The organism is Pseudomonas sp. Irchel 3E19 (genome assembly GCF_900187585.1).
Classification (GTDB): domain Bacteria; phylum Pseudomonadota; class Gammaproteobacteria; order Pseudomonadales; family Pseudomonadaceae; genus Aquipseudomonas; species Aquipseudomonas baetica.
Map to the genome: position 1 here is coordinate 1 of NZ_FYDT01000048.1, position 47,539 is coordinate 47,539.

General features: G+C 59.9%; 42 protein-coding genes and 1 pseudogene. 21 read left to right on the forward strand and 22 right to left on the reverse strand.

All coding sequences use genetic code 11. From position 1 onward, the window contains the following. Positions 1-151 precede the first annotated feature (151 nt). On the reverse strand, positions 152-910 hold the full coding sequence (gene dnaQ / locus CKW18_RS23465; RefSeq protein WP_095190972.1) for a DNA polymerase III subunit epsilon: 759 nt from the start codon (positions 908-910) through the stop codon (positions 152-154). 188 nt (positions 911-1,098) lie between these two features. Between dnaQ and CKW18_RS23470 the strand changes: the two genes are divergently transcribed. Then, positions 1,099-1,404 (forward strand): DUF2388 domain-containing protein, encoded by a 306-nt coding sequence (locus CKW18_RS23470; protein ID WP_095190973.1) that lies wholly within the window; start codon positions 1,099-1,101, stop codon positions 1,402-1,404. A gap of 120 nt (positions 1,405-1,524) precedes the next feature. On the opposite strand, the gene rnhA is transcribed toward CKW18_RS23470, so the two are convergent. Both rnhA and CKW18_RS23480 read right to left on the reverse strand, forming a co-directional pair. Further along, positions 1,525-1,995 (reverse strand): ribonuclease HI, encoded by a 471-nt coding sequence (gene rnhA / locus CKW18_RS23475; RefSeq protein ID WP_095190974.1) that lies wholly within the window; start codon positions 1,993-1,995, stop codon positions 1,525-1,527. A gap of 90 nt (positions 1,996-2,085) precedes the next feature. Then, on the reverse strand, positions 2,086-2,844 hold the full coding sequence (locus tag CKW18_RS23480; protein WP_095190975.1) for a class I SAM-dependent methyltransferase: 759 nt from the start codon (positions 2,842-2,844) through the stop codon (positions 2,086-2,088). 66 nt (positions 2,845-2,910) lie between these two features. On the opposite strand from CKW18_RS23480, the gene gloB reads away from it, so the two are divergent. The 8 genes from gloB to fabI all read left to right on the forward strand — a co-directional run bounded on the left by gloB (position 2,911) and on the right by fabI (position 13,678). Beyond that, a complete protein-coding gene (gene gloB, locus CKW18_RS23485; RefSeq protein WP_095191013.1) occupies positions 2,911-3,678 on the forward strand; it encodes a hydroxyacylglutathione hydrolase in 768 nt (255 codons plus the stop codon). A gap of 99 nt (positions 3,679-3,777) precedes the next feature. Continuing rightward, on the forward strand, positions 3,778-5,241 hold the full coding sequence (locus CKW18_RS23490) for a transglycosylase SLT domain-containing protein (RefSeq protein ID WP_095190976.1): 1,464 nt from the start codon (positions 3,778-3,780) through the stop codon (positions 5,239-5,241). 241 nt (positions 5,242-5,482) lie between these two features. After that, complete coding sequence (locus CKW18_RS23495) at positions 5,483-7,315, forward strand: extracellular solute-binding protein (protein ID WP_095190977.1); 1,833 nt, start codon at positions 5,483-5,485, stop codon at positions 7,313-7,315. After that, complete coding sequence (locus tag CKW18_RS23500; RefSeq protein WP_095190978.1) at positions 7,312-9,153, forward strand: extracellular solute-binding protein; 1,842 nt, start codon at positions 7,312-7,314, stop codon at positions 9,151-9,153. Before CKW18_RS23495 ends, CKW18_RS23500 begins: the two co-directional genes overlap by 4 nt. A gap of 4 nt (positions 9,154-9,157) precedes the next feature. Continuing rightward, positions 9,158-10,231, forward strand: coding sequence for a microcin C ABC transporter permease YejB (locus CKW18_RS23505; RefSeq protein ID WP_095190979.1), 1,074 nt, complete (start codon positions 9,158-9,160; stop codon positions 10,229-10,231). Position 10,232: 1 nt separating this feature from the next. Continuing rightward, complete coding sequence (locus CKW18_RS23510; RefSeq protein WP_095190980.1) at positions 10,233-11,252, forward strand: ABC transporter permease; 1,020 nt, start codon at positions 10,233-10,235, stop codon at positions 11,250-11,252. Position 11,253: 1 nt separating this feature from the next. Next, complete coding sequence (locus CKW18_RS23515) at positions 11,254-12,864, forward strand: ABC transporter ATP-binding protein (RefSeq protein ID WP_095190981.1); 1,611 nt, start codon at positions 11,254-11,256, stop codon at positions 12,862-12,864. 19 nt (positions 12,865-12,883) lie between these two features. Then, positions 12,884-13,678, forward strand: a complete 795-nt coding sequence (gene fabI, locus CKW18_RS23520) for an enoyl-ACP reductase FabI (protein WP_007910591.1) — start codon at positions 12,884-12,886, stop codon at positions 13,676-13,678. Positions 13,679-14,340: 662 nt separating this feature from the next. On the opposite strand, the gene CKW18_RS23530 is transcribed toward fabI, so the two are convergent. From CKW18_RS23530 to CKW18_RS23545, 4 genes are all read right to left on the reverse strand, one after another. Further along, positions 14,341-15,306: a sensor domain-containing diguanylate cyclase gene (locus tag CKW18_RS23530; protein ID WP_095190983.1), complete on the reverse strand. Its 966-nt coding sequence runs from the start codon at positions 15,304-15,306 to the stop codon at positions 14,341-14,343. Positions 15,307-15,369: 63 nt separating this feature from the next. Next, the gene (locus tag CKW18_RS23535; RefSeq protein ID WP_095190984.1) at positions 15,370-15,948 is read right to left on the reverse strand and encodes a hypothetical protein; all 579 of its coding nucleotides are present in this window, start codon (positions 15,946-15,948) and stop codon (positions 15,370-15,372) included. Position 15,949: 1 nt separating this feature from the next. Then, positions 15,950-18,112 carry a xanthine dehydrogenase family protein molybdopterin-binding subunit gene (locus CKW18_RS23540; protein WP_095190985.1) on the reverse strand — a complete coding sequence of 721 codons (2,163 nt, stop codon included), beginning with the start codon at positions 18,110-18,112 and terminating at the stop codon, positions 15,950-15,952. A gap of 20 nt (positions 18,113-18,132) precedes the next feature. Further along, positions 18,133-18,588: a (2Fe-2S)-binding protein gene (locus CKW18_RS23545; RefSeq protein WP_095190986.1), complete on the reverse strand. Its 456-nt coding sequence runs from the start codon at positions 18,586-18,588 to the stop codon at positions 18,133-18,135. A gap of 242 nt (positions 18,589-18,830) precedes the next feature. Between CKW18_RS23545 and CKW18_RS23550 the strand changes: the two genes are divergently transcribed. Continuing rightward, complete coding sequence (locus tag CKW18_RS23550; protein WP_095190987.1) at positions 18,831-19,661, forward strand: alpha/beta fold hydrolase; 831 nt, start codon at positions 18,831-18,833, stop codon at positions 19,659-19,661. A 143-nt stretch (positions 19,662-19,804) separates the two neighbouring features. Here CKW18_RS23550 and CKW18_RS23555 read toward each other — a convergent pair whose 3' ends face one another. Continuing rightward, the gene (locus CKW18_RS23555; RefSeq protein WP_095190988.1) at positions 19,805-20,197 is read right to left on the reverse strand and encodes a GFA family protein; all 393 of its coding nucleotides are present in this window, start codon (positions 20,195-20,197) and stop codon (positions 19,805-19,807) included. A gap of 699 nt (positions 20,198-20,896) precedes the next feature. Between CKW18_RS23555 and CKW18_RS23565 the strand changes: the two genes are divergently transcribed. The 4 genes from CKW18_RS23565 to CKW18_RS23580 all read left to right on the forward strand — a co-directional run bounded on the left by CKW18_RS23565 (position 20,897) and on the right by CKW18_RS23580 (position 23,667). Then, positions 20,897-21,259 (forward strand): DUF6124 family protein, encoded by a 363-nt coding sequence (locus CKW18_RS23565; RefSeq protein WP_095190990.1) that lies wholly within the window; start codon positions 20,897-20,899, stop codon positions 21,257-21,259. Positions 21,260-21,377: 118 nt separating this feature from the next. Then, on the forward strand, positions 21,378-22,046 hold the full coding sequence (locus tag CKW18_RS23570; RefSeq protein ID WP_095190991.1) for a bifunctional 2-polyprenyl-6-hydroxyphenol methylase/3-demethylubiquinol 3-O-methyltransferase UbiG: 669 nt from the start codon (positions 21,378-21,380) through the stop codon (positions 22,044-22,046). A 248-nt stretch (positions 22,047-22,294) separates the two neighbouring features. Further along, a complete protein-coding gene (locus CKW18_RS23575) occupies positions 22,295-22,798 on the forward strand; it encodes a VOC family protein (RefSeq protein WP_095190992.1) in 504 nt (167 codons plus the stop codon). 35 nt (positions 22,799-22,833) lie between these two features. Continuing rightward, complete coding sequence (locus tag CKW18_RS23580; RefSeq protein WP_095190993.1) at positions 22,834-23,667, forward strand: AraC family transcriptional regulator; 834 nt, start codon at positions 22,834-22,836, stop codon at positions 23,665-23,667. Positions 23,668-23,709: 42 nt separating this feature from the next. On the opposite strand, the gene CKW18_RS23585 is transcribed toward CKW18_RS23580, so the two are convergent. The 4 genes from CKW18_RS23585 to CKW18_RS23600 all read right to left on the reverse strand — a co-directional run bounded on the left by CKW18_RS23585 (position 23,710) and on the right by CKW18_RS23600 (position 29,534). Next, positions 23,710-25,734, reverse strand: a complete 2,025-nt coding sequence (locus CKW18_RS23585; protein ID WP_170947311.1) for a YncE family protein — start codon at positions 25,732-25,734, stop codon at positions 23,710-23,712. A gap of 141 nt (positions 25,735-25,875) precedes the next feature. After that, a complete protein-coding gene (locus tag CKW18_RS23590) occupies positions 25,876-26,463 on the reverse strand; it encodes a LysE family translocator (RefSeq protein ID WP_095190995.1) in 588 nt (195 codons plus the stop codon). A gap of 222 nt (positions 26,464-26,685) precedes the next feature. Further along, the gene (locus CKW18_RS23595) at positions 26,686-28,923 is read right to left on the reverse strand and encodes an ATP-binding protein (RefSeq protein WP_095190996.1); all 2,238 of its coding nucleotides are present in this window, start codon (positions 28,921-28,923) and stop codon (positions 26,686-26,688) included. Further along, positions 28,920-29,534, reverse strand: coding sequence for a biliverdin-producing heme oxygenase (locus CKW18_RS23600; protein WP_095190997.1), 615 nt, complete (start codon positions 29,532-29,534; stop codon positions 28,920-28,922). Before CKW18_RS23600 ends, CKW18_RS23595 begins: the two co-directional genes overlap by 4 nt. Positions 29,535-29,808: 274 nt before the next feature. Between CKW18_RS23600 and CKW18_RS23605 the strand changes: the two are divergent. Continuing rightward, a pseudogene (locus tag CKW18_RS23605) lies at positions 29,809-30,430 on the forward strand (LysE family translocator). Here CKW18_RS23605 and CKW18_RS23610 read toward each other — a convergent pair. Then, positions 30,427-30,840 (reverse strand): VOC family protein, encoded by a 414-nt coding sequence (locus tag CKW18_RS23610; protein ID WP_095190998.1) that lies wholly within the window; start codon positions 30,838-30,840, stop codon positions 30,427-30,429. The pseudogene CKW18_RS23605 and the gene CKW18_RS23610 sit on opposite strands and share 4 nt — an antisense overlap. A 183-nt stretch (positions 30,841-31,023) precedes the next feature. On the opposite strand from CKW18_RS23610, the gene CKW18_RS23615 reads away from it, so the two are divergent. Genes CKW18_RS23615 through CKW18_RS23625 form a run of 3 tightly spaced genes read left to right on the forward strand, consistent with a single transcriptional unit; the run spans position 31,024 to position 33,554 of the window. Continuing rightward, on the forward strand, positions 31,024-32,106 hold the full coding sequence (locus tag CKW18_RS23615; RefSeq protein WP_095190999.1) for a bifunctional transcriptional activator/DNA repair enzyme AdaA: 1,083 nt from the start codon (positions 31,024-31,026) through the stop codon (positions 32,104-32,106). A 31-nt stretch (positions 32,107-32,137) separates the two neighbouring features. After that, positions 32,138-32,935, forward strand: coding sequence for an isocitrate lyase/phosphoenolpyruvate mutase family protein (locus CKW18_RS23620; RefSeq protein WP_095191000.1), 798 nt, complete (start codon positions 32,138-32,140; stop codon positions 32,933-32,935). Position 32,936: 1 nt separating this feature from the next. After that, on the forward strand, positions 32,937-33,554 hold the full coding sequence (locus tag CKW18_RS23625) for a DNA-3-methyladenine glycosylase (RefSeq protein WP_095191001.1): 618 nt from the start codon (positions 32,937-32,939) through the stop codon (positions 33,552-33,554). Positions 33,555-33,608: 54 nt separating this feature from the next. Here the strand turns inward: CKW18_RS23625 and CKW18_RS23630 are convergent, their stop codons facing one another. The 4 genes from CKW18_RS23630 to CKW18_RS23645 all read right to left on the reverse strand — a co-directional run bounded on the left by CKW18_RS23630 (position 33,609) and on the right by CKW18_RS23645 (position 38,308). After that, a complete protein-coding gene (locus CKW18_RS23630) occupies positions 33,609-34,976 on the reverse strand; it encodes a hypothetical protein (RefSeq protein WP_095191002.1) in 1,368 nt (455 codons plus the stop codon). 123 nt (positions 34,977-35,099) lie between these two features. After that, positions 35,100-36,197, reverse strand: coding sequence for an extracellular solute-binding protein (locus CKW18_RS23635; RefSeq protein ID WP_095191003.1), 1,098 nt, complete (start codon positions 36,195-36,197; stop codon positions 35,100-35,102). Positions 36,198-36,199: 2 nt separating this feature from the next. Next, the gene (gene aguA / locus CKW18_RS23640) at positions 36,200-37,324 is read right to left on the reverse strand and encodes an agmatine deiminase (RefSeq protein ID WP_095191004.1); all 1,125 of its coding nucleotides are present in this window, start codon (positions 37,322-37,324) and stop codon (positions 36,200-36,202) included. Between the two features lie 99 nt (positions 37,325-37,423). Continuing rightward, on the reverse strand, positions 37,424-38,308 hold the full coding sequence (locus CKW18_RS23645; protein ID WP_095191005.1) for a LysR substrate-binding domain-containing protein: 885 nt from the start codon (positions 38,306-38,308) through the stop codon (positions 37,424-37,426). Positions 38,309-38,491: 183 nt separating this feature from the next. On the opposite strand from CKW18_RS23645, the gene CKW18_RS23650 reads away from it, so the two are divergent. Then, positions 38,492-39,289: a MipA/OmpV family protein gene (locus CKW18_RS23650; protein WP_095191006.1), complete on the forward strand. Its 798-nt coding sequence runs from the start codon at positions 38,492-38,494 to the stop codon at positions 39,287-39,289. A gap of 111 nt (positions 39,290-39,400) precedes the next feature. Here CKW18_RS23650 and CKW18_RS23655 read toward each other — a convergent pair whose 3' ends face one another. The 3 genes from CKW18_RS23655 to CKW18_RS23665 all read right to left on the reverse strand — a co-directional run bounded on the left by CKW18_RS23655 (position 39,401) and on the right by CKW18_RS23665 (position 42,239). Then, a complete protein-coding gene (locus CKW18_RS23655) occupies positions 39,401-40,687 on the reverse strand; it encodes an ATP-binding protein (protein WP_095191007.1) in 1,287 nt (428 codons plus the stop codon). Further along, the gene (locus CKW18_RS23660) at positions 40,688-41,395 is read right to left on the reverse strand and encodes a response regulator (RefSeq protein WP_095191008.1); all 708 of its coding nucleotides are present in this window, start codon (positions 41,393-41,395) and stop codon (positions 40,688-40,690) included. 235 nt (positions 41,396-41,630) lie between these two features. Then, the gene (locus CKW18_RS23665) at positions 41,631-42,239 is read right to left on the reverse strand and encodes a tRNA-(ms[2]io[6]A)-hydroxylase (RefSeq protein WP_095191009.1); all 609 of its coding nucleotides are present in this window, start codon (positions 42,237-42,239) and stop codon (positions 41,631-41,633) included. A 159-nt stretch (positions 42,240-42,398) separates the two neighbouring features. On the opposite strand from CKW18_RS23665, the gene CKW18_RS23670 reads away from it, so the two are divergent. Next, positions 42,399-43,262 (forward strand): universal stress protein, encoded by an 864-nt coding sequence (locus tag CKW18_RS23670; RefSeq protein ID WP_095191010.1) that lies wholly within the window; start codon positions 42,399-42,401, stop codon positions 43,260-43,262. A gap of 112 nt (positions 43,263-43,374) precedes the next feature. On the opposite strand, the gene CKW18_RS23675 is transcribed toward CKW18_RS23670, so the two are convergent. After that, positions 43,375-43,845, reverse strand: a complete 471-nt coding sequence (locus CKW18_RS23675) for a DUF1289 domain-containing protein (protein ID WP_095191011.1) — start codon at positions 43,843-43,845, stop codon at positions 43,375-43,377. Positions 43,846-44,311: 466 nt separating this feature from the next. Here CKW18_RS23675 and acnB point away from each other — a divergent pair, with 466 nt between their 5' ends. Further along, positions 44,312-46,921: a bifunctional aconitate hydratase 2/2-methylisocitrate dehydratase gene (gene acnB, locus CKW18_RS23680; protein WP_095191012.1), complete on the forward strand. Its 2,610-nt coding sequence runs from the start codon at positions 44,312-44,314 to the stop codon at positions 46,919-46,921. Positions 46,922-47,199: 278 nt separating this feature from the next. On the opposite strand, the gene CKW18_RS23685 is transcribed toward acnB, so the two are convergent. Then, the coding region (locus tag CKW18_RS23685; protein WP_141233123.1) for a transposase at positions 47,200-47,539 on the reverse strand (340 nt) is incomplete at its 5' end.

Below are 47,539 nucleotides of genomic sequence, written 5' to 3' on the forward strand. Positions count from 1 at the left end.
GGGCTGGAGCACGATCTACATCACAGGCAAAAAGCCTAAGGAGCTGCACGGCTTCCAAATCCCTCCCTCGATGATCAGTCGAGAACTATCGCTCCTGATGGAGCGATAGTCGAGATACAAGGAGCTGCCGCAGGCTGCGATCTTTTGATCTTCAAGCCTGGGCGTCAGCCTCGGCGATCTGCGTCCACATCGCCGGCCCGCCAGCGGATTTGGCAATAATCTCCAGTCGCACTTGATGGGCTGCCAGTTCATCTTCAGTCGCACGAATGATCCGCGCGGGCTGGCGATCAGCCGGCAGGCGACGGATCTCCGTGGCGGAATTGTCCGCGCCGTCGCCCGTGCCATTACCGTCCGAAGCATTACCGGCCAGCGACAGGCTGGTCTGGCCACCGGTCATGGTCAGGTAGACGTCAGCGAGAATCTCGGAGTCGAGCAAGGCGCCGTGCAGTTCACGGCCGGAGTTGTCGACGCCATAACGTTTGCACAACGCATCAAGGCTGTTGCGCTGCCCCGGGTGACGCTCCCGGGCCATCATCAGGGTGTCGAGGATCGAGCAGTGCTGGGTGATGTCGGCGCGATCGTGCTGCCCCATCAAGGCGAATTCGTTGTTGATGAAGCCAACGTCGAACGCCGCGTTATGGATGATCAGCTGTGCGCCCTTGATGAACTCGAAGAACTCATCGGCGACTTCGGCAAAGCGTGGCTTGCCCACGAGGAATTCGTTGGTGATGCCGTGGACGCCGATGGCGCCTTCATCACTCTCGCGATCCGGTTGCAGGTACACGTGAAAGTGCCGGCCTGTCAGGCGCCGACCGATCAGTTCGACACAACCGATTTCGATAATCCGGTGACCATCGGTCACCGGCATGCCGGTGGTTTCGGTATCGAGTACAACGGATCTGGTGGCCATCAGTGCTCAGCTCTCAACGGGTCAATCGTGCAAAAGCGCGAATGTTAACACGCTCTCGGCGTGAGTCGCGCGCCCCCGAGTGATCGGCGCTCATGCAGTTTTTAACAATCATTAGCAATGTTCATAAAGTCTGCCGGGAAACCGCTTGTTAGCGTGCGCGCCTTGTTTACCAAGGGTTTGAACGCACCATGAAGACTGCACTGGTTCTATTGCTCGGTATTGGTTTGCCGGTTGCGCAAGCGCATGCCACTAGCTTCGTCATCAGCACCGACATCACCATGAGCCTGATTTTAAGCTCAAGCAAAGGTACGAGTGGGTCGTTCAAGGACGACAAGGTTGTGCTGGCAGCGAAGGATGATGCGGCGGCATTTGTCGCCAGTGGCGGCGAGATTCGCGGGGTGCGAATGGAGGCGGCGTTTTTGCGGATTCGCCAGGTACTGGAGGATCGTGATTATGGTGATCTGCAGTTGGCTGAAGCTATTTTGATTCTGTGAGTCCGCGTTATCGTTCTTCGCGAGCAGGCTCGCTCCCACATTGGATCTGTGTGGTGCACAAAGCCCCTGTGGGAGCGAGCCTGCTCGCGAATGGCCGCACCGCAGTACGTCAGGAACGACTCAGGTCTGCTTGTAACCGCGCACCTCATCCACGCCACGGTTGGCCAATTGGTCAGCCCGTTCGTTGCCCTGGTGACCAATGTGCCCGCGCACCCATTTCCAGGTGACCTTGTGGCGGTTGACCTGCTCGTCCAGTTCTTTCCACAGATCAGCATTCTTTACTGGCTCCTTCGCAGCGGTTTTCCAGCCGCGCTTCTTCCAGTTGGCCATCCACTCGTTGATGCCCTTCATCACGTACTGTGAGTCGGTCACCAACAGCACTTCGCACGGGCGCTTGAGCGCTTCAAGCCCACGGATAGCGCCGAGCAGCTCCATGCGGTTGTTGGTGGTGTTGGCCTCGCCGCCCCACAGTTCCTTTTCGACGCCCTTGCACACCAGCAAGGCGCCCCAGCCGCCCGGGCCGGGGTTGCCCTTGCAGGCGCCGTCGGTGAACAGTTCTACGGTGTCGACGCTTTCAACGCTTTCGCTCATGCCTATCTATCCAGAAAAATGCCTGTCTTGCCGATCACGGATCGACAATGACCGAGGCCGGGGAAAACCCGGCCACAAATAAAAGAAGGTTTACGGTTCGATACGGCGGCGATTGACCTTGGCCATCGGCAGCGGAATCAGCTTGCCCATCGGCTCGCGACGTTCCTGACGCAGCGGCCGCAGCCCGACCACAATCTTGCGCGCCACCAATAAATAGAAGCCGCCACCCGACAACTGCCAGTCACCGGCCTTGCGTTCCCAGCCAGCCAGACGGGCCTGCCACTTGGGCGACGCGAGCGGCGGACGATAGCACCCGAAGCGGCGTTTCTCCAGCGCAAAGCCCAGCAGATTGAGCCAGTCGGCGACCCGCGACGGCGAGATGCAACGGGCCTGGCGCAGGGCGTCATGGGCGAACACATGGCGCAAGCCCCAGGTGCTCCAGGGGTTGATCCCGATGATCAGCAAATGCCCGCCGGGGCGCACGCTGCTTGCCGCTTCGCGCAGCAAACCATGAGGCGACAGACAGAAGTCCAGACCGTGCTGCATGACTACCACATCGGCGGCGTGCTCGCTCAACGGCCACGCCTGCTCTTCGCAGACGATCTCGACACCGGGCAGCGGCGCACCGAGGCGCACGTTGCGCTGCACCTGTGGCGCAGACGGTGGGGCCTCGGCCGACGGGCCGTAATGCACCAGATAGCCGCCGAAGAACCGCCCCAACTCGTCTTCGAGCATGCGCCGCTCTTCATCCAGCAGAAACTGCCCGATCGGACCGGACAGCCATTCACGGGCGGCGCTGATCAACGCCAGCCAGTCGGGATCGGCCTGAGCGAACGCTTTATCGGTCATGTCATTCTCCAACGCGCCAGGAACTACTAAGATGCGCCAATGTTTTCCGCTTGGCGAATTCCGACGATGATACAGATCAGTGCCCTGCCCGCGTTCACCGATAACTACATCTGGTTGTTACAGGATCACCGCACCCAGCGCTGCGCTGTGGTCGATCCGGGCGATGCCGCGCCCGTGCAGACGTGGCTCGACGCCCATCCGGGCTGGGTGTTGAGCGATATCCTGATCACCCACCATCATCATGATCATGTCGGTGGCGTCGAACGCCTGAAGCAGGCCAGCGGCGCGACCGTTTATGGTCCGGCAAGCGAAACCATCCCGGCGCGGGATGTAGCCCTCAAGGACAATGACAGCGTCAGCGTGCTCGGCTGGGACTTCGATGTCTACGCGGTGCCTGGTCACACCTTGGGACATATTGCCTATTACCACCATGGTCTGCTGTTCTGCGGCGACACCCTGTTCGCTGCCGGTTGCGGCCGCTTGTTCGAAGGCACGCCGGAGCAAATGCACCACTCGCTCAGCCGCCTTGCCGCTTTACCGGAAGATACGCTGGTCTATTGCACCCATGAATACACCCTGAGCAATCTCAAGTTCGCCGCAGCGGTCGAACCGACCAACCCGGACATCGCCGCCCGTCTGGAAAAGGTCACCCTGCAACGGCAAAACGGCGTCATGACCCTTCCCTCGACCCTGGCCCTTGAAAAACTCACCAATCCGTTTTTGCGCACCACTGAAACATTAGTTACACAAAAAGTGGACGAACGGGCAGGCGCTCAAAACCGGGCGCCGAGTGAGGTTTTTGCTGCCCTGCGGGCATGGAAAGATACGTTCTAAGTGACTCCCTTGCTGGTACAAAAATTCTGAATGGTTGACCGCAAGGGGTGCGCTTTCTAGAATCGCCCGACATTTTTGCCCGGAACTTACTTCCAGCCAATGTCGTCATCCATACGTAAGTCCGTCAATTCAGACGCATTGACCCGCCTGGCGCAAGCCATCGCGGTGGCTGTGTCCGCCACGCTGGCGGGCTGTTCCAGCCATGCTCCGCAGACTGAAGCGACCCATACGCCGAACATCGCTGCGCGAGCCAAGCAGAAGCCGATCTGGCTGAACGAGAAGCCCAGCCCACAGGTTCCCCAGGACATCTGGGAACGCATGCGCCAGGGTTTCCAGCTGCAGGAAGGCCTGGGCGTGAACCCGCGTATCGAGCAACAGCGCCTGTGGTTCGCCAGCAATCCCTCTTTCCTCGAGAATGCCGGCGAACGCGGCAGCCTCTACATCCATTACATCGTCGAACGCCTCGAAGAACGCAACATGCCGCTGGAACTGGCCCTGCTGCCAGTGATTGAAAGCTCCTACAACCCGATGGCCTATTCCCGGGCCAACGCGGTGGGTCTCTGGCAATTCATTCCGTCTACCGGTCGTTATTTCAATCTGCGTCAGACCCGCTTCTACGATGGCCGTCGTGATATTACCGCCTCGACCACCGCTGCCATGGACTACCTGACCCGTCTGCACGATATGTTCAACGGTGACTGGCTGCTGGCCCTGGCGGCCTACAACGCCGGTGAAGGCACGGTCAGCCGCGCGATCGAGCGTAACGAAAGGCTCGGCCTGCCAACCGACTACTGGAACCTGCCGCTGCCAGCGGAAACCCAGGCCTACGTGCCAAAGTTGCTGGCCCTGTCGCAAGTGGTCCTGGCGCCGGAAGCCTACGGCGTGAACCTCAACCCGATCGCCAACGAACCGTACTTCCAGGTCGTCGAAATCAACCAGCGCATGGACCTGTCCAAGGTCGCTGCGGTTGCCAACATCGATGAAGACGAACTGTTCCAGCTCAACCCGGCGTTCAAACAGCGCACCACCATCGACGGCCCTCAGCATTTGCTGGTGCCGACGTCCAAGGCGCAACTGCTGACCGCCAGCCTGCAAACCATGCGGCCTGACGAGCTGATCAGCCCACGCTCGCTGAAACCGGTGTTCGACGGTGCCGATCCAAGCGAAGTGGCGCAGCTTAAACGCGCTTACCGCGTGAAGCGTGGCGACAACCTCGGCTCCATCGCCAAGGCCAACAAGGTCGAAGTGAAGGACCTGCAACGCTGGAACAAATTGAGCGGCAAAAACCTCAAGGTCGGCCAGACGCTGGTGATGCAGGACACCACCAAGCGCAGCCCTTCGCGCAAAAGTGGCCGGGTCAACACCGTGATCGCCGCCAACAGCAAGACCAAGGGCAAGGCTGACAACGCGCAGCAGACCCAGTACAAGGTCAAGCGCGGCGACACGCTGTATGTGGTGGCCAAGCGTTTCAACGTTGAGATGCAACATCTCAAGCGCTGGAATCCGGGTGCGGGTAAAGCACTGAAGCCGGGGCAGATGCTCACGGTTTATCAGCCGCATTGACAGAAGAGCCCCTGAATTTCAGGGGCTTTTTGTTTTGGTGGGAGCGGGCTTGCTCGCGAATGCGCTGTATCAGTCATCTACATATACCGCTGACAGACCGCATTCGCGAGCAAGCCCGCTCCCACCAAAAGCAAATGCGATCGAAGCCGATTAACCGCGCATTAACCCGCATCTTTTTCCTGTCCAGACAAGCTGTTACTGTACGGCCCACAAAGCCCAAGCCGCCTGGATCGGATCTGACTTGAAGCGTCCCCTCCTCCTGCTCCTGATCAGCCTGGCCTTGAGCTCAACTGCAAGCGCGACGATTACCGAAAGTCACGGTTATGCGCAGTTCGGCACGCTCAAGTACCCGGCCAGATTTACCCACTTCGACTGGGTCAACCCGCAAGCGCCCAAGGGCGGTACGTTGCGGGTGATGGCGTTTGGCACCTTCGATACGGTCAACCCTTACACCTTCAAGGGCACCAGCCCGGTGACCACGGCGAATTTCCTTCAGTACGGCATCAACGAGTTGAACGAACCGCTGATGGTCGGCACCGGCCAATACTCGCCGTCCGGCGATGAACCGGCCTCCAGTTACGGCTTGATCGCGCAATCAGTGGAGTACAGCGAAGATCGCAGTTGGGTGGTGTTCAATCTGCGCCCCGAAGCGCGCTTTCACGACGGTACGCCGATCACCGCCTACGACGTCGCGTTCTCCTATCGAACGCTGCTCAAGGACGGTCATCCGCTGTATCGCACGGCGCTTCAGGAAGTGTTGCGGGTCGACATCCTCAACAAGCAGCGCATCCGTTTTGTCCTCAAGCGCTCGGGCAATCCGCTGTTGATCCTGCGCCTGGGTGAGCTGCCGGTGCTGCCGCAGCACTACTGGAAGGATCGCGACTTCAAGGCCACCACCTTCGAACCGCCGCTGGGCAGCGGGCCGTATCGCATCACCTCGGTGACGCCGGGGCGCCAGTTGATCTTTGAACGGGTCAAGGACTACTGGGGCAAGGAGCTGCCGGTCAATCGCGGCAAGTACAACTTCGATCGCATGGAGGTCGAGTTCTACCGCGACAGCGACGTGGCGTTCGAAGCGTTCAAGGCCGGCGAGTTCGACATCTACATCGAGCATCAGGCGAAGAACTGGGCCAATGGCTACAACTTCCCGGCCGTGCGCCGTGGCGACGTGATCAAGGCGCAGATCGCGCATCAGATCCCGACCCAGAGTCAGGGCCTGTTCATGAACACCCGCCGCGCCACCTTCTCGGACGTGAAGACCCGTGAAGCGCTAGGCCTGATGTTCGATTTCGAGTGGACCAACCGAGCCTTGTTCAGCGACGCCTACAAACGCACCACCAGTTACTACCCGAACAGTGAATTCAGCGCCAGCGGCCTGCCGGTCGGCCATGAATGGCTGATGCTCAAGCCGTACAAGGAGCAACTGCCGGCCAAGCTGTTCACCGAGCCGTTTACCCTGCCGCAGACCGATGGCCGCGGCGTCCCGCGAGAAACCATGCGCAAGTCCTTGGCCCTGCTCGCCGAAGCCGGCTGGAAGCTCAATGGCCAGCGCCTGCAAAACGCCAATGGCCAGCCGCTGCGTTTCGAGCTGCTGCTGGTCAACCCGAACCTGGAGCGCATCCTCCAGCCGTACATCGAGAACCTCAACAGCATCGGCATCGACGCACGCCTGCGCACGGTGGATCGCGCCCAGTACAAACAACGTCTGGACCAGTTCGATTTCGACATGATCCTGATGACGCTCAGCCAGACCCTCAGTCCGGGCCTTGAACAGTGGCAGTACTTCCATTCCAGTCAGGTCGGGGTCAAGGGCAGCAAGAATTACGCAGGCATCGCCAACCCGGTGGTCGATCATCTGCTCGAACAACTGCTCGCCGCGCAAACCCGCGATGAACAGGTCGCCGCCGGCAAGGCACTCGATCGCGTGTTGCTCTGGCAGCACTACAGCATTCCCAACTGGTACCTCAATTATCACCGTCTGGCCTACCGCAACCGGTTGGCCTTCGTCACCACGCCGCCCTACACCCTGGGCCTGAGCGCGTGGTGGTTGAAGTCTTCGGAGAAAGATCAATGAAGCCTATTCGCGCCCTGCTCGTGCAGGCCAGCGGCATGCTGTTCGCCGGGCTGGCCTTGGCCGCCCCGCAACACGCCGTGACCCTATACAACGAGCCGCCGAAATACCCGGCCGATTTCAAGCATTTCGACTACGTTAACCCCGATGCGCCCAAGGGCGGGATCTTCCGTCAGGCCGGGTTTGGCGGCTTCGACAGCCTCAACCCGTTCATCAGCAAAGGCGTGCCCGCCGATGACATCGGCCAGATCTACGACACCCTGACCAAGCACAGCCTTGACGAGCCGTTCACCGAATACGGGCTGATCGCCGGCAAGATCGAAAAAGCCCCGGACAACAGTTGGGTGCGGTTCTACCTGCGCCCCGAGGCGCGCTTCAACGATGGTCACCCGGTGCGCGCCGACGATGTGGTGTTCAGCTTCCAGACCCTGACCAAGGAAGGCTCGCCGCTGTATCGCGGCTACTACAACGACGTTGCCGAAGTCATCGCTGAAGACCCGCTCAAGGTGCTGTTCAAGTTCAAGCACACCAACAACCGCGAGCTGCCGCTGATCCTCGGTCAGTTGCCAGTGCTGCCGAAACACTGGTGGGTTGATCGTGACTTCAGCAAAGGCAACCTGGAGATTCCGCTGGGCAGCGGTCCCTACAAAGTCGCCGAAGTGAAGGCCGGCCGCTCGGTGCGCTACGAGCGGGTCAAGGATTACTGGGGCAAGGATCTGCCGGTCAATCGCGGCTTCTACAACTTCGACACGATGACCACCGATTATTACCGCGACAACACGGTCGCACTGGAAGCGCTCAAGGCCGGCCAGTTCGATTACTGGCTGGAGATGACCGCGAAGAATTGGGCCAACGCCTACAACGTTCCAGCGGTCACCGAGGGGCGCCTGATCAAGGAGCAGATCACCAACGGCAACCCGACCGGCATGCAGGGGTTCGTCTTCAACCTGCGCCGCCCGGTATTTCAGGATGTGCGAGTGCGTCAGGCGCTGGGCCTGTTGTTCGATTTCGAATGGACCAACAAGCAGTTGTTCAACGGCGCTTACATACGCACGCGCAGCTATTTCGAAAACTCGGAAATGGCCGCCACCGGTCTGCCCGACGCGGAACAGGTGGCGATCCTCGATCCGTTCCGCAGCAAACTGCCAGCGCAGGTGTTCAGCGAAGCCTTCGAGAATCCGAAAACCGACGCCAGCGGCATGATCCGTACCCAGCAACGTGAGGCCTACCAACTGCTGCAAGAGGCTGGCTGGAAGATCGTCGACGACAAAATGGTCGACGCCACGGGCAAACCGGTGGTCATCGAGTTTCTGCTGACGCAGACCGATTTCGAACGCGTGCTGTTGCCGCTCAAGCGCAATCTCAGCGACCTCGGCATCGATCTGGTCATCCGCCGTGTCGATGTCTCGCAGTACATCAATCGCGTGCGTTCGCGGGACTTCGACATGATCGTTGGCAGTTTCCCGCAGTCCAATTCACCAGGTAACGAACAGCGCGAATTCTGGATGAGTGCCGCGGCCGACAGGCCCAGCAGCCGCAACACCATGGGCCTGAAAGATCCGATCGTCGATCAACTGGTCGAAAACCTGATCAACGCCGATACGCGCAAAACGCTCGTCGCCCATGCCCGCGCGCTGGATCGCGTGTTGCAATGGGGTTATTACGTGATCCCCAACTGGCACATCAAAACCTGGCGCGTGGCCTACTGGAACCACATCGGTCATCCGAAAGTCTCGCCCAAGTACGACATCGGCACGAACACCTGGTGGGTCAAGCCCGATGCGAAACCGGCGATAGAAGTCGAAACCAAACTGCAAGCCGACCCTGCGGGCACGGAGTAATCAGATGCTGGCGTATATTTTTCGGCGACTGCTGCTGATCATCCCGACCCTGTTTGGCATTTTGCTGATCAACTTCGTGATCATCCAGGCTGCGCCCGGCGGCCCGGTGGAGCAGATGATCGCCAAGCTCGAAGGCTTCGAAGGCGCCACCAGCCGCATCGCTGGCGGCGGTGCCGAGGTGTCGGTGGCAGGCTCCTCCTATCGTGGTGCACAGGGCCTCGACCCGGCGCTGATCAAGGAAATCGAGCACATGTACGGCTTCGATAAATCGGCCCCGGAACGCCTGTGGATCATGGTCAAGAACTATGCCTCGCTGGACTTCGGCGACAGCTTCTTCCGCGATGCCAAGGTCATCGACCTGATCAAGGAAAAGATGCCGGTGTCGATTTCGCTGGGGCTGTGGAGCACGCTGATCATGTACCTGGTATCGATCCCGCTGGGGATCGCCAAGGCTACGCGACACGGCAGCCATTTCGACGTCTGGACCAGTTCGGCGATCATCGTCGGCTACGCGATCCCGGCGTTTCTCTTTGCGATTCTGCTGATCGTGGTGTTTGCCGGCGGCAGTTATCTGGACTGGTTCCCTTTGCGCGGGCTGACCTCGAACAACTTTGATGAGCTGAGCCTGGGCGGCAAGATCCTCGATTACTTCTGGCACTTGGCATTGCCAGTGACGGCGCTGGTGATCGGCAACTTCGCGACCATGACCCTGCTGACCAAGAACAGCTTTCTCGACGAGATCAACAAGCAATACGTGGTCACCGCCAAGGCCAAGGGCCTGACCCGCCACCGCGTGCTTTACGGCCACGTATTCCGCAACGCCATGCTGCTGGTGATCGCCGGGTTCCCATCGGCGTTCATCGGTATCTTCTTCACCGGCTCCCTGCTGGTGGAGGTGATCTTCTCTCTCGATGGCCTTGGCCTGATGAGTTTCGAAGCGGCGATCAACCGCGATTACCCGGTGGTGTTCGGCACCCTGTTCATCTTCACCCTGCTCGGGCTGGTGGTGAAACTGATCGGTGACCTCACCTACACCCTGGTCGATCCGCGCATCGACTTCGAAAGCCGGGAGCATTGAGATGAACCTGTCCCCTCTCAACCGCCGCCGTTTCGAGCTGTTCAAAGCCAATAAGCGTGGCTGGTGGTCACTGTGGCTGTTTCTGATCCTGTTCGGCGCAAGCCTGGGCGCCGAGCTGATCGCCAACGACAAGCCGCTGGTGGTGCATTACGACAACAACTGGTACTTCCCGGCGGTCAAGCGCTACCCGGAAACCGCGTTCGGCGGCGAATTCCCGCTGGAAGCCAATTACAAGAGCCCGTACATCCGCGAACTGCTCAAGGCCAAGGATACGTGGGTGTTGTGGGCGCCAATTCCGTACAGCTATCAAAGCATCAACTACGACCTGAAAGTCCCGGCCCCGGCCCCGCCCTCGGCGGACAACCTGCTGGGCACTGACGATCAGGGCCGCGATGTCTTGGCGCGGGTGATTTACGGCTTCCGCATTTCGGTGCTGTTTGCCCTGACGCTGACCGTGTTGAGTTCGATCATCGGCGTGATTGCCGGGGCCTTGCAGGGCTTTTATGGCGGCTGGGTCGATCTGGCCGGGCAGCGCTTTCTGGAGATCTGGTCAGGTCTGCCGGTGCTCTATCTGCTGATCATCCTCGCCAGTTTCGTCCAGCCAAATTTCTGGTGGCTGCTAGGGATCATGCTGCTGTTCTCGTGGATGAGCCTGGTGGATGTGGTGCGCGCCGAGTTCCTGCGTGGCCGCAACCTCGAATACGTGCGCGCGGCAAGAGCGCTGGGCATGCAGAACGGCGCGATCATGTTCCGCCACATCCTGCCCAACGCGATGGTCTCGACCATGACGTTCATGCCGTTCATTCTCACGGGCGCCATCGGCACCCTCACCGCACTGGACTTCCTCGGTTTCGGCTTGCCGGCCGGCAGTCCGTCGCTGGGTGAGTTGGTCGCGCAGGGTAAATCCAACCTGCAAGCACCGTGGCTGGGCATGAGTGCCTTCGCCGTGCTGGCGTTGATGTTGAGTTTGCTGGTGTTTATCGGCGAGTCCGCTCGCGATGCCTTCGACCCGAGGAAGTGAAATGAATCAGGACAATCTGATCGAAGTGCGCGACCTCGCCGTCGAATTCGGCTTTGGCGAGCGCATACACCGGGTGGTCGAAGGCGTCAGCTTCGATATCAAACGCGGCGAGACCTTGGCATTGGTCGGCGAATCCGGTTCGGGAAAATCGGTGACGGCGCACTCGATCCTGCGCTTGCTGCCCTACCCTTTGGCGCGCCATCCGGCTGGCAGCATCAACTATTCCGGGCAAAATCTGCTGGGGCTGAGCGAGAAGACCATCCGTCACATCCGCGGCAACCGTATCGCGATGATCTTTCAGGAGCCGATGACCTCGCTCAATCCGCTGCACTCGATCGAGAAGCAGATCAACGAGATCCTCGGCATCCACAAGGGCCTGACCGGCAAAGTCGCGACCAGACGCACCCTGGAGCTGCTGGAGATGGTCGGCATCCCTGAACCGCACAAGCGCCTCAAGGCCCTGCCCCACGAATTGTCCGGTGGTCAGCGTCAGCGGGTGATGATCGCCATGGCCCTGGCCAACGAGCCGGAACTGCTGATTGCCGACGAACCGACCACCGCGCTGGACGTGACCGTTCAGCTGAAAATCCTCGATTTGCTCAAGGAACTTCAGGCCAGATTGGGCATGTCGTTGCTACTGATCAGTCACGATTTGAACCTGGTGCGAAGAATTGCGCATCGTGTATGTGTCATGCAGCGCGGTTGCATCGTCGAACAGGCATCGTGCGCAGAGCTGTTCCGTTCGCCGCAGCATCCGTACACTCGGGAATTGCTCGGCGCGGAGCCCAGCGGAGGCCCGGCGACCAATAAAATCGGCGCGCCGCTGCTTGAGGTCGAGGACCTGAAAGTCTGGTTCCCGATCAAGAAAGGCCTGCTCAAACGCACGGTGGATTACGTCAAGGCAGTGGACGGCATCAATTTCAGCCTGCCGCAGGGTCAAACCCTGGGGATCGTGGGGGAAAGCGGTTCCGGCAAATCCACGCTGGGTCTGGCGATTTTGCGGCTGATCGGCAGCAAAGGCGCCATCCGCTTTGAAGGCAAGCAGCTAGACTGCCTGACGCAGAACGAGATTCGCCCGTTGCGTCGAGAGATGCAGGTGGTGTTTCAGGACCCGTTTGGCAGCCTGAGCCCGCGCATGTGCGTGAGCGACATCGTTGGCGAAGGCCTGCGGATTCACAAGATGGGCACCGCTGAGGAACAAGAGGCGGCGATTATTGCGGCATTGAAGGAGGTAGGTCTGGATCCGGAAACCCGGCACCGCTACCCCCACGAATTTTCCGGTGGGCAACGGCAACGAATCGCCATTGCCCGGGCTTTGGTGCTCAAACCGGCGCTGATCCTGCTGGACGAGCCGACTTCGGCCCTCGACCGGACGGTGCAGCGGCAAGTGGTGGAGCTGTTGCGTTCACTGCAAGCCAAGTACAACCTGACGTATTTGTTCATCAGCCATGACCTGGCTGTCGTCAAAGCGCTGAGCCACCAGCTGATGGTGGTCAAGCATGGCCAAGTGGTCGAACAGGGAGATGCGCAAGCAATCTTTGCCGCTCCCCAACATCCGTATACACAGCAGTTGCTGGAAGCCGCTTTTTTGGCACCAGCCACTGCGCAATAACCTGAAAGAGGAGCAACACATGGGTTTTCTCGCCGGTAAGCGCGTACTGATCGTCGGTGTCGCCAGCAAGCTGTCCATCGCATCCGGCATCGCTGCCGCCATGCATCGCGAGGGCGCTGAGCTTGCCTTCACTTATCAGAACGACAAACTCAAAGGTCGTGTTGAAGAATTCGCCCAGGGCTGGGGTTCGAGCCCTGAGCTGTGCTTCCCGTGCGACGTGGCCAGCGATGAAGAAATCGCCAAGGTCTTCGAAGCACTGAGCAAGAAGTGGGACGGCCTGGACTGCATCGTCCACTCCGTTGGTTTCGCCCCGGGCGACCAACTGGACGGCGACTTCACCGAAGCCACCACCCGTGACGGTTTCCGCATCGCTCACGACATCAGCGCCTACAGCTTCGTGGCCCTGGCCAAGGCTGGCCGCGAAATGATGAAAGGCCGCAATGGCAGCCTGCTGACCCTGTCGTACCTGGGCGCCGAGCGCACCATGCCTAACTACAACGTGATGGGCATGGCCAAGGCTTCGCTGGAAGCTGGCGTCCGTTACCTGGCCGGCTCCCTGGGCCCGGACGGCACCCGCGTCAACTGCGTATCGGCTGGCCCGATCCGCACCCTGGCAGCGTCGGGCATCAAGAACTTCCGCAAGATGCTGGCCGCCAACGAAGCGCAAACCCCGCTGCGCCGCAACGTCACCATCGACGAAGTCGGCAACGCCGGCGCCTTCCTGTGCTCCGACCTGGCGTCGGGCATCAGCGGTGAAATCATGTACGTCGACGGCGGCTTCAACACCACCGCCATGGGCAACATCGAAGAGTGATCTTCGCTTAGCCAATAAAAAACCCGCCTCTTCTGGCGGGTTTTTTTATGCCTGCGATATCTGCAACTCCGCGTATACCGTAAGCACCACCAAACCCTGTGGGAGCAGCTTGCCCGCGAAGGCATCGGCATAGCATGAGTATTTATTGACTGACACACCGCTTTCGCTGGCAAGCCAGCTCCCACAAGGTTCTGCGGTGAACGGTAAAATTGAGTACAGCCAGGATACCTGTGGAAGCGGGCTTGCCCGCGAAGGCATCGGCATAGCATGTGCATTTATTAGCTGACACAGCGCTTTCGCTGGCAAGCCAGCTCCCACAAGGTTCTGCGGTGAACGGCAAAATTGAGTACAGCCAGGATACCTGTGGGAGCGGGCTTGCCCGCGGGGGCGTCGGCATAGCATGTGTATTTATTGGCTGACACACCGCTTTCGCTGGCAAGCCAGCTCCCACAAGGTTCTGCGGTGAACGGCAAAATTGAGTACAGCCAGGATACCTGTGGGAGCGGGCTTGCCCGCGAAGGCATCGGCATAGCATGAGTCTTTATTGGCTGACACACTGCTTTCGCTGGCAAGCCAGCTCCCACAAGGTTCTGCGGTGAACGGCAAAATTGAGTACAGCCAGGATACCTGTGGGAGCGGGCTTGCCTGCGAAGAGGCCAGCATTAACTGCGCTTCAGGGCCTGCTTATGCACATACATCGCGCTATCGGCATCTGCCAGCAATTGATCCACCGTTTCATGGCGTTTCGAATCGTATTCGATCTGGCCGACGCTGAAGCGGATGGCATATCCGCGGTGCAGCGTGGCGTTGCGCTCTTCGAGGATGTCCTTGAGCCGCGCCATGATTGCCGTGGTCTCGATATGACTCGAACCGGTCAGCAACGCGACGAATTCATCGCCGCCCAAGCGCCCGACCACGTCGCTTTCGCGAAAGGCAATGCGCAGCACATCAGCGAAGGTCTTCAATGCACCGTCGCCCTCGGCATGGCCATAGAGATCGTTGATCTGCTTGAAATCATTGAGGTCGAAAAACAGCAGTGTCGCCGGCCGGTTCAACCGGGCGCAGGCGTCCAGCGCATGCTGAGCCAATTGCTTGAAGCCGCGACGGTTGGACAACAGCGTCAGCTCGTCCATGCTCGCCATTTGCACCGCTGTCAGCTCTTGCTCGGCCATTTCCGCCAGGTCACGCAGCAGCGCGCGCTCTTCGTCATCGAGCTCACGGGGTTTGGTGTCGATCAGGCACAGCGTGCCCATTTTGTTGCCATTGGGCACGGTCAGCGGGTAACCGGCATAGAAGCGAATGTGTGGCTCGCCGGTTACCAGAGGATTGTCGTGAAAGCGTTCGTCCTCGCGGGCGTCGGACACCAGCAACAAATCGTTCTTGAGAATCGCGTGGCCGCAGAACGACACGTCCCGCGAGGTTTCAGTGACATCCAGGCCGACACAAGACTTGAACCACTGGCGATCCTTGTCCACCAGCGTCACCAGGGCGATCGGCACATTGAACAGGCGCTTGGCCAGCCGCGTGAGTCGGTCGAAACGCTCCTCGGGCGCCGAGTCGAGAAGGTTGAGACCGTGCAGCACCTGAATGCGCGCCGCTTCGTTGGCAGGTTTTCCGGGAACCAGCATCACACACTCCATTGGCATCAATGGCCCTTAGAGTAGCCCCAATTTTGCGATGCCTCACGCCTATCAACCACCCGCCGTCGGGCACGGCCCGCCAGCATCGGCCCAGAGCTTGAACTGGTTCACGAATAGATCGTGGGGCACCGGTACCGGTGCGCGCCCTGTGCCGGGGTTCCAGCCCCAGAGCACCAGTTTGTCCTCGCTGACATGCTTGATCAGCGCGGCGAAATCGCGATCGCCATTGCTCGAACGGTCCTTGATCATTGCGCAGAGCTTGTCCGCTGGCAGGCCGATCCAGGCCATTTTGTGCGCGGCGGGCGGCAGGCTCCAGTGCGGCGCACCCGGTGGCGCATGGAGGCCGTAACTGGCCGGCGGATTGCTTTGGGCATGACACGTTGCGCACGGCAAACCGGCGGCGCCTTTGCCGTCCATGCCGCGCACCACGTTCATCGCATGGGGAATGCCGGCGTCGAATTGCAACGGCGAATCCCCGGGAATGTGGCAGTTCTGGCAGCGCGGGCTCTGAAAGACTTTCTGAATCGTGCCGAAGGCCTTCAAAGCCTCCTGATCATCGGCGAACAAGTCCGAGGCGTAGCCGCCCAGCCCCACCAGTACCAGCGCACCCAACAGCAGATGTCGTTTCATCTCACACCCCCGACAGTTGCAGCGGCAGTTCACGCAAGCGTTGCCCGGTCAGGGCAAACAACGCATTGGCCACCGCCGGCGCGGTCGGCGGCACACCGGCCTCGCCGATGCCGCCGGGTTTCTCGCTGCTGGGCACGATATGCACCTCGACCACCGGCATTTCGTTGAGCCGCAGCACCTGATAATCGTGATAGTTGGACTGCACCACCGCGCCGTTCTTCAGCGTCAGTTTGTTATGCAGCGCCATGCCCAGGCCGAAGGTGATGCACGATTCCATCTGCGCGGCGATGCTCTGCGGGTTGACCGCAATCCCACAGTCAACCGCACACACCACGCGATGCACACGAATCGCCAGATTGTCCTGCGAGACCTCCGCCACCTGCGCCACATAGCTGCCGAACGACTCGTGTACCGCCACGCCCAAGGCATGGCCGGCGGGCAACGGCGCTGTCCAGTTGGCCTTCTCCACCGCCAGATTGAGCACGCCGAGATGCCGCGGATGCGCCTTGAGCAGCGTGCGGCGGTACTCGAGCGGGCCCTTGCCGGCCGCCGTGGCCAGCTCATCGATCAGCGATTCCATGACAAACGCGGTATGGGTGTGCCCCACTGAGCGCATCCACAACACATTGATGCCGGTCTGCGGCGAGTGCAGTTCGACCTGATGATGGGCCACGTCTTTGACGTAAGGGCTGTCTGCAACGCCCTCGACCGAGGTTGGGTCGATACCGTTCTTGACCATGGTCGCCTCCATCAGCGTACCGGTCATGATCGACTGGCCGACCAGCACATGCTGCCACGACAGCGGCAGCCCATCGGCGCCAAGGCCGACACGCGCCTGATGCAAAAACATCGAACGGTAGTAACCGCCACGAATGTCATCCTCCCGCGACCACACGGTTTTCACCGGCATGCCTGCCGCTTTCGCCACTTGCACCGCTTCGGCGACAAAGTCCGAGGTCGGATTGGCCCGCCGGCCAAAGCCGCCGCCGAGGAACTCGGTGTGGATTTCCACCTGTTCGGGTTTCAGTCCGGTGATTTTGCCGGCAACCATCTGATCCAGTGTCTGAAACTGCGTGCCCGTCCAGATCTCACATTTCTCGGCACTGATTTTCACCGTGCAGTTGAGCGGTTCCATCGGCGCGTGCGCCAGATACGGCACGCTGTATTCGACGTCGATTTTCTTCGCCGCTTTATCAAAATTGCCCTTGGCGTCCCCGGCCTGGCTGGCCGAAGTGCCCGGCGTGGCAGCCAGTTTGCGAAAACTTTCCAGCAGTTTTTCGCTGCTCAGATCCGCGTTAGGCCCCAGGTCCCAATCGACTTTCAGCGCATCGCGACCCAGTTTCGCCGCCCAGTAATGGTCAGCGATCACTGCCACTCCCGTCGGCACCTGCAGCACCTTATGCACGCCCGGCACCGCCAGCGCTTCGGCGCCTTCGAAGGATTTGACCGTGGCACCGAATGCTGGCGCGCGGGCGACCATAGCGGTCATCAAACCCTCGAATTGCACATCCATACCGAACTTGGCGCGACCGGTGATTTTCTCCGGGGTGTCCAGACGCTTGGTCGGTTTGCCGATGACTTTCCAGTCCTTGGCTTCTTTGAACGTGATGGATTTTGGGTCCGGTACCGGCAGTTGCCCGGCGGCGTCCGCCAGTTCGCCGTAAGTCGCGCGTTTATCGCCAGCGATCACCACACCCGACTCGGTGCGAATCGCCGAAGGCGCCACCTCAAAACGTTTGGCCGCCGCTTCAACCAGCATCTGCCGCGCCGTAGCGCCGGCCAATCGATAGCGGTCGAACTCCATCCAGGTCGAGGTCGAGCCGCCGGTAATCTGCATGCCGCCAAACGCCGGCATGCCGTAATCGGCCGCGGAGGCCGGCGAGTGTTCGACGCGGATTGTCGACCAGTCGGCGTCCAGTTCCTCGGCAATCAGCATGGTCAGGCCGGTCCAGATGCCCTGCCCCATTTCCGAATGGCCGAGCAACACGGTAACGCTGTTGTCGGCGGCAATGCGCAGGAAAGCATTTGGCGCGAAGACCTTACCCTCATTCTCCGCCGCCAACGCAAAACGATGGGCGCCGGGTACGACAAACGCCACCACCAGACCGCCGCCCAACATGGCGCTGCCCTTGAGAAAACCCCGACGCGATACGGGACTGTTCATGGTCTGTCTCCCCGTCAGGCTCAACCGATCTCGGCCGCACGTTTGACCGCGGCACGAATTCTTGGGTAGGTGCCGCAGCGGCAAATATTGCCGGAGAGCGCCTGATCGATATCGCTGTCGGTGGGTTGGGGGATTTTCGCCAGCAACGCGGCGGCGGACATGATCTGCCCGGACTGGCAGTAACCGCACTGCACCACATCGAGTTCGGCCCAGGCCTGCTGCACCGGGTGCGAGCCATCCGTAGACAAACCTTCGATGGTGAGGATTTTTTGCCCATGGGCCACCGCTGTGGCCGGGGTGATGCAGGCGCGCAACGGCACACCGTCGACATGCACGGTACAGGCGCCGCACTGGGCCATGCCGCAACCGAATTTGGTACCGGTCAGGTGCGCGACATCGCGCAGGACCCAGAGCAACGGCATGTCCGCGGGGACATCGAGCTCCTGATCCTTGCCATTGATATTCAAGGTCAGCATCGGGGGACTTCCTCAGACTCACGGTGTTCTGAAGGGGCGTTGCTGCGGCAATGAATGCCTGCGCACGCCTGGGCTTATCCCATTGAGCTAAGCGCAATTTGCGCGCAAGGCCAGGTGTGGCGACCGCCGGTCATGCAGATGTCGACTTTAACCCTACAGTTGATAACGGCTCTCACCCGAGCGCGCGCGCGGGCACGCTCGTCATGCAAACCGATCCTCCACATTGGTCAGGAGTAGCGAACATGGGATTTGTCACCAGCAAAGACGGCGTCGAGATTTTCTACAAGGACTGGGGGCCGAAAGACGCCCCGCTCATCCACTTTCACCACGGCTGGCCGCTGAGTTCGGACGATTGGGATGCGCAGATGCTGTTCTTTCTGGCGCAGGGCTTTCGGGTGATTGCCCATGATCGCCGTGGGCACGGGCGGTCGAGTCAGGTTTGGGAAGGGCACGACATGGATCACTACGCTGACGATGCCTTGGCGATGGTCAATCATCTGGGTGTGAAAAACGTCGTGCATGTCGGTCACTCCACCGGGGGCGGCGAGGTCATCCACTACATCGCCCGCCATGGTCAGGACAACGTCGCCAAAGGCGTGCTGATCAGTGCCGTGCCGCCGCTGATGGTGCAGACCGAGAGCAATCCGGGTGGTTTGCCGAAATCGGTATTCGATGATTTTCAGGCGCAGCTGGCGGCCAATCGGGCGCAGTTTTATCGGGATATTCCGAACGGGCCTTTCTATGGCTACAACCGGCCGGGAGCCAAGCCTTCGGAAGGGATCATTTCAAACTGGTGGCGCCAGGGCATGATCGGCGGCGCCAAGGCGCATTACGACGGCATCGTGGCGTTCTCGCAGACCGATTTCACCGAAGATCTGAAGAAGGTCACCGTGCCGGTGCTGGTGATGCATGGCGAGGACGATCAGATTGTGCCGTATGCGAACTCGGGGCCTTTGTCGGCGAAACTGCTGCCAAACGGCACGTTGAAGTCGTATCCGGGGTTCCCGCATGGAATGCCGACGACTGAGGCGGAGACGATTAACGCGGATCTGCTGACCTTTATTCGCAACTGAGATCAGTGGCAGTCATGCACTTGACCCTGTGGGAGCGGGCTTGCTCGCGAATGCAATCTTTCAGTTGAACTTGAGCTGAATGACCCACCGCTTTCGCGAGCAGGCTCGCTCCCACAAGGGGGAAGTGATTGGGCTCACGTCCATTATTCCTCTGTGCGACTTGTACTCTCGCGATCACGCTCGTAGTGGTGAGCCAGTGGAAGCGCCGATAGCCACGACTCGCGGCGGATGGTCCAGAGTTCATAAGTGGGTTTGAACTGGTTCGGTTCATCGAGCGAACCCACGTTGACCTCAACTTCATCTGTCGACCGCGTGAACACGGGTGAACCGCAACGCGGGCAGAAAAACCGGCCGTTATAGTCGCGTGGGTTGCCGGTGACCTTCAGCGCTTGCTCAGGGAAAATTGCCGAGGTGTGGAACAGCGCGCCGTGGCGTTTGCGGCAGTCGAGGCAGTGGCAGATGCCGACGCGGTAGGGCTGGCCGGATACTTCGAAACGGACATCGCCGCATAGGCAACCGCCAGCCAATCGATCCATGGTGCACCTCCGCTAAGGCAGCCTGCCAGTGATCACAAATTTTCTGAAAACTTTTTGCCCATCACGCGCAGCTTGCCGAACATCAAGAAATGTCAGCTCTTCACGAACTGCTTTTTTGCAAGGTTCCTCGGTCTTTCCGCTGGTGGTCATCGTAGCCTCTGAATACTGACTGACTGGTTTGATGAAGCTCAGTGCAGCAAACAATAAAATTCTGCGTTCAGACGTGCAAGTCGGTGGACTCTGGAACAGTCGTAGGGCGTGGAGTACGAACCTGTAGTCCAGAAGGTGCCCTGGTTTTGGACTCTGACCATTCACCATTGTCCATGGGTAAACGTCATCCGGTTATCACGTTTAAAGTACACGAACCGTTACGCCATCCTCCCTACAACACCTTGCGTCGTTACCTACGCGTACGCCAGAATCCGCCGGCTTACACGGCTATGGGGCGGGCTATATCGTTTGCCTGTCACTGCAAAACAGTGATCGGGTTTGGTAGCCCGCTTTAAATTGTCGTTGTTGCGACACCTTCGATGCTGTCTCTTATTTAAGGTATAGCTTTGTATGGTGGGCATGCGTGGGGCTCCTCTGTGAGCGCCGGGTTTCCCAATTTAACCGGTCTACCAACCCGCGCATGGCCGCCACCCGCCGTTTGGTAGCGAGGGTGATGGCTCCCATTTTTTTTAAATTGGAGCTTTATCTATGTTCAAAATCACGCCAAACCCACCACACACCGATCCAATCCCCCACGACCCCGCGCTCGACCCGCAAAAGGTCAAAGAAGCCACCGATCGTGCCCTCGACTACTACCTCAAGCCCGAAGACCTGGCAGCTGCGCCAGCATCTCCCAAGTTTCGCCCCGTTTTTCTCGTCGACCCCACGCTGGATGACGAAACCCTGCTGGTCGAAGCCTGTGAATCGCTGTCATACGCCCATGCCATGGCCGGCAATATCGCCAACTCGGTGGGTGGCCCGGAGCGTAAGCCGCTGCTGGCGCTGCAACAGGTGATCCTGTTGAACGAGCTGTTGGTCAATCGATTACTGGATAAGCTGCGCCTGCCTTAGTCGTTGGACAGACAGATCGCCATGCAGGGCCGATACCTCCTGCATGGCGATCTTGAGTCCGGCGTCCATACTGAATTTTTGCAAACGGCATCCTCCACTCAACTGTCCGGACACCAACATGCCCTCCCCGGAAATCACCCTGTTGCAGAGCTGGCACGACAACGCCCACGCCTGGATCGACGTGATCCGCAGCGGCGCCATCGAAAGCCGTCAGCAGGTCACCGATCAGGCGATTCTGCTGGCAATCATGGGCCGTCAACCGCAGCGGGTGCTCGACCTCGGTTGCGGCGAAGGCTGGCTGTTGCGGGCACTGGCAGATCGGGGCATTGACGCCACGGGCGTGGATGGCGATGCGACGCTGGTTGAGGCGGCGCGTTTGCCCGGTGCATCGCAGGTGCATGTCGCCAGTTATGAGGCGCTGGTCGAGGCGACGGTAGACATCGGTCGCGACTACGACCTGATCTGCGCGAATTTCTCGTTATTGCATCAGGACATCATCCCGCTGCTCGCGGCGATGAACGCGTTGCTGGTGCCCGGCGGCGCACTGGTGATCCAGACGTTGCACCCGTGGGCCGTCGCGGCGGGTGATTATCAGGATGGTTGGCGTGAGGAGACTTTCGCCGGGTTCAAGGGCCAGTGGCAGCCGATGCCGTGGTACTTCCGCACCCTGTCGAGCTGGATGAACGCGCTGGACATGGCCGGTTTTCAACTGGCCGCACTGCAAGAGCCACAGCATCCGCAAAGCCCTGTGCCGCAGTCTTTGCTGATGCTGGCTGAGCGGCGCTAGCTTCAGTCACGCTGCGATCCTTGTGGGAGCTGGCTTGCCAGCGATGGCATTGAGTCAGACACCCTTGATGCCGAGCGTGACGGCCTCATCGCTGGCAAGCCAGCTCCCACAGGGTTCAGGGTGTTTGCAGGATTGCCAGGCTACACGTTACTGACAGGCGCCGACTTGGCGATCTACGGCACCGCCAGTCGACCAAGGACTGACTACGCTGTTAATCCAGCGTGTCTAACCTGCCGAGGATGACTGCCATGCAACGTTTTCAGAAACTCACACCGTGCCTGTGGTTCGACGATCAGGCCGAGGCTGCGGCGAAGTTCTACTGCTCGATCTTCGACCATTCGAAAATCACCGGCCTGACCCACTACAGCAAGGTCGGCCAGGAATTTCACGGGCAGCCGGAAGGTGCGGTGATGACCGTGAGTTTCGAACTCGATGGCCAAACCTTTACCGGCCTTAACGGCGGGCCGGTGTTCAAGTTCAGTGAAGCGATATCGTTTCAGGTCAATTGCCAGAATCAGGAAGAAGTCGACCATTTCTGGGGAAACCTCAGCGCTGGTGGGCCGGTAGAAGCCCAGCAATGCGGCTGGCTCAAGGACAAGTTCGGCGTGTCATGGCAGATCGTGCCGGTGGCCTTCATGCACATGATGCTGGACTCCGACACCAGTAAATCGCAGCGGGCCATGCAGGCCATGTTCAGCATGAAAAAACTCGACATCGCCGAACTGGAGCGGGCCTTTGCCGGCCAGAGCTAATACACTCGGGGGCTGGCCTGCCGGGAATGACGTTGATGAAACACGCTGCCGCGAAAAACCCTGAAAAAGCCCCGCGTTTCTGGCGCGACGAAGCCCTGCCCTTTATCGAGGCGCGGGCCATCGCCGATGGCCGCGAGGTTTGCTATGCGCGGCATTCTCACGCGCATTTTTCCATCGGTGCGATCACTGCCGGGCGCAGCACGTATGTGCATGAACAGACCCAGTTCGAAGTCACGGCGGGCACCGTGGTGCTGATGAATCCCGGCGACGTGCATGCGTGCAATCCGATCGATGATCAGCCATGGTCATACGTGATGCTATACGTCGAGACACCGTGGTTGACGGACTTGCAGCATCAGTTGGGGTTTGCGGTCGAACTCGAGTTCCGGCGTTTCGCGACCACCCATCTCGACGACGCCGGGCTGTTCCGTGATCTCAACGGGTTGTATGAGGTACTGGTCGATAACCAGCAGGATGTCTTGCGCAAACAGAGCGCGGCGGTGGAGTTTTTCACCGAGCTGCAGTTGCGCCTGAACCCGGCAGAACAGCCATTGCGCGAGCCTAATTTCAAGCTTGAACGCGCCGCTGATTTCATCCGTGAACACTGCACGGACCTGCTGAGCCTCGATGACATTTGCAGCGCGGCGCAGTTGTCACCGTCCTATCTGATCCGCGCCTTCAAACAGCATTACGGCATGACGCCGCACGCCTTTGTGGTCAACCAGCGTATTCAGTACGCCCGCGAGGGTTTGCGCCGGGGCAGACTGATTGCCGATGTAGCGCTGGAAGCCGGGTTTGCCGATCAGGCGCATTTTCAACGGGCGTTCAAACAGCATCTGGCGGCGACGCCGGGGCAGTATCGGGGATAAGTGTCTACGCCAGAATCAGCCACAGCCCTTTGGCGTCTTCGTTCAGTAAGCATCACCCGGGATTGGCTCGCGCGTTTGTGGACTGCTGACCGCAAAACCCGAAAACATTGCACCGGTTGTGCCCAGTCCGGATGCACCGGACATCAGTGAGAAAACCCACACCGTGTTGTCGTAGTAACACGTAACGTAACCCAGTTTGCCGTCCTTGCTAATCGCAATTTCCAAAGGCCCTTGGCCCACCGTAGTCGTCGCAATGACTTGCCCTGATGCCGTATCAATCGTCGATACCGTATTGGTATCTCTGTCGCAGCAATAAGCCTGCGTACCGGAGGGGTCCAGGACAATACCCCTTGGCAAACCAATCACTCTTATGGCCCTGATCTGTACGAATGTCTGCGTATCGTACTGCAGTACAAAACCTTCAGTAGCCTGGTTCCTGCCACAGACGTAAAAGCTTTTGCCATCAGGACTGATATCGACACCATAGGCCTCTAAAGGCATCGGCACGGTTCTGACAACCGATAAAGTCAATGTACTGATGATGGAAATCGAGGAACCAGCCACACCGCTGAAATTATTGTTATTGGCGACATAGACCCACCGTCCATCCGGAGACAAGGCAATGCCTCTGGGGTGCGATCCGACCGGAATGGTTTTGACCGCCCGTGAATTCACAACGTCGATAACCCCAACGCTGTTGCCGCCCCAGGTACTGACAAAGGCCTGTAACCCATTCTTGCTCATGACTATGCCGATAGGGTGCCCCGCTACCGGAATGTTGGCGATCATGCTCGAAGTGGCGATATCAATGACCATCACCGCATTATTCCCGTTACAGGCAAAAACACGCGATGCATCGCCATTAACGGCAATCTCCCACGAGACACTCAATTGCGGTAGATCAATCTTCTTGATCCGCTGGGAAGTGGACGTATCGATTATCTGCACCGATCCCGCGCCAGTGACAAAAGCCAATGTATTGTCCGGACTGAGCGTGATGCCGGTTGGTACGGGATCAAGTGCGATTGGTCCGACCGGCATCTGTTCGGTGATGGTCAGCACCGCGCTGGCGGTGCCGCCGCCACTACTGGCCGTTAGTGAAAATACCCCCGGTGTATTTCCTGCACGCACACCGCTGACCGTCACTCTGCCGTCCGCGCCGACAGGAAAACTGCGAGTCCCCCCTTCCCCGTTCGGATACTCCGCCCCCTCAGGCAAGGTGAGTGAGATCAATCCGGCACTCGGCCGCCCTGCCTCGGTCAGGCTTAGGTCAATCTCCTTGACCTCGCCTCCGGCAACAACGCTGTAGGGTCCATTGAGAAATGCCACCACACCCGGCGACTGGCTGACATGGATATTCATGTAGGTCGTCGCTGAGGCGTTGCTGTTGCTCAATTGATCGATCACCCTGGCACTGATCGGCATCCGTTGGTTATCGCCGATCTGCTGGAAATCGGCGGTGGTCAGCATGAACGTGATCGGCTGGGTAGGATCTGTGACGGTAATCGGTCGTCTCCAGGTTCCAATGGTCAAGACAATCTCGTCAAAAGCACGCACAAAACTGACGTTCACGGTAATTTCTACCCCTTTCGCCGCTTCCACCGGGCCAACGCTGACAGGGTGAATGACAGTGATACCGGATGGCGCGGGATAACCGGGCGCCGGATCGTGATACAGCACGTCCAGTATCGGTCGGGAATCCTCGAAATTTCCTCCAAGACGGCTCACCCGGTAAAACAGCTGATTGATGCCGTTCAATAGCCAGCCGACAGCCAACCGCATCGCAAAACGGTCGTTCTCTTCGCCCGGATTGATGATCTTGACGATGGACGTCGGTTTGCCGTTGACCCACATCTCGACGACATCGTAGGCGGCCATGGCGGTGGACAACGTCCGAGCCGGGTCGATCACCACCAACAGGCCTTCTGGCAACTGATAAATTGCCTGGGGAATACCGCCATGGGCCGTGCCCGGCGGCTGCACTGAAGCTTGCCAGCCGGGGATGAACATGGGGGACAGTGCGAGCGCCTCATCGGCTTGCGTTGAGTTGAGCAGGGTAATTGTCATGTTCTCTCCTTGGAAACCGTGTCGGTTTTTTTGACAACCCACATCACACGCGCAAAGGAGCCAGACGGCTACTGTCATATCTGACAGGTAGCACGTCTTTTAGATGAACGGTCACGGCACTCCGAAAGCGCAGAGCGGCGCTCAAGGCAACAACAAATACCCCGCACTCACGGCCAATAACCCCGCCATAACACGATTGAACAAACGCATCCCCGCCGGATTGGCCAACCATCCGCGCAAAAATGTCCCGGCATACGCCCAGCAGGCCACTGACACATAGCAAATCACCAGATACACCGCGGCAAACTGCCAGACCCGTCGCGCCTCGCCATCGGCGACAAACGCGCCCATCCCGGCCACGCAGGCCAGCCAGGCTTTCGGGTTGAGCCACTGCATGATCGCGCCGTAAAGCATCGAGGGCGCCCGCCCCGTGTCGCCGGCATTGAGCTGCCCGTCGTCAGTCGCCAGTTTCCAGGCCATGAACAACAGAAACGCCACGCCGGCCAGTTGCACCACGCGGGTCATGAACGGCCACAGTTTGAGCACTTCATGCAGGCCCAGGCCCATCAGCACCAGCAACAGAACAAAGCCTAAGGTGGCCCCGGCGACATGCCGCTGACTGGCGCGAAAGCCGAACTGTGCGCCCGAACTCAACGCCACGATATTGACCGGGCCGGGGGTAATGGACGCCGCCAGGGCAAACGCCGCCATCGAGATAATCAAACTCATCGCACACCTGCTTCAACACGAGGAACAAGGTGCCCACCGTAACCAGCCGCCCGTCCCCGGTATTGAAGAAAATCACCCTGCCAACAACACACTTTGTGTAGGAGCTGCCGCAGGCTGCGATCTTTTGATTTTTGTTTTAAAAACAAGATCAAAAGATCGCAGCCTGCGGCAGCTCCTACAGTTTTTTTGCGTTTGGAGGGCGTTGCGCGGTGCGCGGCGCGTTCAGTCCAGACGCGGCACCGTAAAGTGGAATTCACTGCCCTGCCCCGGTTCGCTTTCGGCGAAGATCCGCCCGCCATGGGCCTCGACAATACCCTGGCTGATGTACAAACCCAGGCCGGTACCGGTGGGGTTGCCTTCTTTCACCGTCCAGTATCGGTCGAAGACACGGGCCAGGTTTGCTTTGGGGATTCCTTCGCCGCTGTCACGCACGGTAAAGACAATGTCGTTACCGATGGATTTGGCCTGCACACCGACCGTGCCCAGGCGCGGGGTGAACTTGATCGCGTTACCAATCAGATTCGACAGCACCTGAAACAGTCGCTCGGGGTCGGCGTGGATACGCAGATCGGGATCCGCCGCGAAGGAAATGCTGATGTCTTTGTCCTGAGCCAGCGGTGTGAGCAACGCTTGCGCTTCTTCGAACATCTGCGTGACGTCGAGCTTCTGCGGCGTGATGGTGTAGCGCCCGGCGTCGATTTTCGACGTGTCGAGCAAATCCTCCAGCAGCGTGTTCATGCGCCCGGCCGCCTGTTGCATGGTGTCGATGGCCGTAGAGATGCGCCGCGAGGTGTGCTGGCCTTCGGAGCTGAAGGCTTTTTGCAGCATGCCGCAAAGCATCGAGATAACCGTCATCGGGTTGCGCAGATCATGGGAAACCACTGCGACCAATTCATCGCGGGCGCGCACTGCTTCCTGCTCGCGACGCACCTGACGGGCCAGATCATTTTCCAGTGCCGAGCGGCGCAGGTCATTGGCCGCGAACAAGTCGCCGTGGCTCCACTTGGTGGAGATCCCGGCCATCTCGACCTTCCAGATTTCGAACGAGGTGCGCGGGCGCAAACGAAGCCCGGCATCGGAGCTTTCCAGCGCCAGCGGCTTGCGCGGATCACCACTCCAGTTGATGTTTTCTTTCACCTCGGGACGGAACCACAGCACACCGTTGTCCACCGGTTTGGGCAGGCTCATGGCGAGCACGCCACTGGCCACTTGCTGATAGTGCGCCGCCGGTGGGTAGACGCTGGACAGGTGATGACTGGCAAACACCGGCTCGCCGGTTTCCTGCAGCCACTTGTGCAACGCACGGACCTCTTCCGGCTCCGGGCAATTGCCATAGCGATGCAACTGTTTGTCTTCAATGATCGCGATGCCACCGGCATTGACCAACGCCATCAGGACCTGTGGCTGATTGGCCAAACCGTCGAAAACGTTCTGCGGCGAATCGATCATCGCCTGATTGAGCAAGGCCAGCGCCTCGACTTTTTCCTCGCGCTGACGGCTGACCTCCAGCGCTTCCAGCGCACTGATCTGCAGCGACAATACCTGGCCGATGGTCTGGCACGCGGTACGCAGTTCGTGCGGCACGTGCAATGGCTGGCGGTTGCCGCAACTGATCAGGCCCCAGAGCTTGTCACCCTTGAGCAGGGAAATGCTCATTGACGACAGCACGCCCATGTTTTTCATGTACTGGCAGTGAATCGGCGAGACGCTGCGCAGGGTCGCGAAGCTCAAATCCAGCGGTGTCTGGGTGTCGGGGCGCAGCTTCGGCACCAGCGGCACCGGTTGGTAGGCGGCATCGGGGATGATCCGCAACCAGTTGGTGCGGTACAGCTCACGCGCCTGTTCGGGAATGTCGGAGGCCGGGAAGAACAAGCCGTTGAACACTTCCATCGACGGATCGGACGCTTCGGCGATGACCTGACCGTGGCCTTCATCCTCGAAACGGTAGATCAGCACCCGGTCGTAACCGGTCATGGCCTGGATTTCCTTGACGCTGATATCGTACAGCGCCTGCAACGACGTAGCCGCTTGCAGACGCTGGAGCATGCGCCCCAGATGCGTCTGGTTACCGGCGACATTGCGCGGCTGGAAGTTCTCGACGTGGATTTCCAGTTCCAGAATCAAAACGCCTTGATGACGGTGCAACAGCGCTTCGAACGCGGTGCCATTGAGCTGAAAATTCAGCGGCCCGGCGTCGGCAAATGCCGGTTGCTGAAGCGCCCCGCGCACGGCCCCGGCATAGGCATCGCCGAGCAGATGGTGCAGCGGTTGCCCGATCAGTTCCTCGGCCGGACGCGCCAACAGGTTTTCAACGTTGGCGCTGACCTGGATGATGTCCAGCGCCGGCTCGCTCAGGGTCAGCAACACCCCGTGGGGCTGAATCGCCCCGGGAAAGCGGATCGGCTCGTCGGCACAGTTGGCCAGCAGTTCTTCAAACGCTTCTCGGTCTTGCGGGTTCATGCCAGTACCTCCCGGCGGTCGAGCCAACGCTCGAAACAGCTGAATGTGGTGTGTGCCGCGTTGACCACGGCTGCGCGGGCTACGGCATCCAGTGGGCGTGCGCCCAGGTATTCGATGAAGTCTCGCCAGCGCCGTCCGGTGGCGGCGCCGTAGATATCGAGGAATGCCGCGCCGTTATCGGCCTCCAGGCCCAGACGCGCGGCGATTTCGCGCCGCAGGATCTGCCCACCGAGTGTTGCGCCTTCGAGTACGTACAACACACCCAGGCACGCGGCGCTGGAGTCGATGACCGGCAAATCACCACAGAACGGTAACTGTTCAAGTGCAGAATGGGTGACGCCCAACGCCAACAGATCGCTATGCAGAGTGGCTGTCTTGAGGCGTGGTGCCAGATCGAAATCGGCGGGGACGCACGCGCTGTCGAGCAAGGCCCGTTCCAGCGGCAGATAAAAACCGTAATAAGCCTGCATCAGCCTTTGAAAGGCTTTTTCATCAAGGGTGTCGGAAAAAAAAGGAAGGCGTTTTTCCAGTGCGATATGCAGTTCGGCAGTGCCGGCTCGCAGATCTTGCAGCACCGGTGGCACATAAATTTCACGGGCCTTTGCGTGCATGTAAATCGCTCTTGGTGGGGCCACCTGGGGCCATTCGGGGTGAGTTGAATGTCGACTGAAATATACACGGCAGACGACATTTCTGACCGTATGGATCGTTTTTTCTGACGAAACCACCGCCCTCAGATTTTTCAGAGTTTCCTTTCGAGCAAAAAGTTCGAAACGGACTGATCAGCTTCGCGGCCGCTGTACCGCGACAGCGCAGCCTGACTGTACGGGTCAAGCGCCGTGACGCCGTGATAAAAATGCCGTTCCCGCCCCCGGAGCCCGCGCCATGGACCTTGCCACGCTTTCACTGTTTCTCCCGGCCTGTTTCGCCTTGAACATGGCCCCCCGGACCGAACAATTTGCTATCGGTCAGTAACGCCACCCGCTATGGCTTTCGGCGCGCCTGCGGGGCGGGCATCGGGCGGATTCTGGCCTTTGCCGCAATGATCGCCCTCGCCGGTGCCGGACTGTCGGTAGTGCTGCAAACCTCGCAATGGCTGTTCCATGCGATCAAGATCGTGGGCGCGGCGTACCTGCTGTATCTGGCCTGGCAATTGTGGCGAGCCAGTCCTGAGACGGAGCAACACGCAAACAGCGCGACCGTCGGCTTCTTTGCATTGGCCCGTCAGGAGTTCCTGGTGGCGGCAGGCAATCCAAAAGCAATCCTGCTGTTCACCGCGTTCCTGCCGCAGTTCGTCGACCCGGCGCGCCCGATGCCTGCGCAATTCGCTGCGCTTGGCGGGCTGTTTCTGCTGCTGGAGTGGGTCGCCATCGGCGCCTACGCCTGGATGGGCCTGCACATGCGCCGCTGGTTTGCCGAGCCGCGTGGCAAACGCATTTTCAATCGTTGCTGCGCGGCGCTGTTGTCGGCGGCGGCTTCGGTGCTGTTGATGGCCAAACGCGCTTAAGCCTCGGACGGCCCTTTGAGTTCGACCTGGTTGCCATCCGGGTCGAAACAGTACAACGACAAACCGTAACCCTGGGCACCGAAACGTCTGGCGGCTTTTTCGACGCTCAGGCCGTGCGCCTGTAAATGCTCGATCAGCGCCGCTTCATCGAACGGTTCGATACGCAGGCAAAAGTGATCGACGTTGCGCCGCTCGACACCCGCCGCCCCGCCGCCCTTGCGCCCGAGTTCGCCGTGCAGATCGACCAGGTCGATCATCGAGGTACCGGCGCGTAAATGCACCAGCCCCAGTGGTTCATTGATCTTGACCACCTCGGCGCCAAATACTTGTCCATAGAACTCGATACTGCGTTGCAGGTCCGCAACCCGCAGGACGATGTGATCGATATGTTGAATAACAAACGGATGCATGGCTTCGGTGCCTCATAAACCCTGTAGGAGCTGCCGCAGGCTGCGATCCTTTGATGTTGTTTTTCGAAATCAACGTCAAAAGATCGCAGCCTGCGGCAGCGCCTACACGGTAGTTCAGGTTGCTGAAAATTCATTGTCGATTTTTCGGTGGAGCCATCGACAATCCAGTTTTACTCTCAAGCCATGAACATACAAACCGCTGCTCTGCCGCCCCACGCCGAGATGGTCCGCGCCATGCTCGAAAGTGACACTGCCTATGAAGGCGTGTTTTTCACGGCCGTGAAAACCACCGGGATCTTTTGCCGCCCCAGCTGCACGGCGCGCAAGCCGAAACCTGAAAACGTCGAGTTCTTCGCCCACGCCGATGAATGTCTGTCCGCCGGTTACCGCGCCTGCCTGCGTTGCAAGCCGCTGGATGCCGCGGCCATCGCCCCGCCATGGGTGCAGCGGTTGCTCACGGCCATCGACGCGGAGCCGGAGATACGCTGGAGCGATGCGCAACTGCTCGCCGAAGGCATCGAGCCGCTGAAATTGCGGCGTTGGTTCAAACAGCATTTCGGCATGACGTTCCACGCATGGTTGCGCACCCGGCGGCTCGGTATGGCGCTGGGTGGGATTAAACAAGGCACGTCGATTGATCATGCCGCGTTCGACTCTGGCTATGAGTCCCTCAGCGGCTTTCGCGATGCTTTCCAGAAATCTTTCCACGTCACGCCGGGGCGTGCCGCCCGCAGCGAACCGCTGCTGTTTACGCGTCTGACCACGCCACTGGGGCCGATGATCGCCATGGCCGAACGCCGGGGGCTGGTGTTGCTGGAGTTTCTTGATCGCCCGGCGTTGACCCGCGAAGTCGAAGCACTGCAGAACCGCCATGCCTACCTCGTCGCGCCGGGGCATAACGTGCATTTGCAGCAGATCGAACGGCAACTGGCGGCGTATTTCGCCGGTAAGCTCACAGAGTTTTCGGTGCCTCTGCACATGCCCGGCAGTGACTTCGCCCGGCAAGTCTGGCGCGAACTGCTGCAAATCCCTTATGGCCACACCAGCACGTACGGCACTATCGCTACACGCTTGGGCAAACCCGGCGCCAGTCGCGCTGTAGGGCTGGCCAACGGGCACAACCGTCTGGCGATTGTGGTGCCGTGCCACCGGGTGATCGGCGCGGATGGCTCGCTCACCGGCTATGGTGGAGGACAACCGCGCAAGGCGTTTTTGCTGCGACTGGAAAACGCCGCGGTGCAGCTCACGCAACAATTGACTTTCTGACCCCTACAACCATTCACAAGAAGGGTTTTCGATGAACGCGCTCGACACGGCATTTCACCAGTTGCACCAGCAAGGCCTGCTGCTCCTGACCAACGTCGCCGACGCCACTGGCGCGCGACTGGTCGAGCACCTGGGCGGCAAAGCGGTCGCCACCAGCAGCGCGGCAGTGGCATGGGCTCATGGCTACCCCGACGGCAACGCCCTGCCCCTCGAACGCCTGATTTGCACCGTGGAATCCATCGCTCGGGTGATCAAAGTGCCGCTGAGCGTGGACATCGAGGCTGGGTATTCCGATGACCTCGGGCGTGTCGCCGAAGTCATCGACGCGGTGATCGCTGCCGGTGCGGTCGGGATCAATATCGAAGATGGCAGCGGCGCACCGCAACTGTTGGCACGCAAGATCGAAGTCGCCCGGCAAGTGGCCGCGAAACGCGATGTGAAGCTGTTTATCAACGCTCGCACCGACGTTTACCTCAAGGGCCTGGTGCCGGCCGAAGACCGCGTCGCCGAGACCCTGCGTCGCGCTGCGCTGTATCAAGCCGCCGGCACCGATGGACTGTTCGCCGCTGGTGTCACGGCGGCTTACGAAATCGAAGCCATCTGCAAGGGCACCACGCTGCCGGTCAACGTCCTCGGTGTCGCCTGCCTGCCCTCGCCGCACGAGTTGCAGACGCTGGGCGTGCGCCGTTTGAGCGCGGGGTCGGGCATCGCCGAGTTTTTGTATGGCGCAATGGGTTCGCTGGTCAAAAGCTTTCTCGCCAATGGCCAACTCGACACTCATGACCTCAAGGCGCTCAGCTATGGCGAAGTCAACGGCTTGCTGAAATAACATGCCCGAGCACTATCAGCCGGCCAGTGACTTTCTGGCCGCCCTCGACGCCGACTGGCAGCGGCACATCGCCGCTGTCGGGCCGTGCCTGCATCAGCCGCATCCGGCACGCGATCCCTATGAATCGCTGGTGCGCGCGATTGCCTATCAGCAACTACACGCCAAGGCCGGCGATGCGATTGTCGGGCGGCTGGTGGCTTTGTTTGCGGGGCAGGCATTTCCGCGCCCGGAGCAGATCCTCGCCACGGACTTCCATCGCCTGCGCGGTTGCGGGTTTTCCGCCAGCAAGATTGCGACCCTTCAAGGCATTGCACAGGCAACGCTGGACGCTGTGGTGCCGGACTACGCCAGTGCGCTGGCCATGGACGACGAAGCGCTGATCGAGCGGCTGGTCACCCTGCGCGGGGTCGGCCGCTGGACCGTGGAGATGCTGTTGATTTACAGCCTGGAGCGCATGGACATCCTGCCGGCGGACGACTTCGGCGTGCGCGAGGGCTATCGACGATTGAAGGGGCTGGAGGTGCAACCGACCCGCAAGCAGATGATGGAGATCGGCCAGGCATGGCGCCCGTATCGGACAGTGGCGGCGTGGTATCTATGGCGAGTGCCTGCTCGCTAAGGCAGTCCCTCACCGCGCTCGCCCGATCAACCGGTCGGGCGCCGCCGAACCGGCTTACAGAAAGACCCACGACATCTCCTTCACCGAATAGTCGTAATCCATCCGCAGTTCTGCGCCTGCCGGTATGTCTTCCAGGGCAAACAAGGCGGTCAGCACATACGGTTTGAGGATCAGTTTGTCGCCGACGATCAACTCCGCTTCAACATTGAACGCCACCGAACCCACGTTATACCCGGTCGGCGATTGACGAACCGGCCTGCCGGTGGCGTCATACTCGAAATTGGAGTTGATTCGGGACAGGGCGTTGTCACCCACGATCACCAGACGCTCCTGAATCAGATGGCCGGCGCCATAGCGGATGGTTGCACCGGCATACATGGTGAACGTTTGTTCCTGGCGGCGAACGTACTTCAACGGAATGATCGTACCGCCATAGACCCCCAGCGCCTCGCCCTTGGCCAGACGTTTGTTGGCCGCGACCAGATATTGCCCGACAAGAGCCACTTCTTGCGGGACTTTGGCATCGGCGTGGGTAAAACGCCGCACTTCGAGCTTTTCCTCATAGAGCCTGGCGACGTCTTCATGGCCTTCAAACTTGATATACGGTTTGATCGCCGCCGCCAGGTATTGCTCTCCCTCTGGGGTGATGGCTCTGGTTTCGATCTTGCGAATCCGCACCGGGCGGCCACGCGAGTCGCGGAACGGATAGCGGCCATTGTTGGCGCGGTTGTAGGAGCCCAACTGATTGTCGAGAAAGCTGTGACTCGCCGCCTCGCGCATGAAGGCCAGTTCCTGAGGCGTAAACGGGGCGATCGGCATCGATTCCGAGGCCAGCTCAAATTCGTCGTCGGAGTGATCGGGCTCCATGTCCTGCTCATTCGGTTTGCGCGCCTCGGCGTCCTCATCCACCGCCGATCGATAGACATTCACCGCTGACTCCTCCAGCGCGCGCCAAAGCTGACTCTGGTGATCGCGCACCAGCACCGGCCCGGTCGGCGTTGCCTCACTGGCCAGACACGCACGGTACAGGCTGGTTTCAGAGTCGATGCCGACCTGCACGTAACCGCCCGCCACTTTGACGAACGGCCGGCCCTGAAACACCCGGAAGCCCTGAGCATCGGCATCCGGCAAATTGATGCTGTCAGGGATCCGGTAATACCTCAGTGGGCGCTGCCTGGGTAAGGGCCGCGCAATCGACGAGGATGCCACGTCGTTGACCGCGACCGCTGGCGTCGGCGTATCCAGCCCGGACGCCTGCGTGGCAATGGCATCGTTCGCAGAATCGGGCAAGCGCGGTTCAAGCGGCAGCGGATCGAGCCGTGGCGGTGAGTCTGGCCGCGCCACGATCGGGTCGTCCGGTTGCCCGGCCCGGGTGTGAGTATCGACAGTGTCAGCGCCTTTGACAGGCTGTTTTTTTCCCATGAGTCATTCGTCCTTGAATGGAAGCTAGAGCGGTCCCGGTGAGAGAACCGGCGCCGGGAAAAGTACCATCGAGGCGCTTTGCCCGTGCCGCGCAACCAATTCAAAATACTACTCAGGCAAACATTACAGCCCCGACTTCAACCGACTGAATGCGCGAATCAACGCGCGGTTGAACGCCTTGCCGTTGTCATTTTTGCTGTACAGCGATGCCCGCACCGCTGGCGAGGGATACGTTCCCGGATCATTGCGAATCGCTGCATCCACCAACCCGTCCGCCGCCGTAATTGCGTTGGCGTAGTGAATGGTGTCGGTGATCGGCGCAATCACCTCGGGCGTCATCAAATAATCCATCAACGCCAGCCCGGCCTGTGGATGCGGCGCGTCCTTGGGAATGACCATGGCGTCGAACCAGATCAGCGTGCCCTCCTTCGGTATCCGATATTTGAGTTTGAACGGTTTGTTCGCTGCTTGTGCCTGCCCGGCGGCGATGGCGACGTTGCCGTTCCACGACATCGCCACGCAAGTGTTGCCGTTGGCCAGGTCGCTGATGTTCAGGTCGTTGTCGAAGTAGCGAATGTACGGACGAATCTTCGCCAGTTGCTGCTCGGCGAGTTTCAGGTCATCGAGGTTTTGCCGGTTGATGTCCAGCCCCATGTACTTCATGACAGCGGCAAACACTTCGTTGGGATCGTTGAGCAGGCTGACCCCACAGTCGGCGAATTTCGCCACCACCGCCGGATCGAACAACATCGCCCAACTGTCTGTCGGTGCATCCGGCAAACGTTGCTTGATCGCCTCTTCCTGATAACCGACGCCGGTGGTGCCCCAAGCGTAAATCCCGGCATAGCGATTGCCCGGATCGAACACCGCCATGTGCTGGCGAAACTCTTCACCCACGCCAGCAACGTGCGGCACCCGGGCCTTGTCCAGTGGCTGGATCGCTCCGCTCACGATGGCCCGCGACAGATGCTGGCCGGCGGTCAGCACCAGGTCGTAACCGCTGCGTCCGGTGAGCAGTTTGGTCTCCACCGTTTCCAGCGAATCAAAGTGATCGGCGACCACATGGATGCCGGTTTTCGCCTCGAAATTCTTCAGGGTATCCGGGGCCAGGTACTCGCCCCAGATGTACAGATTGACCACCGGTCTGGCGGTATCGGCGGCCTGCACACACAAGGGTGCAAGCACCAGCATTAACGCTTGAGTCAGTTTGTGCAGGCCCATGTTCAGGCTCCCTTCTTCGGGTAAGGAGTGCCGGCGTATTGCGGCATGGTGATGCACGCGACGTTACCGCCGCCGAGGAGGATTTCCCGGGAGTTTTCGATGCCGACGATTTTGTGCTGCGGGAACAGTTCGGCCAGGGTCGCCAAAGCGACTTTGTCCTGACGATCACCAAACAGCGGTACGACGATCGAACTGTTGCCGGCGTAATAGTTGATGTACGAGGCGCAGATTTTCGTCCCGGCCTGACGGGTGTGGGTGCTGTCCTGCTGATCGAGGCCTTCGGCTTCTTCGGCGGTCCACTCCAGCACATCCGGTTGCGGCAGCTTGTGCACGATCAACTCGCGGCCGCGACTGTCGCGGGTGCTGCGCAGGATGTCGTAGGCCTCCTGATAGATTTCCCACTGCGGATCGTCACGGTTGTCGGTCCATTGCAGCACCACTTCGCCGGGGCGGACGAAGCAGGCGAGGTCATCGACATGGCCGTCGGTTTCATCGAACTTGCAGCCCCGTGGTAGCCAGATGACTTGCTCGGCACCGAGGTAATCGGTCAGGCGGCGGGTGACTTCGTCCTTGCCCAGATGCTGGTTGCGATTGCGGTTGAGCAGGCACTGTTCGGTGGTGAGGATGCTGCCCTGGCCGTCGCTCTGAATGCCGCCGAGTTCGGCAATCAACGGCGCGCGATAACGGTCGAAACGTTCGATCTCGAGGATCTTGCCAGCGATCTGATCGTCCTTGTCCCACGGGTAATACAGGCCGCCGTCGAGACCGCCATAGGCGTTGAATTGGAAGTCGACGCCGCGTACTTCGCCGCTCAGATCGTTGACCACAAAACACGGGCCGCTGTCGCGGAACCAAGTGTCGTTGCAGGTCATTTCCACTACGCGCACCTGCGGCGGCAACTGGCGACGAGCCGTAGCGAATTGCGCGGCAGAGGCGCAGACGGTGACCGGTTCGCTGTGCGAGATGGCGGTGACGATCTGCACCCAGACTTTCTGCGCAGGCTTGGCACCGTTGCGCCAGACGTCGGTGCGCTCCGGCCAGCCGAGCCAGCAGCCGGCCTTGGTTTCGAATTCGCCGGGCAGACGGAAGCCGTCGTGTTTGGGGGTGGAGTCGAGCAAGCGTGCCATGGTCAAACCTCGTCCTGGTGTTGGGAATGACCACAGGCTAAGGGCGCAGGCGCCGGGCTCGCCAACGATGATTAGTACGGAACAGTTGAATTCAACTCATCAATCGGCCAGTTGTTCGTTGAACCATTCGAGCATCTGCGCCACGGCGGGGCGCTCCAGGCGCAGCCGTTCGCAGACCAGCGCGTACTGGCCCAGCGCGGTCATGCTGGCGGTAAACGGCCGCACCAGTCGCCCGTTCTGCAAATCTTCCTGGGCGGTGAGGTTGTCGCCCATCGCCACGCCCTGGCCCTGCGCCGCCGCTTCCAGCGCAAGACCTGCGTGGGCGAAATACAACTGGCGTTGCGGGCGTTGATCACCGGCATGGCTGGTCAGCCACGCGGTCCAGGTCTTGCCGTCCTGATCGTCGTGCAGCAGGCAATGGCGGACCAGATCCTTCGGGGTTTTCAGATTGCCTTGGTTGAACAGACCGGGGCTGCACACCGGGAAAAACTGCAAATCCGGCAATGGCCTGACGAAGTAGGCGCTGCTGTCCACCGGGCCGGTGCCGTAGGTGATCGCCAGGTCAATGTCTTCACCCGGCGCGCTGGCGTCGATCGGCTGTTCATAGAGATGCAGGGTGATGTGCGGATAACGCACGTAGAAGTCAGTGAGGCGGTTCATCAACCACTTTTGCGCCAGCTCTGCGGTGACCGCCAGGCGCAACACGGCCAGCGAGGAGGGATCGCGCAGCTCGTCACAGGCATCGCCGATCAGTTCGAAAGCCTGTTGCAGGCTCTGCATCAAGCGGCCGGCGGCGATGGTCGGACGAATCTGCCGGCCTTCGCGGATGAACAGCGACACCCCGAGCTGCTCTTCGAGCTGACGGATCTGGTGGCTGACGGCGCTGTCAGTGACGCACAGTTCGGCCGCGGCCCGGCCGAAATGGGCGTGGCGGGCAGCGCATTCGAAGGTTCGCAAAGCGGCCAGTGAGGGGAGTTTACGCATGAGGGGCATCCCTTTTTGCCGGACATGCTGACCGGGCTGGCGGTGGGCGTCCAGTGGCATGAACGTCTGGGCCTGACGCGTTAGCCGCTTCACAGTCTTTGACAGTTTCCCGACAAAGCTGGCAAAGATTGTCGGTCAACACCTGCCTAGCATGGGCGCATTCACATTCCCCTCGGGTGCCCCATGCCAGTTTCGCTACGTACATTCTCACTGTCGCTGACTTCCCTTTGCCTGCTGCTGCCGGCTGATTCACTGCGCGCCGAAGACTGGCACGCAACCCTGCGCGGTGGCGCGGTCAATGCACCGCGCTATAGCGGCAGCGATGAGCGCGTGACGGCGCCGCTGGTCGGCGTGGAAGTGGTCAGCCCACAAGGCTTTTTTCTCGACAGCCTCCGTGGCCTGGGCTGGGGCTTCGACGAAGACGATTTCGGCCTCAGCGTGTATATCGGCGCCAGCGATGTGCGCAAGGATCGCAAGACCGGCTTCAAGGGTTCTGACGAGCTGAACGGCATGGGCTCGATCAAGTCACGTCCGGTGCTGGGCGTCGACGGCAGTTATCACATGGGGCCGATCATTCTCGGTGCAAGCTTCGAGCATGCGCTGGAAAAGGACGGCGACAACCACGACACCGGGTCATCGTGGAATCGCTTGAAACTGAGCATCAACCTGCCGCTGTATGAAGGCCGTTTCGGCAAGGTGATCGGCGGGCTCAACAGCCAGTTCGGCGACAGCGATTACCTGCGTACCTGGTACGGCGTCAGTACCGCGCAGGCGTCACGCAGCCAGTTTCGCGCGTATGCGCCTAAAGGCGGATTGATTGGTCGCGGCGCGGATTTGACCTGGACATTGCCGATTGATGAACGCTGGAGCGTGTCGTCCGTGCTGGCGGCGCAGTATCTGAGCCATGAGGCCGCGGACAGTCCGATTGTCGAGCGCAGGTTGCAGACTTCAGTGGTTGGGCAGGTGGCCTACACCTTCTGACTGTTCGGTGTATCTGACGGCCCCTTCGCGAGCAAGCCCGCTCCCACATTTGATTGCGTTCCTCTGTGGGAGCGGGCTTGCTCGCGAAAGCGCCGGAACTGACAACGATGATCAATCCAGATGCGCCCAGGTCATGCGAAACGACGCCCCACCCCAAGGCGAATCACCGACCTCCACTTGCCCGCCATGGGACTGCGAAACCCGCCGCACCAGCGCCAGGCCCAGGCCAAACCCACCGGTGCGCCGATCCCGACTCGCGTCCAGCCGTGAAAACGGCTCAAAAATCTTCTCCCGACCATGGACTGGCACCCCCGGCCCATCGTCGTTGACCTGCACTTCGTAGAAATCCCCCGTACGCACCAGCGTCACTTCCACCCGCTGCTCGGCATACCGAATGGCATTGCGCAGCAGATTGATCACCGCCCGCGCCATGAAGCGCGGCTCAATGCGCACGGTGTCGAGCCGGCACTCGCCAATCAACAACTGCACCCCCGCCGCCTCCGCTTCCAGCGCCACGCTGCCGACCACGCTGTCCAGCCAATTGGCCGCTTGAATATTCTCGCGCTTGATCACCGTCGCGCCGCGTTCAAGGCTGGCGTAGGTCAGCAGTTCGGAGACCATTTCTTCCAGCTCGCCAAGGTCGGCGTACATGTCGGCAATCAGTTCGCGGCTCTGGCTGGCGTCCGGTTGCTGCTTGAGCTGATCGAGCTCGAACGACAGCCGCGCAATCGGCGTGCGCAGTTCGTGGGACACGGCATTAGTCAGTTCGCGCTGATTGGCGATCAGACTCTCGATGCGCGCCGCCATCAGGTTGAAGTGTTCGGCCAGATCACGGATGTTCGAGCGTTTCGACAACTGAATGCGCACGGACAGGTCGTTGTCGCCGAAGCGCTCGGCGGCCAGACGCAATTTCTCCAGATCGCGCCAGTGCGGACGCACCCAGAAGAACAGGACAAACCCAATCATCACCGCGATCATCAGATACGCTGCTGCAATGTAAAACGGCATCAGGCTGGGCTCGGCGGGAAGCCGGATACTGAGCAATTGCGAGCCGCCGTCAATCGCGCTGATGTAGCGAGTGTACTTGTCGCGGATCACCAGCAACCCTTGAGCAAGTTCGGCTTTTTCCTTGTCGCTCAAGCCCAGTTGATCAGCGTCAACCAGCGTCAGCCCCAAACCGTAGTGCGGGCGAATGATCTCAAGTTGTTTTTCTCGTGACGCAGCGTCGAGGCCACGTAATTGCTCGCCCAGCGTCCACGCTTGCCCGCGCACCGCCTCGCGGTTGTAATCCTCCATCTGATAATCGAGCAACGCGTCGAACGTGCGCTCGACCGTTTGCAGGGCCAACACCAGCCCCACCGTCATCACCAGAAACAGCCCGAGAAATAACCGCAGCATCTACAGCTCCCACGCAAACGGATTGAACAGATAGCCCTTGCCCCATACGGTTTTGATGCACACCGGCTCACGGGGATTGTCCTTGAGTTTGTTGCGTAACTTGCTGATGTACACGTCGACGCTGCGATTAAGCCCATCGAAGGCAATCCCGCGCATACGATTGAGGATGTCATCGCGCGACAGGGTATGACCGGCGGCACTGGCCAGCAGCCACAGCAGCTCGAACTCCATAGTGGTCATTTCGATCAGCTCACCGGCCAGGCGCACTTCTCGGCAACTGCGGTCGATACTCAACTGGCCGAATTCGAGAAAATGCACCACGCCACTGTCCGGCACCTGCCGCCGCTGCAGGGCGCGCAACCGGGCCAGCAGCACCGGTGGTTTGATCGGTTTGATTACGTAGTCATCGGCGCCAGACTCCAGACCGAGAATATGGTCGAGGTCATCTTCCTTGGCCGTCAGGATGACAATCGGCGTGTCCGACACGCTACGAATCTCACGGCATACGTGCAGACCGCTCTGCCCCGGCAGCATCAGATCGAGCACCACGACCTTGGGTTTGAATTCCACAAAAGCGGCCACGGCCAGATCGCCGCGATGCACCGTGCGCACCTCATAGCCGTGTTGTTCGAGGAAGTGCGCGATCAACGCGGCGAGGCGCTCATCATCTTCCACCAGCAGGACTTTGCCAAAACCCAGGTTATCCATAACGACCATCTGTCGACCCTATGTGAAGTGGGCGACATTATGGCGGCAATCGCTGCCGGGGCGTTTATCGCAGGCAGCAAAAACCGGCCGCTGGGGCCGGTTTCAAGTGATGTTTCATGCTCTTAAGAGTTTTTAACAATTCCCGTGCACGAGCTGCCGCAGGCTGCGCCTCTTTTGATTTTGATTTTCAGAAGCAAGATCAAAAGATCGCAGCCTGCGGCAGCGCCTACAGGGATTAGGCAGCGACGGGGACGCCGCTATGGAAACGGAATTCTTCGTCGGGCGACTCGATCAGTTCCTGCTCGGCGGCGCGGACTTTGTCGATGACCTGGGCGATGTCTTTGGCGTCACCATACTGATAAGCCAGCTTCAGGTAACCCTGAAAATGCCGCGCCTCGCTTTTCAGCAAGCCGAAGTAGAACTTGCCGAGTTCTTCGTCCAAATGCGGCACCAGTGCTTCGAACCGCTCGCAACTGCGCGCTTCGATAAACGCCCCGACCACCAGCGTATCCACCAGTTTCACCGGCTCGTGGCTGCGTACCACTTTGCGCAGGCCCGAGGCGTAACGGCCAGCATGCAACTGGCGCAGTTCGATCTTGCGACGTTTCATGATGCGCATGACTTGTTCGTGGTGCACCAGTTCTTCCCGGGCCAGGCGCGACATCATGTTGATCAGGTCGACGTGGGAATGGTACTTGGCAATCAGGCTCAGTGCGGTGCTGGCGGCCTTGAACTCGCAGTTCTTGTGGTCGATCAGCAGGGTTTCCTGATCGGCCAATGCCGCCTGTACCCAAGCGTCGGGTGTGCGGCAGCCAAGGAATTCGTGGATTTCGGGAAGGATCATGGGGCTCACGGTAAAAGGTGTTCGAGCGAAGGGCGCCGATTATACCGGCCTGTCCGCAGACCACCAGCGGCAGGCGTTGATATGCATCAAGTCGCAGGTGTTCGAGCAGCAACTATAGTTGTGCAACGCCGTGCCTTTTCTTCGCTGGAGACTCCGCTCATGCAAGCCATTCGCAGCATTCTGGTGGTCATCGAACCCGAACATTCGGAAAGCCTGGCGCTCAAGCGCGCCAAGTTGATCGCTGGCGTGACCCAGGCCCATCTGCACCTGCTGGTGTGCGACAAGAAGCACGACCACGCCGGCATGCTCGGCGTGCTCAAAACCGCGTTGCTGGCGGACGGTTACAGCGTGACCACCGAACAGGCGTGGAACGAGAGCCTGCACGAAACCATCGTCGATGTGCAGCAGGCCGAAGGCTGTGGGCTGGTGATCAAGCAGCATTTCCCCGACAGTACGCTGAAAAAAGCCCTGCTGACCCCGGCAGACTGGAAACTGTTGCGCCACTGCCCTACCCCGGTGCTGTTGGTGAAAACCAGCGCGCCGTGGAAAGATCGAGTGATCCTCGCGGCGGTCGATGTCGGCAATGTCGATGGCGAACACCGGCATTTGCACACCACGATCATTGATCACGGCTACGACATCGCCAGCCTGGCCAAGGGGCATTTGCATGTGATCAGCGCGCATCCGTCGCCCATGCTCTCGGCAGCCGACCCGACGCTGCAGCTCAGTGAAACCATTGAGGCGCGTTATCGCGAGCAATGTCGGGCGTTTCAGGCCGAGTTCGATGTCGATGATGCGCATCTGCACATCGAGGAAGGCCCGGCGGATGTATTGATTCCGTTCATGGCGCACAAACTGCAAGCGGCAGTGACCGTGATTGGCACCGTGGCGCGGACCGGATTGTCAGGGGCGTTGATCGGCAATACCGCTGAAGTCGTGCTGGACTCACTGGAAAGCGATGTACTGGTGCTCAAACCGCAGGAGGTGGAGGATCATCTGGTCGAGTTGGCGGTGAAGCATTAAGGATTGCGGCGCCTGAACCGGCGCCTTCGCGAGCAGGCTCGCTCCCACATCTGAAATGCGGTCTCCTGCAGGAATGCATTTCCCTGTGGGAGCGAGCCTGCTCGCGAAGCTTCTAGGCGCCGAAGGCGTCTTTGAGGAATCCGGGGGCGATGTAGCGCTGGTAATGCGCTTCCGACAGCAGGAAGAATTCCCGATCAATGGCATCGCGCAACTCCGGCAGGTTCCAGTCACGAAACTCCGGCAGCAAGACCATCCCGTAGGCTTCCAGATTAATGATCACCCGTGCCCCACGGGCAATCAGCTGATAGGCCCAGCAATATTCCGACTGATGCGGCACGAAGCGGATCTTGCGCTGTTCCAGTTGCTGGCGCAGACGCACCGAATCGAAAATCTCGACCTTGCCCGCCATCACTTGTGACAGCAATTGCTCCAGGCGCAACCACACCGCGCGTTTTTCCTCCTCGCCGTAACCATTCCAATGGATCACTTCGTGGTGGAAACGCTTGCAGCCACGGCACACCAGATCTCCGTAAACAGTGGAGCAGAGGCCGACGCAGGGGGTCTTGATGGTCTGATTGGGCATAAATTGGCAAAACACTGAAACGCGGAACAGGTCGGCATGTTAGCCCTTTGTCCGGCATTGATCACCCCTCAAACGTCAGGGGCAAGCGCTTGCCCGGTGTTTGGCAGGGCCACGCGCAACGCCACCAAAGTCCAATAGAGCGCGACTTACCTTTAAATTTTTTTTGCCGTAGAATCAGCCAGCCTTTTAAGGCGCCAATGTCCGTTAGAAGCTGTTTTCAAAGCGTCACGAGCACAGTCCTCCTTCAGAGCGGTGTTGGCGAAGGGTTTTTCCAGCGGGGAAAAGCTCTGCGCCAACCCTCATCAGCTCCCCGTTCTGCAGGCGTAAAACTTTGAAAGCAGCTTCTGTAAGGAATGCCCGGTAATTCTGGCTAAGCGGCCCACAACGCCGTGCAGCGCATGAGTACGAGCATTTCGCGACGAGCGTCCCGGACAGCCATTTGGGACCACTGATGAGGGTAATAACTGTGCTTGAAGCCTACCGCAAACATATCGAAGAGCGCGCAGCACTGGGTATCGTTCCCCAGCCGCTTAACGCCGAACAAACTGCAGGCCTGGTCGAGCTGCTGAAGAATCCTCCGGCTGGCGAAGAAGCTTTCCTCGTTGACCTGATCACCAATCGCGTACCACCTGGCGTGGACGAAGCCGCTTACGTCAAAGCCGGTTTCCTGTCGGCTCTGGCCAAAGGCGAAGTCTCCTCTCCTCTGCTGGACAAAAAACGCGCTGTAGAACTGCTCGGCACCATGCAGGGCGGCTACAACATCGTGACCCTGGTTGAACTGCTGGACGACGCCGAGCTGGCGCCAGTGGCTGCCGAAGAACTCAAGCACACCCTGCTGATGTTCGATGCCTTCCACGACGTCGCAGAAAAAGCCAAGAACGGCAACGTTCACGCCAAAGCCGTGCTGCAATCCTGGGCTGACGGCGAGTGGTTCAAGAAGCGCCCGGTGCTGGAAGACAAAATCAGCCTGCGCGTTTTCAAGGTCACCGGCGAAACCAACACCGACGACCTGTCCCCTGCCCCAGACGCCTGGTCGCGCCCTGACATCCCGCTGCACGCCCTGGCCATGCTGAAAATGGCCCGTGACGGCATCGTGCCGGACGAGCAAGGCAAAACCGGCCCGATGAAGCAGATCGAAGAAATGCGCGGTCAAGGCTTCCCGATCGCCTACGTCGGTGACGTGGTCGGTACCGGTTCTTCGCGTAAATCCGCGACCAACTCGGTACTGTGGTTCTTCGGCGACGACATCCCTTACGTGCCGAACAAGCGCGCTGGCGGTTTCTGCTTCGGCAGCAAAATCGCTCCGATCTTCTACAACACCATGGAAGATGCCGGCGCACTGCCAATCGAGTTCGACGTTACCAACATGAACATGGGCGACGTGATCGACCTGTACCCGCACGCAGGCAAAGTCTGCAAGCACGGTACCGACGAAGTCATCACCACCTTCGAAATGAAGACCCCTGTGCTGTTGGACGAAGTCCGTGCCGGCGGTCGTATCCCGCTGATCATCGGCCGTGGCCTGACCGAGAAGGCTCGCGCCGAATTGGGTCTGCCAGCGTTCGACCTGTTCAAGAAGCCGGAAGCCCCGGCTGAAAGCACCAAGGGTTTCACTCTGGCGCAGAAAATGGTCGGCAAGGCTTGCGGTCTGGCAGAAGGCCAAGGCGTTCGTCCTGGCACCTACTGCGAACCGAAGATGACCACCGTGGGTTCTCAGGACACCACCGGTCCAATGACCCGTGACGAACTGAAAGACCTGGCGTGCCTGGGCTTCTCCGCTGATCTGGTGATGCAGTCGTTCTGCCACACCGCGGCCTATCCAAAGCCGATCGACGTGACCACCCACCACACCCTGCCTGACTTCATCATGACCCGCGGCGGCGTTTCCCTGCGTCCGGGCGACGGCATCATCCACTCGTGGCTGAACCGCATGCTGCTGCCAGACACCGTCGGTACCGGCGGTGACTCGCACACCCGTTTCCCGATGGGCATCTCGTTCCCGGCCGGTTCCGGTCTGGTTGCGTTTGCTGCGGCCACCGGCGTCATGCCGCTGGACATGCCGGAATCGATCCTGGTGCGTTTCAAAGGCAAAATGAAACCTGGCATCACCCTGCGTGACCTGGTTCATGCCATTCCTTACTTCGCTATCCAGAACGGTCTGCTGACCGTCGAGAAGAAAGGCAAGAAAAACGCCTTCTCCGGCCGCATCCTGGAAATCGAAGGTCTGGAAGGTCTGACCCTGGAACAGGCGTTCGAACTGTCCGACGCCTCGGCCGAACGTTCGGCTGCCGGTTGCACCATCAAGCTGTCGAAAGAGTCGATCACCGAGTACCTGAACTCCAACATCACCCTGCTGCGCTGGATGATCGGCGAAGGCTACGGCGATGCACGTACCCTGGAACGTCGCGCTCAAGCGATGGAAGCCTGGGTTGCCAACCCTGAGCTGATGGAAGCCGATACCGACGCCGAATACGCCGAAGTCATCGAAATCGATCTGGCCGACATCAGCGAGCCTGTACTGTGCGCGCCGAACGACCCGGACGACGCCCGTCTGCTGTCCAGCGTTGCTGGCGAGAAGATCGACGAAGTGTTCATCGGTTCGTGCATGACCAACATCGGTCACTTCCGCGCTGCCGGTAAGCTGCTGGATCAGGTCAAGGGTCAGCTGCCTACCCGTCTGTGGCTGTCGCCGCCGACCAAAATGGACGCTCACCAACTGACCGAAGAAGGCTACTACGGCATCTACGGCAAGGCTGGCGCACGCATGGAAATGCCAGGCTGCTCGCTGTGCATGGGTAACCAGGCACGCGTTGAGCCGAACAGCACCGTGGTCTCGACGTCGACCCGTAACTTCCCCAACCGTCTGGGCGACGGCGCGAACGTCTACCTGGCTTCGGCTGAGCTGGCGTCGGTTGCTTCGATCCTGGGTCGCCTGCCGACCGTCGAGGAGTACATGGAATACGCTGGCAAGATCGACAGCATGGCGGCCGATATCTACCGCTACCTGTCCTTCGACCAGATTGCCGAGTTCCGTGAAGCTGCTGCGAACGCCAACATCCCGGTCGTTCAAGCCTAACGCTACAACGCAATAAAAAACGCCGCCCATCGTGAGATGAGCGGCGTTTTTTTATGCCTGTTGAATTGTTGATGCCTGCTCTGGCCTCATCGCTGGCAAGCCAGCTCCCACTGGGGGCACGGGTGTTTGCCAATGCTGGGCATTACACAAAACACTGTGGGAGCTGGCTTGCCAGCGATGGCGGCGTGTCAGTGACTTCACGTCTGAAGGGCCACCGCTATCGCGAGCAGGCTCACGCCTACAAGGGATGGTCGCCATGCAGGCAAAAAAAAGGTTCTTCACGGATTACCGGGAAAGACGCTCTTGATTTTCATGAAAAAGAATTCGCTATCCCGGTAACCGTATGCCATCCGTTTGATAACCTTTATTCGATTGTTTATGCCTTCCAACTGCCCCGTGTGCATCGGCCAGCGAACCCGGCTGACGATTCCCCGCCAGTAACCCTTTAGCCGTTTGGCGAACAGGATCAGAGCCGGTATCGCGCTTTCATCAGCGTGGCGCAGCCATTGCTTCCAGGCTGATCTCCAGCCCCAGGCGGTACTTGGCGTCCAGAGCGTTTTGAGTTCAGCTTTCATCAAGTAGACCGTCATCAACGCTTGGTTGGCCGCCAGCAAATCC

What these genes read in the sequence shown, in the direction of transcription:
- CKW18_RS23660 (WP_095191008.1), bottom strand. Translation starts at nt 41,395, where the DNA reads ATGGATAACCTGGGTTTTGGCAAAGTCCTGCTGGTGGAAGATGATGAG.
- CKW18_RS23540 (WP_095190985.1), bottom strand. Translation starts at nt 18,112, where the DNA reads ATGAACAGTCCCGTATCGCGTCGGGGTTTTCTCAAGGGCAGCGCCATG.
- CKW18_RS23600 (WP_095190997.1), bottom strand. Translation starts at nt 29,534, where the DNA reads ATGCACGCAAAGGCCCGTGAAATTTATGTGCCACCGGTGCTGCAAGAT.
- CKW18_RS23470 (WP_095190973.1), top strand. Translation starts at nt 1,099, where the DNA reads ATGAAGACTGCACTGGTTCTATTGCTCGGTATTGGTTTGCCGGTTGCG.
- rnhA (WP_095190974.1), bottom strand. Translation starts at nt 1,995, where the DNA reads ATGAGCGAAAGCGTTGAAAGCGTCGACACCGTAGAACTGTTCACCGAC.
- CKW18_RS23570 (WP_095190991.1), top strand. Translation starts at nt 21,378, where the DNA reads ATGCCCTCCCCGGAAATCACCCTGTTGCAGAGCTGGCACGACAACGCC.
- CKW18_RS23585 (WP_170947311.1), bottom strand. Translation starts at nt 25,734, where the DNA reads ATGACAATTACCCTGCTCAACTCAACGCAAGCCGATGAGGCGCTCGCA.
- CKW18_RS23580 (WP_095190993.1), top strand. Translation starts at nt 22,834, where the DNA reads ATGAAACACGCTGCCGCGAAAAACCCTGAAAAAGCCCCGCGTTTCTGG.
- CKW18_RS23670 (WP_095191010.1), top strand. Translation starts at nt 42,399, where the DNA reads ATGCAAGCCATTCGCAGCATTCTGGTGGTCATCGAACCCGAACATTCG.
- CKW18_RS23665 (WP_095191009.1), bottom strand. Translation starts at nt 42,239, where the DNA reads ATGATCCTTCCCGAAATCCACGAATTCCTTGGCTGCCGCACACCCGAC.
- CKW18_RS23590 (WP_095190995.1), bottom strand. Translation starts at nt 26,463, where the DNA reads ATGAGTTTGATTATCTCGATGGCGGCGTTTGCCCTGGCGGCGTCCATT.
- CKW18_RS23610 (WP_095190998.1), bottom strand. Translation starts at nt 30,840, where the DNA reads ATGCATCCGTTTGTTATTCAACATATCGATCACATCGTCCTGCGGGTT.
- CKW18_RS23655 (WP_095191007.1), bottom strand. Translation starts at nt 40,687, where the DNA reads ATGCTGCGGTTATTTCTCGGGCTGTTTCTGGTGATGACGGTGGGGCTG.
- CKW18_RS23675 (WP_095191011.1), bottom strand. Translation starts at nt 43,845, where the DNA reads ATGCCCAATCAGACCATCAAGACCCCCTGCGTCGGCCTCTGCTCCACT.
- fabI (WP_007910591.1), top strand. Translation starts at nt 12,884, where the DNA reads ATGGGTTTTCTCGCCGGTAAGCGCGTACTGATCGTCGGTGTCGCCAGC.
- CKW18_RS23635 (WP_095191003.1), bottom strand. Translation starts at nt 36,197, where the DNA reads ATGGGCCTGCACAAACTGACTCAAGCGTTAATGCTGGTGCTTGCACCC.
- CKW18_RS23650 (WP_095191006.1), top strand. Translation starts at nt 38,492, where the DNA reads ATGCCAGTTTCGCTACGTACATTCTCACTGTCGCTGACTTCCCTTTGC.
- CKW18_RS23530 (WP_095190983.1), bottom strand. Translation starts at nt 15,306, where the DNA reads ATGCTGGTTCCCGGAAAACCTGCCAACGAAGCGGCGCGCATTCAGGTG.
- CKW18_RS23555 (WP_095190988.1), bottom strand. Translation starts at nt 20,197, where the DNA reads ATGGATCGATTGGCTGGCGGTTGCCTATGCGGCGATGTCCGTTTCGAA.
- CKW18_RS23575 (WP_095190992.1), top strand. Translation starts at nt 22,295, where the DNA reads ATGCAACGTTTTCAGAAACTCACACCGTGCCTGTGGTTCGACGATCAG.
- CKW18_RS23615 (WP_095190999.1), top strand. Translation starts at nt 31,024, where the DNA reads ATGAACATACAAACCGCTGCTCTGCCGCCCCACGCCGAGATGGTCCGC.
- CKW18_RS23550 (WP_095190987.1), top strand. Translation starts at nt 18,831, where the DNA reads ATGGGATTTGTCACCAGCAAAGACGGCGTCGAGATTTTCTACAAGGAC.
- CKW18_RS23630 (WP_095191002.1), bottom strand. Translation starts at nt 34,976, where the DNA reads ATGGGAAAAAAACAGCCTGTCAAAGGCGCTGACACTGTCGATACTCAC.
- CKW18_RS23595 (WP_095190996.1), bottom strand. Translation starts at nt 28,923, where the DNA reads ATGAACCCGCAAGACCGAGAAGCGTTTGAAGAACTGCTGGCCAACTGT.
- CKW18_RS23510 (WP_095190980.1), top strand. Translation starts at nt 10,233, where the DNA reads ATGAACCTGTCCCCTCTCAACCGCCGCCGTTTCGAGCTGTTCAAAGCC.
- CKW18_RS23490 (WP_095190976.1), top strand. Translation starts at nt 3,778, where the DNA reads ATGTCGTCATCCATACGTAAGTCCGTCAATTCAGACGCATTGACCCGC.
- CKW18_RS23620 (WP_095191000.1), top strand. Translation starts at nt 32,138, where the DNA reads ATGAACGCGCTCGACACGGCATTTCACCAGTTGCACCAGCAAGGCCTG.
- CKW18_RS23480 (WP_095190975.1), bottom strand. Translation starts at nt 2,844, where the DNA reads ATGACCGATAAAGCGTTCGCTCAGGCCGATCCCGACTGGCTGGCGTTG.
- CKW18_RS23625 (WP_095191001.1), top strand. Translation starts at nt 32,937, where the DNA reads ATGCCCGAGCACTATCAGCCGGCCAGTGACTTTCTGGCCGCCCTCGAC.
- CKW18_RS23505 (WP_095190979.1), top strand. Translation starts at nt 9,158, where the DNA reads ATGCTGGCGTATATTTTTCGGCGACTGCTGCTGATCATCCCGACCCTG.
- CKW18_RS23645 (WP_095191005.1), bottom strand. Translation starts at nt 38,308, where the DNA reads ATGCGTAAACTCCCCTCACTGGCCGCTTTGCGAACCTTCGAATGCGCT.
- CKW18_RS23515 (WP_095190981.1), top strand. Translation starts at nt 11,254, where the DNA reads ATGAATCAGGACAATCTGATCGAAGTGCGCGACCTCGCCGTCGAATTC.
- dnaQ (WP_095190972.1), bottom strand. Translation starts at nt 910, where the DNA reads ATGGCCACCAGATCCGTTGTACTCGATACCGAAACCACCGGCATGCCG.
- aguA (WP_095191004.1), bottom strand. Translation starts at nt 37,324, where the DNA reads ATGGCACGCTTGCTCGACTCCACCCCCAAACACGACGGCTTCCGTCTG.
- CKW18_RS23500 (WP_095190978.1), top strand. Translation starts at nt 7,312, where the DNA reads ATGAAGCCTATTCGCGCCCTGCTCGTGCAGGCCAGCGGCATGCTGTTC.
- CKW18_RS23565 (WP_095190990.1), top strand. Translation starts at nt 20,897, where the DNA reads ATGTTCAAAATCACGCCAAACCCACCACACACCGATCCAATCCCCCAC.
- CKW18_RS23545 (WP_095190986.1), bottom strand. Translation starts at nt 18,588, where the DNA reads ATGCTGACCTTGAATATCAATGGCAAGGATCAGGAGCTCGATGTCCCC.
- CKW18_RS23535 (WP_095190984.1), bottom strand. Translation starts at nt 15,948, where the DNA reads ATGAAACGACATCTGCTGTTGGGTGCGCTGGTACTGGTGGGGCTGGGC.
- gloB (WP_095191013.1), top strand. Translation starts at nt 2,911, where the DNA reads ATGATACAGATCAGTGCCCTGCCCGCGTTCACCGATAACTACATCTGG.